Here is a 50,139-nt window from a genome sequence, read left to right as displayed (position 1 = left end):
ATAACCTGAGGGTGCATCACAGCAAGCCGGTAAAGGCCTGGCTCGCACGGCACGTCGAGCAAATCGAGGTGTTTTACCTGCCCAGCTACAGCCCGGAACTCAATCCCGACGAGATGGCCAACGCCGATATCAAGCAAGCCGTCACCTCGCAGGCACCGGCTCGCACCAAGCTGCAACTCGTCAAGGCTGCGTCGAGCCATCTGCGCAGTGTCCAGAAACAGCCCGAACGCATTCGACGTTACTTTCTGCATCATTCGGTGAAGTATGCGGCCTGATTCAAGTTCATGAATGCCGGATCAATAGTAGCTTGGCAAGGAAAAGCATATTGCGCCAGATATTCCCGCTGACATCCAATATCGGGGGTGCCACCGGTGCCCTCATAGAAGCCTCGGTTCTTGAGTTCGTTGAAGACCTTGAGCCAGCACTTGGCGCCTTCGGTCTGCTCGACCCGCAGGCCCAGCACATCGCGCTGACCGTTTGCCTGGATGCCCAAGGCCAGGTACACGGCCTTATTGCTGACGATACCGCCATCGCGGATCTTGACCCGCAACGCGTCGAAGAATACGACCGGGTAGATCGCCTCGAGCGGGCGGCTTTGCCAGGCGATGGTCTCGGCCATGACTTCGTCGGTGACCGAGCTGCTGAAGTCCGGGGAGACTTCGGTGCCGTAGTTCTCGGCCAGAAACGCCTGGATCTCGCGCACGCTCATGCCGCGCGCGTACATGGCAATAATGCGCTCATCGAAGTCGGTAAAGCGCCGCTCGTGCTTTGGGATCAGAACCCGCTCGAAGCTGCCATCGCGATCGCGTGGCAACTCGACCCGCACCGGGCCGCGCTCGGTGATCACGGTCTTGCCACTGAGGCCGTTACGCGCGTTGGACTGCTCGGCCGGCTTGGGCTCGCCTGGCTTATAGCCCAAGTGCATGCTCATCTCGGCGCTCATCGCCCGTTCGATGATAGCCTTGTTGAACGCCAGCATCAGATCCTAGACGTCGCCGGGCGACATCGGCCCTTTAACCAGCTCGTCAAGCAAGTCCTCAGGCAAAGCAGGCAGCGGCCCGCGGGCCGCCGCCTGGGACGCCACCGTACGTTTCTTCCTCATCGGCATATCCATGGTCATTACCTCTCATGATATGCCTCGCACACAAAATTCCGGATAGGTCCATCGCGCCGCGCGCAGAACATCGAATAGCCGGTCACGCCCCACCCGGATATCCGCTTTCGCCAGGGGCGCCTGCAGAACCCGCTGCAGTTTTCGCGTGCCCAAACGTGGTTGGCGCAGCCGCACCTCGGTGACCAATGCGCAGATCCTGGCGCCCCGGACCGTCTGTCGAAGCTCGCTGTGGCGGCGCTTGCAGTCAGCCTGGCGGCTGATGCCAAAGTAGCGGCAAGCCCTGCTAACGCTTAGCCCTTGGACGAGCTCTTGCGCGAGGACTTGCCCGAAGGCTTTTTTACGACGCGTACCCCGTGCTCCTTCTGAATCACATCGAGCACTCCTTCGAACAGTCGCGCCTTCTCCTTCTCCTGCGCCTCGCGCAACTGGTCTTCCAGTTCCTTGATGCGCTGCTCTGGCGTGCGGGGCTTGGCTTTGCCTCGATTTTCCATCGTCGCGTACCGGGCACCCTGTGGCAACGAGCCGCTCCAGTCCTGTAGTCCGTGCTTGCGTAACCATACCAGCACCGTGAACTTTCCCTGGATTCCGTACTTGTGTTGCGCCTGCTTGCACGTCAATTCGCCTTTTTCTACTTCCTCCACCACCGCCAATTTAAAACGTTCATCGCCGATCTACGTGACCGCTTAGAAACAAAAAGGGCCAACCGCCCACCGCTGTTATCTTGGAGTTGCGACACAACAAGAAACAGGAAGGTGGTGGTTGACTGCACCCGTAGCCGAGGCGCGCACAGTCGCATCGCAATTCGTTTCGTTCTGCCACCATGGTCATCGTCCAGACCCAATACCGGCGCGCCCTCGACCCGTGGCCAGCGACAGCGAAGGCGCCGCTTGGTGGGACCGCTGTCACCACGACTGGACACAAGTGGGCGATACATCGATGGCGGCATGTCCAGACTGTTCGGGCTTGATCGGAACTGGATCGTTTCCATATCCGCCGGCAGCTCCCCGCCGACGCCTTGCTCCGCCGCCTGAGTCGCCAATGAGCGATCCGGGCCGTCGTCGCAGACGGCCTGATGGGCTGGCACGCCCACTGCCTGCAGGAAACCAAATGATGCCGGCATGCAGCGGTCGAAGCACGGCGCCTCCCTTGACGGGCTGAAGCCTGCCTACCGCACCAGTTCGGCCCCGCATGACTTCCGCTCCGATTGGTACCCAGCTGGAGCAAAGTCGCGCGCCCCTGGAACACTCCGCGCTTGCACGCGCATGAGCTATCCCGGGCCGCGGAGTTACCGGCCGTAGCCATGCGCACCTAGAAGAGCCTCCTAAGGCGCTATTTATAAGATACATTATTGTATCTTATATGCGACACCGGAAGTTACGCATCCCGGCCCTCATAGGCTTGACGAAGTATTCCTCGGCAGAAAGCCTTCTTCCACCTAGCTTTGTGGCCAGCAACAATTTAAGATACATCTGTGTAACTAAACCACATAATATGACCTCTTGGGAATTTTACGGACGGATGGGCACGCTGGAGACTCTGGACCGGATTGTCCATGGCCCAAACTGGTTCTTCTGCCGCATCCAAGGCCGACGACGCATTGGCAAGACGACCCTGCTGCGTGAGCTATCCAAGAGCGAACCGTCGCTACTCGCCCGGATGGTCTACATGCAGATACCAGACTCAGACGAGCGAGATGTGGCGACTGGGTTCCGCCGGGCGCTGGAAGACTGCGAATCCGAGATCGCCAATGCACTGGCCCCGCAAGTCACTGACTTCGCCTCGATGGCCGGCGTGATCGGCCATCTATGCCGCCGCGGCCTGATCGTAGTGCTGGACGAATTCCAGTATTTCACGGAGGCGAGGCTCTACGCCTTCAACTCATTCCTGCAGGAGCAAGTGGATCGGCTGCGCGATACGCAAGGGGGCGGGCTGTTTGTCCTTGGCTCCCTGCAGTCGGAAATGAGCGCGCTGCTCGACGACAAGGGTGCGCCGCTCTTTGGGCGGCTCACTGCGACTATCGATCTGCAGCACTGGGATTTCGAGGACTTGATCGAGGTGTACCGCGCACACGATATCCGCGACCCGCACCATTGGCTCACGCTCTGGGGCTTCTTCGAGGGCGTTCCCAAGTTCTACCGGGACGCGTATGACCAAGGCCTGTTTCAGGTGGGCGCCCGGTTTCAGGAAGCCTTGCTCGAGCGGATGTTCCTTCGCGAAGGCAGCCCTCTGGCCGAAGAGGCAGACACATCCTTCCTCCGAGAGGTGAAGGGCAGACTGCTCTCAGTCCTAAACTTCCTCGCGGAACATCCTGGCTCGAGCCACGGGCAACTGGTCGGCACACTGCTGCGGGATGAAGACGAAGCGTCGTTGAAGGTCACAGTCAAACGCTTGGTCGAGAATTACCATATGGTCGACAAGCGCCACCCGGTGTTCTCGGAGAGCAAGAGCCGCAATTCCCGCTATTACATCACCGACAACTTTCTGCAAGCGTGGCTGTCGGTCGTGAAGCCGGCGCGGGACGCTTCCCGCATGCGCCCGCTATCGAAGGCGATCGATCTGACGCTCCCTCGGTTGCACGGGCACGAGGGATACGCGTTCGAGAAACTGATTCGTCAGTTGCACGTAGAGTGTTCGCGAAAGGGCGTGGGCGATTTCTCGCTGACCTCCATCGAGCTGGGCTACTGGAATCGGCCGCGAGACGAACAGAACGCGATCGAGATCGACATCGTCGCACTCGACGAGGACGCGCGGCGTATCCGCTTCGGCTCGTGTAAGCGCAGTGCAAGCAAGCACATCCGGTCCTCGCTATCCGAATTTGAGCGACACATCGAGCGATTCATGTCGACAAAGGAAGGGCGCCGGGTGAAAGGGTGGACGTTGACCAAGGCGCTGTTCTCGCCAGTCTTTTCTGACGAAGAGGCTCGGGCGCTGACGGCCGCCGGCTACCAGTGCCTAGACTTGCCGGCCTACGTCAGGATGCTTACGTCTTCGCGGTCCGTGTGATGCTCGGGCCGGCCCTAGCTTCTGACCGCCCCGGCAGTGGGTGTTGAGGGAAGCGGTGCGAACGATTGCACCGACCGTAATCACTATGAAGGGCTGCGCCCTTCCGTTCAAGGCATGCCGGGATCGAAATGGGGGTGCTCTGAAATTCTTCCACTCGATGGCAATCCAACCACACCGTCTTCGCGGGGCGGCGAATGCCAGCCAGTCATCCCACATTGATACAATCGATCGCGATTCGCCAATCGACTATGAGAGGATGATGACAAGGGTGGCTACGCGCGCAAGCGTAATAACCGCGGCTGACACCTTCCGTGAATGCGCCACGTCGGAACAGGTCGACGACGGGAGGACGGCACTGCCTCGTCAGCGAGCAACGAACATATGTGCTCGATGGGCCAAGCTTGGCAGAACAGGTGCATCTGTTCCAGGTTGCGCTCACCTCGCCCGAAGAAGGCGCGGCCAGAAACTGTATTGTCGGACGTGCTGCACCGAAGCGAACCGGTGTCCGTTCCGACTGCTACCAGACGCGGGAGCGGATTTTCCATGTTGGGGGGCAAGTCAATGCCAGATGTAAAGCCAAAGGCCGCCCGCAAAGCCTCGCCTTCCTGGAGCGATGTCAAAGCCAAGCTGACCGACTTCGACCGTGCCGGCTTAATCGGGCTGGTACAGGCCCTGTACGTGGCAAGTAAGGACAACCAGGCCTTCCTGCACGCGCGGTTTGCGCTGGGCGGCGATGTGCTCAAGCCATACAAGGTGACCATCGACCGCTGGCTGTGGCCGGATGCGTTCAAAAACCAGAACACCTCGGTCGCCAAGGCGAAGAAGGCGATCTCCGAGTACAAGAAGGCCATTGGCCAGCCGGAAGGGATGGCCGAACTGATGGTGTTCTATTGCGAGCGGGCGTCCGGCTTCAGCGCCGACGTTGGCTACCAGGACGACGGCTATTTTGACGCCTTGGTACGGATGTTCGAGCAGTCGCTGCAAATGATCGCTACCTTGCCCCATACACAGCGGCCGGCACTCTGGGCACGTCTTGCCCAAGTACAACGTAATAGTGACAATTTCGGCTACGGAGTAGCCGATGACATGGATACTTTGCTGGCCGAATATGGCGTCGATGGCTGATCGTGATGCGTTCGCCGCGCTGCAAGCCGAGAACGCCCGCCTGATCGCGCTGCTGGAAGCGCATGGCATCGCATGGCGCTTGCCGCTGAAAGAGGCCGCGCCTGGCGCTCGGGGGAGCATTCGTGTCTCCCTGATAGTTTTGTGGCCTCACTGCCTCTCACGTCGATGGTGGTCTGCTGCGAAAATTTAGAGGAAGGATTCTAACGTCGGAAGTTGACTTTCTGGCGAAAATCCTCCTCAGTGAATTCCCCTAACCCGAAATGCGTATGCTGCTCAGGTCGGATGAAAGGTATTCTTCTCAACAAGCGCCCAAGAGCGTGCAAGCACCGCCAAGACGGTGAAGGGGAGATATGTACGTCAGCTATCGAGTGGTTCCCACGGGTGGAGGTGGTAGCAAGCGGAATCTTCCAGCCCGGCGTACTGATCATCGCCTATGACGATGACGTGCCGATGAACGAATTGGTCTGGGACGGCGTCAATCCGGTTGCCGCCTACGATGACGCGATGGTTGTGGCAGAAATACTGGCGCTGAGGGTTCGATCTAAGCTTGAGAAATCGACCCAACAAGGCGACATCCGACTACCAGCTATCCAAGCGATACTGCAACGGATCGCCTCGACAGGTCATTGGGAACCTGAACCGGTTCTCCCTCTCGGCCCTACCATCGCCAAGCATGTGTGCCGGACCTCTCGGCGTCGTCGCATCTGACAATAGGAACCGGTGCTATGCAAGCAAATCTTGTTCGTGGAAAAGCATTTACCCTTCACTGGAACAACGGATGGGGTGAGCACTACAAAGGGGCCGTCACACTGGTACTGCGAACCGCTCCAAACAAGGAAAGGATTGAGACGTATCAGTGCGATCAGACACGTTCTGAACGCGCCTTGGCGCAGGCAGACGCCGACCAATTATTCACACTGAAGAAGAACGAAGTTGTAACGGCACGACCCTAACGGCGCAGGCTGCCAACTTGCGCCCCGACTATGGCTGTTGTCCGGGCAATTGACTGACCGGCCCACTGGTCAAAGCGACCACGCGACATACAGCAGGCCGAATGCCAGAATGCAGGCCACTAGAAACAGAATCTGCCGGCTGGGGTGAAACGACGCTTTGACGCCGAAGATCTCATCGAAGCCCGTGCCGGATGCCGCCACTTGTGATCTAAGCGTTGTGGCTGACGCGATCCGGGAGTGGTTCGACAGCTTCGGCGACGGCGTACCGGCGTGGCGGCTATTCCCTGCAACCGCATGATTGCCCGGCGGCGTCGGCAACCGTTCGCCATGAACAGTCACTCGGCTCCACACCTCCAAACCGGTCCGTACGCGCTCAGAGGGATATCGCCGCCGATTCAGGCAATTTCGGAATCCCCCCTAATGATCGAATAGCGGTCTATGTCCGTGCGGAGCTTCCAACCGTTGCGTGCCCAGAACTTCGATGCGACCCAAGTTCGTCTTCAGCACATCGATGTGACTTTTCTTACTTGCAGTGGCGCTATCGTTACACGGGTGCGTGCGCCGCTGAGGATCGGCAGTGGTAATCTTTGGGGCCATTTCCGCCGCTCCTGCCAATGCGCAGTCCCGGCTCGCTGACCTTGGGCGAGGTGATTCTGAATAACCGAGATGACCAGCCACTACAACACTCTCGGCGTTTCGCCCAGTGCGTCTGAGGCGGAGATCCGAGCTGCCTACAGGCGGCTCGCGATGAAATTTCATCCCGACCGACAGCACGGCAAGTCTGCCCTCGAAAAGAAGCAGGCCGAGGAGAAATTCAAGGAGATCGAGCGGGCTAACCGCATCCTTGGCGACGCCCAGAAGCGCGCGGAGTACGACCTGGGCAATGGCGCGACCCCTGGCGGGAATCCCTGGTGGGCCGGATCGGACGAAGACGACTCTAATTTCGAAGACCTCTTTCGCCAGCAGTTTCACAAGAGCCAGCGCAGACGCCGTCAATCCAGACCACCGCCGGTACGAGGCGAGGACATCCGCTGCAAGGCGTCGATCGACGCTGACACGGCGATCCGTGGTGGCCAGGCAACCATCGCGGTCAAAATTGAAGATACGTGTCCATATTGCAGAGGCTTAGGTGAAACCAACGCTCCCGCAGCCTGTGAAAAATGCGACGGCCACGGGTGGAATCCTTCCGCGGATGGTTGGGGGCAGCGAACCTGTAGCAAATGCAAGGGGTCGGGGGTCGATTGGCGCTGCAGAGCATGCAAAGGGAAAGGGACCCTCAAACAGACCAAACACTTCAACATCGAGGTGCCGCCGAACACGCCGGCGGGTCGCATCCTGCGTGCCGTCGGTGGCGGCATGCTCGGGGAGTTCGGTGGCGCGGCCGGTGACCTCCTCTGCGAAATACGGGTGGTGAAGTCCGGATCGACATACCTGAAGGGTCTGGACGTCCACTGCGACGTGAAGATGGATTGCATCACGGCATGGCTCGGAGGCAAAACCACCATCGATATCGTCGGACGGACCTATGAGGTTGAAGTGCCGCCGAATACGGGCAGTGGCAAGTCGTTGCGCTTTGCCGGCAAAGGCCTACGCGACGCCAAAACTGGCCGGACGGGAGACGCCATCGCAAAGGTGGTCTTGACTCTTCCGAAGGGACCGTTCACGGAAGAACAACTCGACCACCTACGGCGGTTTGCCGGGCGCGAACCGGTCATCACGCCGCGGCCGGCCGCGCCTGCGAAGCAGGCGGCAACACAAGAGCATGCGGCGAGGCACGCTCGCAAACCTGAACGGACTGGCGAAGCAGCTCACGACTTTGCGAGGGCGACGAAGGCCCAAGAGCAAGCGGCCTCCTCCTATGAGCGTCACAAATTCCAATGTGGAGGCTTCGAAGTACGCCCTCTGGAGCGCCTTGAGTTGGAACAGCATGGCACTGCACGCAAGCGCTTCGCGGAATGGGAGGCCGCCTTGCGAGCTGAGGAACTGGGGCAGAGCCGCCCAGGCCGCGCCGCGGCCAAGCGGCAGGAACTGACGCGGACCGCAACCGAGATTTCCGCCTACGCGCCTGGAAATGCCCCACTGATTCTGGTTCAGTTGCTGGAGGCATTTCGCCGTGCGGGCTTCGCGGAGAAGATCTCCGTGATAGGGAACTACGCAATCCTTGTTTATGCGTCCGCCGCAGGCTACCGCATCGAGGACGGCGTCAGACTCGGGCTATACAACAAGCGCGTTCAGTTCATCGCGGCGAAACCCATTGACGAGTCCGTCATCCTGCACGCTCTCCAGGCAGTGGATCCGACCTTCATACTCGCCCCCAGGACGGGTGCCTGCGTGCGAGGGCGAAACGAAGTCGGATTCGTGGTCGACATCATCGGCGCAGAGAAAACGGGCACACCGGAAGCGACGCTGTCGACCACGATTGCGGATGACAGCGGAGCAGCCATGTCGTATGGGACAGCCAAGCTTCTGCGTGGCGGTCGGGTAAGCACAATCGTCTTTACCAAAGCGGGTGCCATGGAGCGCCTGACAGCGATCTCCCCAGACTCATTCTGCGCGTTCAAGGGATGGATAGCCGCCCAGCCTGGGGTGCCAGAGGAAAAGCGAAAATTCTGCCAGAATTTGACGTCTCTGGCAGCCAAGCTCGGCGACGGCCTCGTGCTCGACCGGCTCTGATCCCTGCGGATTCAACCGGCCATTACCTCGGTCGCCGCTACTGTTTCTGCTTCCCATGATGGTCCTCATCTGGTCCGGATGCCGCCTTAAGTCGTGACGGTGGAAGCATTCTGGATGGATGCTGCGCAAGAACAATTCTGATTTCTTGTTCAGATGACTTCGCCAGATTTGGCGACAACAACAAGACCTCGAGGGCCGTGCCGGCCGTGCCATGCGATCAAGGGCGGTCTCGACCGAGTGATGGCCACGGGCGTCAGCCCGGAAGCTCTGACTTTCGGAGATTCTCTTCGCAACTGGCACCTTGGGTTAAATTAGTGTCGAAACCAAAAACATCGGGAGCATGAGTCATGGGGGTCATTCGGGAGAGGATCGACTGGCGCTTCACCTTGGCGGATGCGGCATCCACGCGATCAGCTGGGATGCGACGGGAGGTTAGATGATGAGCGCCGGCGCCGTCGTGCTGGTCGACTTCGAGAGCGTCCAGGACATCGACTTCTCCCAGTTGGAAGGCTCGCGCCTGGTGGTGTTCGCTGGCGAGATCCAGAAAAAGGTCCCCATCGAAGTGGCCATGGGGCTGCAAACGCTAGGCGAGCGCGCCCGGTGGGTTCGCTCAAGCGGAATCGGGCCCAACGCGCTCGACTTCCACATCGCCTTCGAGATCGGCCGCATGGTGGAGAAGGGCGAGAAAGGACCCGTGTTCGTGCTTTCCCACGACCGGGGTTTCGATTCTCTGCTCACCTGGCTCGGCACGAAGCTTGGCATTCCTGCGCGGCGCGTGACCGCGCTCGCCGAGGCATTTCGGGCCGGCCCGGCGGACACGGGGGCCGCCGAGGGCCAAGCCTCTGGTCCGGCTCAGCCGAGCGCCACGCCCGCACACCCCGCACGCGGAACGCCCGCTCCGGCGGCGTCCCCAAAGCCAAGCGCGAACGCCAAGCCGACGGCGCACACGCCTCCGCAGGCGACCAAGATGGCCTCCGTGAAAGCGCCCGCCAAAAAGGCCGCGCAGCCCCAGTCAGGCAACGACAAGAAGAGCAGTACCAAGCCGAACGCCGAGCTCACGCGTCAGATCCTAGCCCGCTCGCAGAAGGCGGCCCGGCCGCGCCGGCGAGTGACCTTGGCCAAGCACATCCACGCCATGTTTAAGGCGCACGCCATCGCCGAGCGCGAGGTGGAGAACATCATCGCCAAGCTCATCGCCAACCGCTCCATCAGCGACGCCGAAGGGGCGATCACCTACCATTTCTGACGCAGCGGTTGGCGGGGGATTGCGAGAGGGCCGCAGCAATGATGGCGGCCTAGCGTGCGGGCGGAGCCGCGGCCAGAGCCTATTGCGATGGCCGGATCATGCAGATCCCGACGGCAACCACGCTCAACGTCGGGGCCGCATAAATGCGGCCAATGCCGGTAGATAGGCCAGCGTCTCTTGGTGACCGATCACCGGTGAGGACGATGGCAGTAAGTGATGATCAGGTGGAGCATGCACGTTTTTCCGTGGGCGACCCGAAGAAATAATCGAAAAGTGTGCCGGCAACTGCCAGATTCAGGTCCTCATGCACACATCTTCTCGATACAAGCCAGCAACAGGATCCGTCACCGATGGCAACCGAGCTGAAATTGCTGATCGCGAATTGCCCTGTGGTTTTGTTTGAGACGGTCCATCTCTTGCCACGCGTTGATCTGACGCATGGCGATTTCGGTAGAGCGAAGCTGCGCATCGAGAGACTGGCAAACGCTGCGCTGGTTATTGGCGGCGGCTATTTCCTGTTGCTGTTGCTGTGCCATCTCCGCCTGGTATTGCTGGCTATCAGCTGCTCGCCCGGCCAGAAACTGCTGCTCCTGCTGCCGCACGATCGCTGATTTTCCTATCGTGGACACCGATCCCCCTGACCCGGAAGTAATGTCCGTGTATCCAGCTGGGCAGTACTGATCCTGTGTGTACAAGATTTGCCCCCGGTTGCGGCACTTAGCAGCATGCGCGCTCGCTGTCAGGGCAGAGATGGCTAGAAGGAGTACGACGCAACGCATCAGCGGCGCATTTTTCGTTACGAGTGGCGTAACAATAACATGTAAGTCATCGACCACGGGCCACAGCAGAGTTGCCCATCAGGCAACAGCGCGACTTGAATGTCAGAAAAATATAGGCTATTTTATGACATATGAAAACCACTGCTCCGTCCATTCCAGACCAGATCATGAGGCGCGCCCGGGCGGCCGGACGTGGCGGAGTCTTCACACCCACTGATTTTCTGGATGTAGGCGCCAGGACCGCGATTGACCAAGCGCTGTCGCGACTGACCAAAGGTGGAAAGCTTCGTCGTCTGGCGCGAGGCCTGTACGACTTTCCGAAGGTACACCCCAAGCTTGGACCGCTTTCGCCGGCACCAGATGACGTCGCACAGGCCCTTGCGCGGGAGACCGGGTCACAGTTGCAGATCGCAGGCGCACGCGCGGCCAATGTGTTAGGCCTGACCACTCAGGTTCCAGCGAAAAGCACTTATCTGACCAACGGTCCCTCCCGCCGGGTTGTACTCGGCAAGCGGGTCGTCGATCTTCGCCATGCTTCGCCCAAGCACCTGATCGCCCCGGGCAGCGCCGCGGGGACTGTGTTTCAGGCCCTTCGTCATGTCGGGCCCTTGCGCGCGGCAGATGTGGTGCAGGTCGCAGCGAGTCGTTTGTCGGCCAGCGACAAGCGGACCCTCGCATGCACCGCGATCCAAGCGCCCGCGTGGATGCGCCCGACACTTGTATCGATTGCCAACGCGGCAATGGGTGAGATCCATGGATAAGGTCGCCAAACTCCCGACGGAGGATCGCGCCGCGCTCTTTGGCGAAACCGGCGCTGGCCGGGGAGTCGCCAATACGATCATTGAAAAGGACTTTTGGGTCTGCTGGACATTGAAGCGGCTGTTCGGCCTGCAGCGCCAGGACGCCGCAGCGCTGGTGTTCAAAGGCGGCACATCGCTATCCAAAGCCTTCGGCGCGATCCGGCGCTTTTCTGAAGACATCGATCTGTCCTTCGACCGTGCCGACCTCGGCTACACGGGTGACCGCGACCCTGAATCAGAAGGAATCAGCAGAAAGCAGGCGAACCAACTATCAAGGACCTGATCGGCGATGTCGAGCACCACATCGCCCAGAAGCTGCTTCCTGCGCTTCGAGCCGCGATCGTCGAACAACTCGGCGAGCCGAGCCAGGGTCAGTGGTCGTTGGAGATCGACGCCACCGACGCCCAGACGGTGAACTTCCACTATCCGACCGCATTGCATGCCCCCGAATATGAGGGCATGGCCTACATCACCCCGCGGGTAAAGCTCGAACTTGGCGCACGCGGTGATCCCTGGCCGACCGAGCAGCGGGTGATTCGCCCTTACGCGGCGGAAGACTATCCCAGCTTCTTCGAGGACTCCACCTGTACGGTGACGGTCCTTTCAGCGCGGCGTACCTTCTGGGAGAAGGCCACGGCATTGCATGCGGAGGCCCACCGTCCAACGGAGTCGCCGACACCACAGTATTTGTCGCGGCACTATTACGACCTCGCCCTGCTTTTCGACTCTGAGGAGGGAAAAGCGGCAGCAACTGATTTCGGCCTTCTCGCTCAAGTGGTGACGCATAAAGCGACGTTCTTCCGGTCGAGCTGGGCGCGTTACGACATCGCACGACCCGGCACGTTGCGGCTCATTCCGAACGAGGCGCGCATCAAAGACCTACGCGTTGATTATCGGGCGATGGCTCCAATGATGTTCGATGAGAACCCGCCTTCGTTCGAAGATATTCTTGCAAGAATCGAAGTCCTCGAACGAAACATCAACGGCTAGACTCGGTGTAGTCGCCGTGGACCTTTGAGAACCGCCTCGGGTCCCGATAAGTTCTCACGGCGGCCCAAATTGTTATGCACCACAACAAATTGAACATAACGCCTATTATGCGAACTGAGTCTTATTAGTCACATTAAAATCTGCCATCCCAGCCGGCCACGCCCGGCCCGACAACGTCATCAGCGTGCCCGGGCGCGGTCGCTTCTTCGGTTATCCATCGCCGGGTGAGAAGCTGTGGTTCGTGAAGGAACGCCCAAGTTCGCTCTGCGCGCGATCATCGAACACGTCGCGCACGCAGTCGCTCATCGGCTTTACCCCCGGCAGATAGAGCCTCAGGGCAGATGGCGTCGTGTCTCGGCGCTGCTGATGTCTTCCAAGTGCCGGAATGCCGGCGCGATCTTGTCGCAGTCCAGTGCATCGACGCCATACTGCTCGAAGAACACCCGCCACTCGCGCACAACAGCCCAAATCCCCGCGATCAGCTCTGTGGCGCGCGCGGTGCTGATCGAGAACCGCTGGCAGCCAGCCAAGGCGTTGTCGATCGTTGCGCTGCGTCCTTGCGGCCCGATCTCGAGGTGCAACAGGCGTTCGGTCGCGTGCGAAGGCCGTGGCAACACGTCGTAGAGCGGGCTCAGGCGCCAGCCGGGCAGCCGCGGATCCCAGATGAACCCATGATTGCGCAGGTGGTCATCGTCGTTGGTCACGAAGATGTTGAACACCATGCGTCTGAACAGCTCTTCGTTGTCGGCGCGAACGACTGCCGTATGGCAGTATCTCCGGATCGCCGCGGCCAGATCGGCGTAGGCTTTTGTGCGCGATTCTGTCTCATCGCACCCGATCAGGGTCAGGCCGCTGACAAAGGCCATGCGGCGCTCCGTTCTATTTGCGGCCGGCGCCAGCAGGAGATCCGTGTCCGCTTGCGGCATTTCCCCACGCTCAAGCCAGTACCGGTCAAACCGGCGGATCATCATGAGGCGGCGATCGCCCAGCCTGCGGGCCTCCACCGCAGGGACGTTCAGCCCGCAAGCCTTGGCCAGCAGCAACGACGCCGTCTCGATGAGGGGAACGTCGAAGGAGTCGGTCTTGCTGGAGAACTTGGCCAGGACCAGGTGACCGGCGTCATCCCGGATGGTAGCCTTCGGCCGAGCGCCACCCAGCGCGGTGCCCTGCACGAAGATCAGTTCGAGGTTGGCCGGGACAGGAAGGCCCTCTTCAATACGCTCTGCGGCCTCCATGAGGTACTCGATCGCGTGGATGCTGCCTACCGCGCTCGTAGGAGGCGTGTTAATGTCCGCGCGAATGTCCAGGGCACCCACGCGATCGCTACCCGCATGCAGCAGGTACTGCGACTCGGGCAGGCTGTTCGCGGGCACCTTGAGCTTGGCCTCAATCACCCGGCGCCCCCACGAATCCGGCGCCGCGTCGCGTATCCCGCCGAAGCCCGTGAGTTCGTTCACGGGCAGCAGGCGCCGGCCCTTTACCGGCTCTCCGTGGATGCCCAGGCTCACGGGGTCCACTTCGATCGCATTGGGCCGATCCAGGTATCGAAGGCCGTAGGCAAAGCTTGAGGCCAGCAGCGCTGAGCCCTCCTCCGTCATGGTGAGTTGGCCACACGGCGCCCAGGCTTCGCCCAGATGGGCGAAGATCATTAGCTGCTGGTCTTTTGCCATCTGCGTAAGTCGTCAGAAGTCGAGGCTCTGAAGCTCCGAGGCGGACAAATCCCGGACACGCCGAGTTGCTTCGCGCGACTGCAGCGCCTTGAGCGCGGGATCGGACTCCGACAGAAGGCTTGCGAGGGTTGCCCCTGGAGAGATAGCGTCCAGGTAGCGAAGCATCTGGCCGAATGCGAGGCCTGGATCCCCCTTCTCGATTCGATAGGCCGTGTTGCGAGAAAGCCCCGCGCGTACGGCAGCATCGGCTTGCTTGATGTGGCGAGCCTGACGTAACCGGGCCAGCAACCTGCCAACTTCGGCCGCCTGCTGAGCTAGCTGTGGAGAGAGAACGGAGGACTGGGAAACCTTCATGTTCGAAAAATCGCTCGCAAAGGATATATTGCTCGATTTCACGAACATTATATACAAGCCGCTCACAGCCTGGATATGCTCGTAAAATCGAGTATTCACCCGCTAATGCTCGATTTTAGAGATTTGCCACGTATGAAATATGACATCCATGAGGCACGTGTCAACACTTTGGCTATAAGACTGCACTCGAGAGGCGGCGAAGCCGTCAGGACGCCGTACTATCCGGCAGCCCATGTCTTCGCAAATGCATCGGTCAGCCGCTGGCCCGATCTGCCAAAGGCGGGCACTATCCTCGCGGACAGAAGAGATTACCGTCGCTCAGTCGGCGTCTTCCTTGTCAGAGCTTTGCGAACGCGCACGATGCCCTTGACCTCCAACTGAGAGGGTTCTGCTAGACAAAGATCTTCATACTCCCGCATCGTCTTCGTGTCGATCCCATTCGCCTTGCGAAGACCGGAAGCAGCGCTGTGGATTGCCTCGAAGGCGTCGCTCTTGAATCGTTTAGCAGACACAGCAAATCTCCAGTAATTGTCCCGCCCTTTTTGGCGAACAGGAACGTGAATATCCCTCGGAGCTCAGAGGCGCGGCACCAAGCCCGTCGACTGCGGTCCGCCATCCATCCGGCCGCTAATCATCGTGGGGTTCCCATGCTACCTCGTCGCCGCGCTTGGCCGCATGGGCCGCAGCCTGCTCGAGCCAAGGGCCATGCACCTTCGGAACGATCAAAATCGTCAGACCCAATCCGTCCAGCACACGCAGGAACTTCTCAAGATTGACGCCCTTGCCGTTCTCGAGCTTGGACAGCATGCCCACAGACACACCGCAACCCCTTGCTGGCTGGTCAATGGGCATCCCTTCCCCTGCTCGGGTGGCGCGAATGCGATCACCTAGTTGCAGAATGGTACGAATGGTTGCGCGTGACGGCGGTGTCGGATCCGGGAGTGGTCGTGGCATGGGGCACGTTCATTGCGGAAGGGAAGCCAGCAGGAAGGCGGGCCCCTTCGTTTCTTTCACTATGGTGAAATTATACGTGGGACCGGATGACGGTCGCATGCGAACACGATCCGCCAAGTCGAGAATGCCGCGGGACTGGCGCCTGTCTACTGGCACGGCTAAGCTGTCGGCTCACATCGGCGGCTCCACAGAAGCATCGTAATGCGAAGACAGTGCACAAGACATGGACAACACCGCCGACCGGCATACTTCGGACGACTGGTCGATCCGATAATCCGGTCGGCCTCGACGCGAACGGAGATTCGCCCGGTCCCACCTAGGCTGCCGGGCCTGCTGCTTGATGCCGCGGCCGCTTCCGTCAACCTGCAGCGTCAGCGCCGGCGGCAACCGTGTGCTTGGCACGGGCGCCCATGACTGCTGCCGACATGCTCGCACCACACCTGACGCCCAGCGGACACCTGCTGGCGGTGCCGGAGGACGCCGCACCAATTCTGGCGGAAGAAACGCGGCTGCGGCTGGGAAATTCCTTTGCCCTTGGCGCAGGGCATGGCCTGCTGCATCTGGGAGCGGCGGAAATCGGCCGCATTTTGCCGCCCGCATGGGCCTGGTGGCGTGATTTTGCCGCGCGCTATGTCACCGCCTTGTGCGCGACGCCCGAAGGCAGCGAGATCGCGGTCGCCACGCCTGCTGCCCAAGATCTTGATGCCCTGATCGCCGATGCGCCGCCGATGATGGGAGGCGAGTATCTCACGCCCGATGTGCTGGCCACGCTCTGGGGCGAGATGGATACAGCCTTGCACCAGGAACTGGCGGCCGCAAACGTCCCGCTTCAGGAATTCCTCAAAAAGCACCACCCGGCCTGGAATCTCGTCGGCCGGGTGCATTTCAACCTCGCTGAGAACCGCAAGGACCCGGAGTCGCCGTTCGCCTTCCTTGCGACGTACACCTCGCGCCTGTCCGCCCTTGGCAAAGCGCAACATCAGCCGCTGTCGCAAGCCCTGGCGGAATTTTCAGGAGCCAGGAGCAAGGCGCAACTGCTGTCGTTACTGCTGCCGGTACAGCGCGCCGCGGAACACTGCGATTGGCTTCGCGAGATGGTGGATAACGGCGACATATACCATCCGCTGCGCTGGACGCCGCTCGATGCCCATCGCTTTCTCTCGGACCTGTCCCAACTCGAAGCGGCCGGGATTGTCGTACGCACGCCAGGCGTCTGGCACGCGGGCCGCCCTGCCCGTCCCCTTGTAAAAGCCAGCGTCGGCGCACAACCGCCTTCGCTCCTGGGCAAGGACGCGTTGCTCGACTTCAACATGGAGGTCTCGCTCGACGGCGAGCCTCTCAGCGCTGCCGAGGTCAAGAATCTGCTCAAAGGCGCCGACGGCTTGCAACTCATCCGGGGACGGTGGGTCGAGGTGGACAAGAACAAGCTCGGTCGCCTCCTCAAGCGATTCGAGGCCATGGAACAGGCGGCGCAATCCGGTCTGCCCTTTAATGAGGCCCTGCGCCTTCTGGCGGGTGTTTCGCTCGACGATAGCGCCGATCCCGCTGACCGCGACTGGTCGCAGCTGGTGGCAGGGCCCTGGCTGTCCGACATCCTGCAGGAGTTGCGTCAGCCGGAGGGGTTGGCGCAGATCAGCCCGGGACCGGAACTCCAGGCCAACTTGCGGCCCTACCAACAGGCTGGCGTGCGGTGGTTGTACCTGCTCACCCGGCTCGGACTGGGCGCTTGCCTGGCGGATGATATGGGCCTGGGCAAGACCATGCAGGTACTCTCGCTGCTGCTCGTGCTGAAGCGCGAAAGCGCCGAGGTGCGGCCCAGTCTGCTGGTCGCCCCGGCATCGCTGCTGGCCAACTGGGCGGCAGAGGCCGAGCGCTTTGCCCCAAGCTTGCGCCTCCTGATCGCCCATCCGTCGGTCATGCCGGCGGCCGAATTGCGTACGCTGGACCTCGCCCGGATCGTAGACACCGATCTCGTCATCACCAGCTTTGGCTCGCTACTGCGTCAGCCGGTATTGGCGACCATCCCGTGGCGCCTTGCCATTGTCGATGAAGCCCAGGCGATCAAGAATCCGGGCGCCAAGCAAACGCGACAGGTCAAGCAACTCCAGGCACAATCGCGCATCGCGCTGACTGGAACCCCCGTGGAAAACCGTCTGTCCGACCTGTGGTCCATTTTCGATTTCACCCACCCCGGTTTGCTGGGCTCAGACAAAGTCTTTGCCAACTTTACCAGGCGGCTGGCGCAGGCCGAGCACTTCGGTCCGCTGCGAACGCTGGTACGGCCCTACATCCTGCGCCGCCTGAAGACCGACAAGCGGGTCATCGACGATCTGCCGGACAAGACCGAACTCAAGGCCTGGTGCCACCTCAGCCCGAGCCAGGCGGCACTTTATCAGCGTGCGGTGAAGGATCTGGCCACCGCGCTTGAAGACGCCGAAGGCATTGGTCGCAAGGGTGTGGTGCTGAGCTTTCTGATGCGCTTCAAACAGATCTGCAACCATCCGTCACAGTGGTTGGGCGACGGGGCCTGGCAGGCGGAAGACAGCGGCAAGTTCGCCCGCCTGCGCCAACTGGCCGAGATCATTGCCGCCAAGCAGGAAAAGGTGCTGGTCTTCACTCAGTTCCGCGAGACCACTGAGCCACTGGCAGCATTTCTGGGGTCGATCTTTGGCCGCGAAGGTCTGGTGCTCCATGGCGGCACCCCGGTCGCCAAACGCCGCGAACTGGTCAAGCGATTCCAGGAAGATGAATTGATCCCCTTCTTCGTGCTCTCGCTCAAGGCCGGTGGCGCCGGTCTGAATCTCACCGCCGCTTCGCATGTGATCCACTACGACCGCTGGTGGAATCCCGCCGTGGAAAATCAGGCGACTGATCGTGCATTTCGTATCGGCCAGAAGAGGAATGTCCTGGTGCATAAGTTTATCTGCCGTGGCACGATCGAGGACCGCATCGACCAGTTGATCGAAGCAAAGCAGCAATTGGTGAAGGATGTGCTGGAGGGCGGCGCAGAACTCCTGCTCACCGAGATGAGCGATCGCGAATTGCTCGATCTCGTCAAGCTTGACGTTCATGCCGCGCAAGAAACCTGACGTCAGAGGAACCGCAGTGGGTTACGGTTACGGGGATTGGAAGCCCTATGTGTCTGCCGCCGAGCGCAGAAAAAAGGCGGAACTGGCCGCCGCGACAGCGAAGAAGGCTGGTGCGGTCCTGTCGCCTATCGTGGCGTATCGCGGTGCCATTGCCAAGACCTTCTGGGGCAAGGCCTGGTGCGACAACCTGGAAGGCTACAGCGACTATGCCAACCGCCTGCCGCGCGGCCGTACCTATGTACGCAACGGTTCCGTGATCGACCTTCAGATTACGGCAGGCGAAGTCCGCGCACAGGTCATGGGTTCAAGCCTCTACACGGTTGCAGTGACCGTGACGGCGTGTCCCGCCAAGCACTGGCGAGCAATCGGGGCCGATTGCGCGGGGTCAATCGATTCGATCGTGGAACTCTTGCAGGGCAAGCTCTCGACAGCCGTGATGGAGCGTATCTGCCAACCTGGCACCGGTCTGTTCCCGATGCCGAAAGAAATCAGGTCCAGTTGCAGTTGTCCGGACTGGGCGTCCATGTGCAAGCACGTAGCTGCAGTACTCTATGGAGTCGGTGCGCGGCTCGACCAGCAGCCGGAATTGCTCTTCGCCTTGCGCCGTGTCGATGCCAATGATCTCGTCAGGCAGGCCAGCGCTGTCCTGCCTAAAGCCACCAAGCGCTCTACCACCAGCAAGGTGCTAGACAGCTCGCTCGTGGCCGACGTGTTTGGCATCGAGATGGCCGACGCTTTCGCACCGCCGAAGCCTGCTGCCGGACGTAACAAGGCACCGGCAGAAAAGGCGCCAGCGAAGAAGGCGACCGGATCGGCTGTCTCGAGAACTCCCAAGCCACCCGCGAACCCGGAGACTGCGGGGAACACTAAATCGGTAACAAAGAAGTCAGCATCTGCTGCACCACGCACATCAACATCTGGCGACGTTGTTGCCGGTAAAACGAACGTGGCTAACTCGCCTGCAATCCCAAAAAAGACTGCAACGAGGCAGCACGCCAGTACTCGATCGGTGAAAGGTTCATCCCGTTAAACCCCGATTTGACCTCGCGTGGTTACGCGGGACGGGCGGGTGAACGCCGGTATCCGGTGAGGTCTCCGGAATGCCGAGCCTCGGTGGACGTACCCGGTTCGGTTCGTGATTTCCCCAGTCCAAGAGTGGCTATGCGTCGAGAGCGCGAGCAGTTCGAACGATTCGCCCAGGCCTGGATGGACACGCGGCCGTCCTGGCTGGAGATGTGCAACGGGCCCTGCCTGATGATGCGCTGCGCAACTGGATGCGTGTCCAGAAGAACCTGGAGATTGCCCGGACATGTCCGGGGCAACGCTGAATTCTTCTACCAACTCTGCGCGGTTGTCTTGACTTTGCCGCTGGGTCTGTAGAGTGAAAAGCATGCAACGCACCTCCCTGCCCATGCTTTCGACCATGCAGCTTCCCCTATTCCCCCACGCACCAACACCTCGCATCGATGCCGGCGAGCCGGCCCTACTCCTGATGGCCTGCTCGGGCACGAAGCTCGATCGGGATGCGTGCGCCATCGACCTATACCGGGGCGTGATGTACGAATCGTACCGAGCGCACGTCCGCGGCGATGCGGCGCCCCGCGTCCTGATTCTCTCCGCTCGCCACGGTTTCCTGCGACCCGATACCGAGATTGCCCCCTACGATGAGCGCATGACGCGGCAACGTGCCGACCAGATGGTGGCCGACTTGCCGCGCTACCTGCAGCCCGCTGCCTGGCCAATCCGTATCGGCTCGGTGATGCTGGCGGGCGGCGCCGAGTATCGGCGCGTCATGCGCGCCGCGCTGGCCCGCCGGTACGGTCCCCAACTGCCTCCCCTGCAGGAAACCACTGGTGGCATCGGCATGCAGCGGTCGCAACTCGGCGCTTTCCTCGACGGATTGCAGCCGGCGTTCCGCGACCAAATCGGCCGGCACGCCAACGGCACACCGCTCTATCGCGCGTATGGATGGATCGAGGCCGGCGCCCTCGCCACCCTGCTCTACCGGGCCGCTTCCGCTCTTCCCTCGCGCCAGGCTCGCGTGCTCTCGGTCTTCAAGGGGCCGAACGGCCCCACCGCCGAGGTTGAAGTGGCAGACTTCGTGCGCGGCGGCGCAAAAGTCTGCCAGCGTTGGGTCAGTGTCCGGGACCTCCACCCTTCCGCCGAGGTACCGGCATGAGTGATCTCGACCGACAACTGCATCGGGATGCGGTTGAGCTTTGCCAAACCGGGCCAGCAACACCCGACAAACTCGTGGCGCTGGCCCATGCAGCGCTCAAAGCGTGGGCGAAAGTCGGCAATCTGCAGTTCCCTCCCGAAAAGCGGTATGCACTACTTCAAGAAATCATGCGTTACTGCGCCTGGGAATGCCTGCTGGCGTGCTGCTTCACGCAGGCGGACCGCTTGGAGCGGATCGCGGACATGCTGGACGCGGCCTACCCTCGCTACGCCTGCACCCGCGCAAGACTCGCCGCGCGCCGCAACCGCTATGGACGGCCGCGGTTCTGACCCCCTTTATTTGCAAGCGATATCCGCCGCGAAGCGGTGGCCGGTGTGCGAGATGGACGATTGCAGCTGCATCGCTTATCTCGTGCGACCCAGCAATCCGTTCATCCTCGGCGGGAATGTCCTGCAGCTCAAACGCCTCGCCGCGCTGTTGCGCCACCAGGTCCAGCGCGCGGCGCACCGCGGACAGCCTCCGAGTGGACGCCCGAAGGCCACGTTCGCCATGCACGAGATGCTCTTCGTGCCAGTTGGGTTGCGCCAGCGCGATCTCGAGCTTGGTCGGCGCAATGGCGGCGCGGCCGCGCTCATGGCGCAGTTCAACGCCAAAGCGTCGGATCGCCAGCTGCCTAGCTCCTGCTGACAGTCTACTGTATATTTATACAGTGGTCACCTGTACAGATAGCGGCATCTTTCGGTACGGCATTCTGTAGGAAACCGGAATTAGCCGGACTACGTGCGCTTTTGCCGGACTGGAAAACCGGAATTAGCCGGACTGGCGTGAAATCGCGTGACGCTGAGCCCAGGACCTGACGGTTCGGTTCACCGTCGCCCTTTGGTTGTCGTAAGCAGTGGATGGGTTAAGAAATCCGCGGGGCGGACGTCAATACGAGACACCATCATTTCCAGTCTGAACCATGCGTTACATCCCTATCCGAGACCAGAACCTTCCTATCCTAGCCCGCGACCGCGATGCTTGGCGGACTCGGGCGGAACAGCGCTTCGACGTCGAAGATCTCATTCGGCATGCGTTCCGGATGCCGCCACTTGCGATCCAAGCGTTGTGGCCGACGCGATCCGGGAGTGGTTCGATAGTTTCGACGACGGCATTCCGGCATGGCGGCTGTCGTCGCAAGGTCGATAAAAGGCCCGCACCGGGGCTACCAGCCGCCGCGACCTGCCTTACTGCCGTCAGTGTCGGCAAGCGGCTGCGGACATTCGAGTACCGCTAGCCCGTGGTGACCACGCTCTATTCGACAGAGCGTGGCACCAGCTGCCGCATCTGCTGCAAACAGATCGCCTGCACGGCTAGCGCTGTCAGAATCGCTCCACCGTATGCGGCGAACAGGCTTACCCTCGTCAATGTCAGGCTGAGCACATAGAAGAACGCAGCAAAGCCAAACAGTCCCGCCACCATTCCGCGAAGCACGTCTTGCGCGGCACTGTTGCCGATCAGACGGTGCGCAGCGAGGATGGTGGCCATGAACGGGAACGATGCGAGCACGCCGCTGACTTGCGGCCCGACATAAGGCGCGAGCAACGTCACGCCGACGACAAGGCACGTGATGAGCACCATGCGCGCTGGCAGGTCCCACCATGGCGAATTCAGTCCTTTGCCACGCGCAGTGTTTCTTGGCGTGACATAGAGCACAAGCGTCATAGCCAACACCGCCACGACAAACAGGCCGGTCTGCGCCAGGCCACTCCATTGCAGCGCCGTAGCGGCAACGGCAAAGGCGACGCACGCGCCCCATAAGGCGATGGGCCAGCCAAGGGTGGCAAGCCGGCAATACACAAAGCAGAAGGCTGCTTGCGCCGCTGTCGCCGCGAGGGAGCCTGACGTCGCATGCTCGGCGAAAGCCGGCCCATGTTCGAGCGCCAGAAACACCGAAATTGGCCCCGAGGTGAGCGGCAGCCCAACCAGGAAACCGCCAACCGCTCCCCCCAGCGGCGTACGGCCACGCTGGCAGCCAGCAGCAGGAGCGGAGTCACGATGAGCTTGAAGACGAGAAGATACATATCAAACGGCCGCCGCTGCGCCTGCAGCGACGTGGTGTCGGTGGGCGAAGGAAGTCATCGTTGGGCCTTCTATGCACGCAGCGGTAGTGCAGCGCCGATGATGACAAACATACCGCCGCACGCCCGGTTGAACCGGCGTCCGACCCGCTCAAGCCATGGACGCACCCGGTGGGCGGCATTCGCCACGGCGTACTCGGCCAGAAACTCCGTGACACCGTAGGTCGCGGCCACAGCCGCGAATTGCACCGCCAGGTTGCGCTGCGGGTCGATGAACTGCGGCAGGAAAGCGCTGAAGAACAGCATGCCCTTGGGATTGGTGACCGCCGACAGCGCGCCCTGGCGAAACAGCGACCAGCCGCTAATCTTCATGAGTTCGGGGCTCGTAGTCACCGTAATGGGCGGAGCGCGCCAGGCCTGAATGCCGAGCCAGAACAGATAAGCACCGCCCACCCACTTGAGCACCGTGAGCCACAAGACGGATGCCTTGATGAGCGCCCCAATTCCGAACATGCACAGGCCGATGACGGCCACGAAACCCAGCACGGCACCAGCGATGGTGAACAGCGTCTTGCGGCTGCCATGCATTGCGCCATGCGTCAGCGCCAACATGCCGTTTGGGCCGGGCGATAGCGACATGCCAATCGATGTGACGAGAAAGATCAACCAAGTGTGGAACTGCATTGCGGCGCTCTCAAAGGGTAGAAAGGGACTGCGCTATCGCGGCTTCTGCCCTGCATGGTGGGGCGCATGCGGCCTTGCCGACAAACCATTTGTCATCACATAATGCGTGAGCCAAACTCACACGTTCTCCCGCAATGTTCGACCGCCTTCCTCCTCTCCAAACCTTGCGTGCCTTCGAGGCCACGGGGAGGCTGCTCAGCATGACGCTGGCCGCTGAAGAGTTGCACGTTACCCACGGGGCGGTGAGCCGGCACATCAAAATGCTCGAAAGCTATCTCGGCGTGGTCCTCTTCCGCCGGCTGACGCGTCGAATCGTTCTGACCGAGGCGGGTGCAGAATTTCACGCGTCGGTTGCTCGCCTACTCGGGGAGCTGACGCGCGAGGCCGAGCGCCTTCGCACCCAGAACAGCGTGTCGCGGTTGAAGATCAGTACCAGCGTGTCCTTCGCAAGCAAGTGGCTGGCGCCGCGCCTGCATCGGTTGAAGGCCCGGCATCCCGAGCTTGACGTTCATCTGGATGTGACGGACGTCAATGTCGATCTGAACGATGGCCAGGTCGACGCTGCCATCCGCTACGGCAACGGTCGCTACCGCAATGTCGTTGCCGAGCGGATTCTGGAGGAAACCGTCACGCCAGTTTGCAGCCCCGCTTATCTCGCGGCGGTTGGCGGTTTGCCCATGCCGGGGAGTTTGGTGTCCTGCACGCTGTTGCACGAGGACCGCATGCTGGCCAATTGGGAGCACTGGTTTGCGCTAGCGGGCGTGGATCGCGCTGGCAGCAGGCGCGGCCCAGCGTACAGCCATGGCAGCATGGCCATTGAGGCAGCCATTCGGGACGAGGGGGTTGTGCTGGGACGGAGCGCGCTGGTGGCGGATGACATCGCAGCGGGCAGGCTCGTCGCTCCCTTCCCGAATATCAAACTGAAAGCCGAGCGCGGATATGACCTCGTGTACCGCACCGGCAATCACGACAACCCGAAGGTGCGCGTCCTGCGCGATTGGCTGGCCGAGGAGATACGGATGGCGGGTGGTGGCTGACACCATCGAGTGACCGTCTTGGGCTGATGGAGGCAATGTCTCATATGGGTTGGCAAGAGCCAGTGCCGGGCACGAGCACCGATAACCAGGTCCAACTTCGAGGTTGGGATGAAATGCTACGACATGTGCGCCAGAGGCGCCTGCGGAGCAGTCCGGCTAATTCGCGCTTCTTTTCACGGCAGTCCGGCTACTTCCGGTTCTGCAACGACCAAGCCGCGACGGAATTAGCTGTTAAGTCATTGATTCATTGGGAATCTCAGTCCGGCGAATTCCGGTTCCTCACAATTCGGCAAGCGCGGAACTTGTATGCAGCAGTCGCCGCATGACAACAGCCTTTGGAGCCTCGAATCGGCGCTTGCAACGTCGTTTCGCTCAGTCTTTTCGAAAACAGCGAAGTCCTCAGGCAGATCCGATCGGATCCTCGTTACGAAGCAAGCGAAGCCTGCCTCGTAACAGTATGTCCCTGGCCAGAGCATTGCAGCAGGTAAAATCGATGAGACGATACGGACACTCCAGCAATCAGACGCACCGGAAGGGCGGCGACGACGAGGTGATCCGGTCACCGCTAATTCCTGTTATGGCCGACCACACTGTATTTTGAGCAAGAGCTCCGCAGAGTCTATGAAGCACTGCGAAGCTCGCCGCTTGCCAAGTCGCACCTTACGGGCGTTTTCAAACTGGATGGGCAAGACGTCGAAGAATTCGATGTGATCGAACTTGACGGTCAGATGATTGCAAGCGAGGAGTTCGCGCAATTGCTCATGATTTTCAATGGCTCTCGAGTCCACGAACAAGGGGAACGCGAGCACGGACCGGATGAGGCACCCCCAGGCACATACTTCACCGCAGTCAATGCGGCCCTCATTCATGAGGGACACAAGAATCGGGTAGGCATCTATCTAGAGGAAGCAGGGCCCGCCCTCTACTTGGAGGATGCTCCAGAGCAAGTACCGGCGCTGGGGACCGATGTCGCTGGCGCCGTCCATGTCGACCACTTCTTCCTCCGTGGCCAGGCACCGGATTGGCTGGGGACGATTGCTTTCGCTCTTTGCGCCATGGTGGCCCACCGCATGGGCTACAGGCATATCTCGCTCATTGCCGCTGGCGGCGATGGCTATGACCCCCGCATGGTCGGCTATCGATTCTGGCCCAAGGTAGGCTTTGACGCTCCTGTGGAGCAACACGAAATCGCAGCTTGGCCGCGTGTTTCGGGATGTCGAACCGTTCAGGAAATCATCGCGACCGATGAAGACTGGTGGGACCAGAACGGTTCCCAACGGTGGATGGAATTCAGCCTGTCCGCAGGCAGCCCGTCATGGCGAAAGCTGATAGACTACTTGGAAGATAAGGAGTTGATATGACCCACGCGCTCAAGGCGAACACCCAAAAAGCGACACAAAAGTCGCCCAAGGTAATCGTGCGCGTCTCGACCGCCACGAAGGCAGTTGTCGTCACTCCGGCCATGAAAGCAAAACTGCAGGAAGCAGCCAAACGCTCTGGGCGCCGTACCTACCCAGAATTGCCTGAGTGGCGAACGGAAAGCTCACGTTAAGCGAACGGGCCGCTGGCCCGTTTTTCTTTTGTCAGCCAGCAGATTTGGCCGCGAGACTGCTCGCTTCCGATGTTAAAGGCAGTACGGCGGTTCTAAGTGGGAACAGGCTGAAAAGTTTTTCCCTGAAAAGCGAAGGGCTCCAAAGTAGTCTTCGGAGCCCAGCGCCGGCCGCGCCGTCGCAACCCATTTAGTGGGAAGGCTACCACAACAGGCGGGTTGCTCATCAAGCTCATGACATCTGTACACCACGCGCGCGGCCTTCCCGACGAAACGCGCTTGCCCTACGCGAACGCGTCGGTTTGCCTAATTTGTTCCCGCTGTTCGCCCGCCGCTAGCTGTTTCCAAGGCTCTGGAAACGATTTTGCTTCAACTAATTTTGCAGAAAATCGTTCTTCCGCATGCCCGGCACGCTGCGGCTTGCGAAGCCGAGGACGTCGCCGTCAGGCGCGCCGCTGTGCCATCACGGTGCCAAGCCGGGGGCACTATGGGAACCGACACGTGGCGACAGACTACTTTCACGCATGAAAGTAATTTAACATAATAGTTCTTATGCGAAAGCGAAGTATGCATCACTTTTAGCATTGGGAGCGGCATGCGCTGAACCCCAGTACCTCAGCCGCAACCCACCGATCGGGCCAGACCTCACCTCGCTTCCCCGCCTTGCGTCAGCGCATGTCTCACCGCTTGCTCGCCACGGCGTTGCGCATTTGATAGGCGAAGGCAAGGGGCAGCTCGGGATGCGCTGCCGCAAAGTCAGGATAGTGACCCTCGATATTGTGGCTGGCTTCCCCAATGACCTCGAGGTTGCGAATCACCGCGTCTTGCGCCATCTCGTTGCCCAGGAACGCTACCGCGTCCAAGTCTTCCGTGTACCGCCCAATGCGTTCGATCGCTTCAAGAATGTGCGCCAGATAATCGGTCAGGCGCTGCTGATCTCGACTCATACCGGCACCGCTTCGGCCAGCACGGTGGCGCGGAACTTTTCTGGCAAGGCCTTTGGCGTCAGCACATCGACGGGCACCCCCAGCAACTGAAGCAGTTCGTGGCGGATCGCGCCGATGTCGAACAGCGTCGTGTCTGGCGTCGGATCAATGAGGAGGTCCAAATCGCTGCCCTCAGTGTCATCGCCATGAACGACCGAACCAAAGACGCGCGGATTGCTGGCCCGGTGCGCCGACACGACGCGCCGAATGGCCTCCCGATGCGATGAGAGCGCAAGAGACGGTTTCATGCTGCGTGGCTCCTTTAGGTGCGTCCATTTTATCTCGCTTGCCTTGCCGGCGCGCACTCAGCGCTCCCGTGGCTGCTAGCAACTCAGCGCGGTCACCGACACCGGCAGCGACATTGCCCTCCCTCCGCACGCCGTCTTGTCGCATTGGCAACCACAGCGACGACAGCCCGAAACTGCCAAGGCATGAATTGGTCATCACATTGTAGTCAGCCCTGCCGATCGTGAGAAACCCGCGCCGACTTGGCGGCTGCGGTACGCGCAGGCCTGCCCGAGACGAGCCCGGGCGGGATGGTCGCTCTCACATCGTGCATGCTTTTGCCACGGTGAATTTCGTCCGGGACATCGCGCGTGCGCCGTCCGATACAATGTTTGAGATGCTCCTGAACCGTTCCCCGATTGCCATCCATGCTGAAGCCTGCCGCCACCCTGCGCATCGAACTGCTGGACGTGACACCCCTCGTCTGGCGAAGGTTTGTGGTGCCCGCGCATGTGCAACTGCCCAGGCTGCACAAGATCATCCAGACGGTGATGGGCTGGGAAGACAGTCACCTCCATCTGTTTGATTTCGGCGGCACGGAATACGGTGTGCTGGACGACGAGTTTCCGGACGACCACACTCGGTCCGAAAAGGGCGTGCGGCTGGATAAGGCGCTTGGCTCTGCCACCCAGTTCCAATATCGCTACGATTTTGGGGACAACTGGCGGCATCGTCTCGTGGTCGAGACGCTGGGTGCACCAGACCTGTGTTTCACCCTTCCGATTTGCTTGGCCGGTGAGAACGCCTGCCCACCCGAAGACGTGGGTAGCGTCGCCGGCTATGCTGAGTTTCTGCATGCCTTGGCGGATCCGGAACATCGCCAGCACAGCGACTACCGAACTTGGGTCGGTGGGATTTTTGATCCCGCGGGATTCGACGTGAATGCAGTCAATGCCAGCTTACGTACCCTGCGATAAGGGATGCGTTTGATTGGGCGGGCCCCATGCTCTGCTGACGCAAAGAGCGGGGCCACATCACCTCAACTAGGTCCCGGCTACGGCTTACCACCGGTCACCAGTGTGGACTTGCTTTAGACTCGGCCACGGCCGCTAACCCGTGCATAGCGAGCGCAGTAGGGTTGCGACGTTGGCACGGCTGGTCGCTTGCACACGGGTCATAAGGTCATGATCAATTTGTCCCAATCCGTAGGTCTCAGCGATATCGTGTCGGAGGCGAGACCATAGGCCACTGGTGACTTCAGCGTCGGCCATTGCTCGGTGCGCCCGACCGGCCATGGGCAAGTTCAGCATCTTCGCTAGCGTCGCTAGCTTGTGATTCTGTGCCTGCGGGTAAACGCGTCGCGCAACAAGCATCGTACAGGCGAACGACTGCGGTGCCGACATGCCGAGGTGAGCCAGCTCCGCCTGCCAAAACCTTCGGTCAAATCCCGCATTGTGGGCCACCACGGGATGGTTGCCGACGAACTTGGCTGCTTCACGCATCACCGTCGAGGCGGCGGGCGCCAATGCGATCATCTCGTTGGTAATGCCGGTCAGGCGCACCACCTCAGCAGGAATCCGCCTGCCCGCGTTCATCAGGCTTTGATAGCGGTCGACAACGTTTCCGTCACGCATCAAGATGACGGCAATCTCCGTCGCTCTGTCACCCCGACTTGGCGACAGGCCTGTCGTTTCAAATCAAGCACCGCAATGGTCTGCACGTAGCCCCTCTTGTCAGTCTGCGCACCGGGCGTTTTGCCAAATTTAGCGTTGTCAACTGGTACCAAGGAAGGGCACAAGCACGGCACCCTCAGAAAAGGTCGGTATTCTCCCACGCTCCGGATTCGCTAACAGGCGCCAACGGCGCCGTCGGTTGCAGACGCTGTCGCCAAACCTGCTCTTCCCTTGCCAACCTCCATGCCGGGCGGATCGTCGATCCACTCACGTACACCTCAGACACGCCTCGTGCACTGATGCCTCGCATCCTGCGGAGGCCAAAAGATCGACTGACCTCGCGCAATGCACAGTTTTCGTACTTTCACGAAAATGAAGTAATTGCCACTCCTGGGGGCGTTGTTTGTTAGTAGTAGCGGCAGTTGAGGACGCCACCGGAACAAATTTTCGCGGACGACGACCGCATCGGTCCAGGCGTGGCGGCTGGCAGTCCAAGGCTCTCTGGGTCATCGCCAGCAGCCACAAGGGCTAGAATCTCGCGTCCGCGGCCTGATCTGCGACGGCTACGCCGACTTCGGCCCGCCCCTGGCCGCCGAGAAGCTGCGCGAGTACCATGGCATCGAGCTGGCCACCGAGACGGTACGCCGGATCATGATCGACGCCGAGGAAGCTGCGCCCGCCCAAGGTGCAGCAGCCGCGCAATCGCCGCGCCTGCCTTGGCGAGCTGGTGCAGATCAACATAGGCACGCGTGCGCTGAAATACGCCGACGTGGATTCGGTCGGCACGAACCGCAACTGCATCAGCCGTCCGGTCGCGTCGTCGACGTAGATCAGCAGCGTGCATGCCGGCGCGGTCCTCGAACCACGCTTGGTCGCTGCCGTAGCGCATCCTGAATCGAGTTTTGCATCCTAAGGGCGCGGCCGGCTCGGCGCCCTCGGTGTAGCACCGTCGGCGTTCAGCACCGGATGGAGAAAATCCCCCACCAGGGCGACGCACTCGTCGAAACTCCGGTTGAAACTAATTCGCTGGATCCTGCTGAACTGCTCGCGCATGATCGGAGGGCCAGCCTGGACCTGGTTCAGGAAGGCAGACGCGTGTCGAAGCAGAAACGGCGCAGCGTGCACGAGTGCTGTGGGTTCTTGCTCGACCACGACTGCCATGTCAAAGAGATCCCGCGCAGTGGCCCGGTCGCCACGATGGTAGAGTTTCTTGGCAACGATCTCGGCCGCAGTCTCGACCTTGACGGGTCGCCCCATGATTTCCCAGATCTCGAATGGCTCCTCGGTCAGGTTGGGCGAGGCAACGATGTCGACTTCGCCTGCGTCAAGGACCAGCTTCACGAAATTCCCCTGCTCAACATAGTCGCTCGTAATGCTTTCGGCCGTCTCACTCAAACGCGGCGTCACGAACCCCAGGTATTGCGGATCCGGTACAAAGAGGTCGATATCACGGGAAAAGCGATGGCGGTACCGGAGCATCAAGACCGTCCCTCCCCCAAAGGTCCAGAACGGCTCGATGCCTCCGTGCTTTCTCGCCTCTTCCATCAACGTGAAGGCGTGCGGAAACAGGCTTTCCCAGATGTCACCTTGGAGTTCAACTTTCATGCCCACAGGCCTCCGCGGGTCACCATCAAGGACTGCGCGAGCCGCCTGAGGTTTTTCCAGATGTCAGCCGGATTCCGGTGCTGCTTCGCCGCTACTTCCGCAACTACTTTGGTGACTAGTTGCAGAGGCGCCTCATCCAAAACTTGGGCGACTTGGGGACGATATTCTGACGGCACCTCCCCCGTGGCCAGAGCGCGCTCGAGCTCGGCTGGTGTGAGCTCGCCTGTGTAGCTCACGTTGGCGCCCTTCGCGGCCATCCACAGCGCGCGCGTCGGCGCCCCCTTCATCCGACGGCTTTCCTCGGGATCCTTAATATCGACTGCTAGGCCGAGCACGTCCATCAGTCGCCCCAGCGTCTGAAGCGTGGCGTTCACGCTGCCGTGCTCGATCCCATTCAGCGACTGGCGCGACAGCCCGGCCATGTCGGCCAGCTGCTGCTGGGTCAAGCCCAGGGCAATCCGCTTGCGTTGAATCGCGTTACCTAAGAGAGCAGTAATCATGGCGTGGCCTTCAGAGATATGTGTCAAGTATAGACGACACATAGCCTATGACGGGTTGCATAGAAGCCTGCATCTTTAAGGAGTGCGGGCTCGACGTCACTCAGCGAAACGCCTCGACCCGCCCGCACCATGTGCGCGACAATCCCCTCATGAAACTAAAGTTTCATGCAGAATTTTGTTTGACACCAAAGTTTCATCGGCCTATATTTATGAAACCGAAGTTTCATTCGGACCCGACTATGACCTCATCGTTGCAAGACAAGATCCTCACGCTGAACGACCAGCTCACCGAAAGCGAGCGCCGCCTGGCCGCCGTGACCCTGGAGTGCATCGGCAACCTTGCCGCCTACTCGGCCACCGAGCTGGCGCAGAAGGCCGGCGTGTCCAAGGCGACCGCCGGCCGGTTCTTCCGCCGCCTCGGCTACGAGAATTTCAACGAGGTCCGCGCCCTGCTGCGCGACGAGGCCGACCGCGGCTCGCCGCTGTATGAGCTGGCCGGCGTGCAAGCCCCTGCCGACGACCAGGCGCCGCTGGCCCGCCATCTCGCCAACGACCTGCAGAACCTCGCCCAGACCTTCGACCGCCTGCACCAGGCCGATGTCGAGCGCGCCGTCGCGCTGTTCGCCGGCGCCGGGCGGGTCTTTATCGCCGGCTTCCGCAACGGCCGCGTGCTGGCGCAGTACGCTTGGGCGCTGCTGACCCAGTTGCGGCCGGGCGTCACGCTGGCGCCGGGCGCCGGCCTGAACCTTGCCGAAGACCTTGCCGACCTGGGCGCGGACGACTTGCTGCTGGTGATGGACTTCCGCCGCCGCGTCACGCTGCTGTGGCCGATGGTGGCGCACGCCAACCGCGTCGGCGCCAAGGTCGTGATCCTGACCGACCCCAGCGCGACCGACCTGCCGGCGCGCTCCGACGTGGTGCTTCGCTGCGTCAACCACGGTGCGGCGGTGTTCGACTCCTATGTCGCGGCCGTCAGCCTGATTAACCACCTTTGCACAAGCCTCGCGCTGATTCTCGGCGACGCGGCGCGCGAGCGGCTCGAGGAAATCGAATCGCTCCATGACCACTACGGCGACTTGCATCGCTAGAACCCAACCCAGGAGACTGTCTTGAACCACCCGCTCCCCAACCTGAAGCTGCAGTGCGCGCTGAACCCGGCCGCCATGCCCGGCGCCCCTTACGGCGCCCGCCAGCAAGCCGTGCTCGGCGGCGAAGCCTTTGTCCGCGCCGCCGCGCAGATCCGCCGCTGGCCGGGCTACGCGCCGACGCCGCTGGTCGCACTCGATGGCCTTGCACAAGCCGCCGGTGTCGCACAGATCCTTTACAAGGACGAAGGCGACCGCTTCGGGCTGGGCAGCTTCAAGGCGCTGGGCGGGGCCTATGCGGTCAGCTGCCTGCTGGTACGCGAGATCGGCAGCCGGCTGGGCGTGGGCGACGTGTCGGTCGACGACCTGCTGTCGGGCCGCTATGCCGACGTGGTGCGGGATATCACGGTCACCTGCGCCACTGACGGCAACCACGGCCGCTCCGTGGCGTGGGGCGCACAACGCTTCGGCTGCCAGTGCGTGATCTATATCCATGCCACCGTCAGCGAAGGACGCAAGGCCGCCATCGAGCAGTACGGCGCGCAGGTGGTCCGCACCGCCGGCAACTACGACGATTCGGTACGCCAGGCGGCCGAGGATGCGGCACGGCTGGGGCGTTTCGTGGTCTCCGATACCTCCTATGAAGGCTATATGGAGGTGCCCAAGGACGTGATGCAGGGCTACGCGGTGATGGCCGACGAGGCGCTGCACCAGTTGCCGGACGACCAGTTGCCGACCCACGTGTTCCTGCAGGGCGGCGTGGGCGGGCTTGCCGCCGCGGTGTGCGCGCACTTCTGGGAAGCGCTCGGCGACAAGCGCCCCCGCTTTATCGTGGTCGAGCCGGACAAGGCCGCCTGCCTGTATGAAAGCGCGCGCGCCGGCAAGCCGGTGGCGGTCCATGGCGACCTTGACACGGTGATGGCCGGGCTCGCCTGTGGCGAAGTCTCGCTGCTGGCGTGGGAAGTGCTGCATCCCGGCGCGCATGCCTTCCTGTCCATCGACGATGCCTCCGCGCTGGAAAGCGTGCGCCTGCTGGCCGACAGCCGCTATGGCGATGCCCCCATCGTCGCCGGCGAATCGGCCGTCGCGGGGCTGGCCGGCTGCCTTGGCGCCATGGCCGATCCCGCCACGCGTAAACAACTCGGCCTGAGCGCGGCCAGCCGGGTGCTGGTGTTCGGCAGCGAAGGCGCGACCGATGTGGCACTGTACCAGCGCATCGTCGGCCGCCTCCCCGAAGACGTGAGGAAAGCAGCGTGACCGCGACCCTCGACCTTGAGCGAACTGCGCGGATCGACCTGCCTCGGCTGCTGCGACGGATCGCCATGCTCGGCGAAGTCGGCGCCATCGAAGGCGGCGGGGTCTGCCGGCTTGCGCTGACCGACGAAGACCGCGCCGGGCGCGACCTGGTGGTGTCGTGGATGCGCGAGCTGGGGCTGGCGGTCAGCATCGACGGTATCGGCAACGTGGTCGGCGTGCGTGCCGGCCGCGAAGACTTGCCGCCGGTGATGACCGGCTCGCACATCGACACCGTGCGGACCGGCGGGCGCTACGACGGCAACCTCGGCGTGCTTGCCGGCCTGGAAGTGATGGCCGCACTAGACGAGGCCGGCATCGTCACGCGCCACCCGCTGGCGGTTGCGTTTTTCACCAACGAGGAAGGCGCACGCTTTGCCCCGGACATGATGGGCAGCCTTGTGTTCCAGGGCGACCTGCCGCTGCAACAGGCGCTTGAGACGCGCGGCATCGATGGCACCACGGTCGGCGAGAATCTCGCGCGGATCCGCTATGCCGGCCCTGCGCCAGTGGGCCGCAATCGCGTGCATGCCTTCGTCGAACTGCATGTCGAGCAGGGCCCGGTGCTTGAGCACGAGGACATCGCCATCGGCGCGGTCACCGGCGTGCAGGGCATCCACTGGACCGAATTCACCGTTGAGGGCACGTCCAACCATGCCGGCACCACGCCGATGCGGCTGCGCCACGACGCCGGCCTCGTCGCCGCGCGCGTTGCCTGCTTCGTGCGCGACCTGTCGCGCGAGCTCGGCGGCGCGCAGCTTGCGACCGTCGGGCAGGTGCAGTGTTTCCCGAACCTCGTCAACGTGATCCCGAACCGCGCGGTGTTCACGGTGGACCTGCGTAATACCGATGGCGCTGTGCTGGCGGAGGCGGTGCAACGCACGCTGGCCTATGCGCAGGAGATGGTGAAGGCCGAAGGCGTTCGCCTCAGCCAGCGCACGCTGGCCGACTTCGCACCAGTGGCGTTCGATGCCGGCATGGTCGACCGCGTCGAGGCCATCGCGCGCCGGCACGGACACAGCGTCAGGCGCATGCCGAGCGGCGCGGGGCACGACGCCCAAATACTCGCCCGCATGTGCCCGGCCGGCATGATCTTCGTGCCGAGCGTAGCCGGCCTGTCGCATAACGTCGCCGAGCTCACCCATGACTGCGACATCCAGGCCGGCGCCGACGTGCTGCTCGACCTGATGCTCGAACTTGCCGCCTGACATTCCCCGCATAACAGGAGACTTCCCGATCATGTCCCGCTTTGTCCATGTCGCCGCAGCCCAGCTCGGCCCGATCCAGCGCAGCGACTCGCGCCGCGACGTCGTCGCCCGCCTGCTGGCCCACCTGCACCATGCCCACGAGATGGGTTGCCACCTCGTGGTGTTCCCAGAACTTGCGCTGACCACTTTCTTCCCGCGCTGGTACCTGGAAGACCCCGAAGCCCTCGACGCCTTCTACGAGCGCGAAATGCCCGGCCCCGAGACACGCATCCTGTTCGACACCGCCGCGCGGCTCGGCATCGGCTTCTACCTCGGCTATGCGGAACTGGCGCTGGAGGGCGGCGTGCAACGGCGCTACAACACCGCCATCCTCGTTGGCCGCGACGGCAAGATCATCGGCAAATACCGCAAGGTGCACCTGCCCGGTCACGACCAGCATGAGCCGTGGCGCGCCTTCCAGCACCTGGAAAAGCGCTATTTCGAGCCGGGCGACGACTTCGGCGTCTGGCAAGGCTTTGGCGGCGTCATGGGCATGGCGCTGTGCAACGACCGCCGCTGGTCGGAGACCTATCGCGTGATGGGCCTGCAAGGCGCCGAGATGATCCTGCTGGGCTACAACACGCCCGTGCACAACCCGCCCGCGCCGGAGCACGACGACCTGTCGATGTTCCACAACCACCTCGTGATGCAGGCCGGCGCCTACCAGAACGGCACCTGGGTGGTCGGCGTAGCCAAGGCCGGCAAGGAAGAAGGCTGCGAGATGATCGGCGGCACCTGCATCATCGCGCCGTCCGGCGAGATCGTCGCGGCCTGCTCGACCAAGGGCGACGAACTGGCCAATGCGCGCTGCGACCTCGACCTGTGCCAGTCGTATAAGGCCACGACCTTCAACTTCGAGCGGCACCGCCGCCCCGAGGCCTACGGCCGCATCACCAGCCAACGCGGCGCCACGCCGCCGCAGGCGCTGGCCGCTGCGTAGCCGGCGCACCTTTCCGCCCCCTTCCCTAGTCGAGATAAAAAGAACATGCAGGTGCCCCTGGGCGCCCGCAGGGGGCGTTGTTGTCTCATCAAATCCAAAGGAGGACCATAGTGAGCGATTCCCTGCATTCCGCGCCGACGCTGCGCGCGCCGGCCGCGACCCCGAACACATCGGACACGATGGCAGCGCACGACAACGCGCTCTACCGCAAGGTGGCCTGGCGACTGCTGCCCTTCCTGATGGCCTGCTACGTGGCAGCCTTCCTGGACCGCGTGAACGTCGGCTTTGCCAAGCTGCAGATGCTGGACCAGCTGAAGTTCAGCGACACGGTGTACGGCCTCGGCGCCGGCATCTTCTTCATCGGCTACTTCCTGTTCGAAGTGCCGAGCAACGTGCTGATGCACCGCATCGGCGCCAAGAAGACGCTGGCGCGCATCATGGTCCTGTGGGCCTGCATCTCGGCCTGCATGGCACTGACCAAAACACCGACGCTGTTCTACATCCTGCGCTTCCTGCTCGGCGCCGCCGAAGCCGGCTTCTATCCCGGCATCATCCTGTACCTCACCTACTGGTTCCCCTCGCACCGCCGCGGCCAGGTGATCGCGGTCTTCATGACCGCGGTGCCAGTAGCCGGCATCCTCGGCGGACCCCTGTCGGGCTGGATCATGGAAAGCATGCACCAGCACTACGGCTTTTCCGGCTGGCAATGGATGTTCATGCTCGAGGCGATTCCGTCGGTGGTGCTGGGCCTTGCCGTGCTCTGGTACCTGGACGACAGCATCGCTGAGGCACGCTGGCTCAGCGGGGCCGAAAAACACCGCCTCACGCACAACATCGCGGCGGAGAAGGCAAGCAAGACCGAGCATGTTTCGCTGCTGAAGCTGTTCCGCGACCGCCGCGTGATCCATATGGCGCTGATCTGCTACTGCACGGTCTCCAGCCTGTCTGGCCTCGCGTTCTGGATTCCGTCGGTGATCCGCTCGACGGGCGTGGTTTCACTGCTCGACGTCGGCCTGCTGACGGCGATCCCGAACGCGTTCGCGGTGGTGTCGATGATCCTGGTGTGCCGGCATTCCGACAAGACGCGCGAGCGGCGCTGGCATATGGTCATCCCATTTCTCGTCGGCGGCACCGGCCTCGCGCTCAGCACAATGTTCAGTCATAACCCGGCGTTCGCGGTAGCGATGCTGTCGGTGGCTGCGGCAGGGTGCATGGTCTGCTCGCCGCTGTTCTGGAGCCTGCCGACCGCCTTCCTCGAAGGTCGCAGCGCGGCGGCAGGCATTGCGGCAATCAATTCCTTCGCCGGCCTCGCCGCCTTTGCCAGTCCCTATGCGATCGGCTGGATCAAGGACCTGACCGGCTCGACCGACTGGGGCATGTACTTCCTCGCTTCCTTCACCGTGATCGGCGCGCTGCTGGTGCTGCGCGTGCCCGCTGCGCTGGTCAACCGCTGACTACAAGAGAAAACGCGACATGATCGATCCAGCGAGCAATCTCAGTGATGTCACCGCGCTGACCCGCGAGATGGTGCGCATCCCCAGCCTGTCCGGGCACGAGGGCGACCTTGCCGCGCTGCTGTCGCGCCGCATGGCCGAAGCCGGATTCACGTCGGTGACGACGGACCGCAACGGCAGTGTGCTCGGGCTGATCGGCCCCGAGGATGCCGATGTGGCGCTGTTGTTCGACGGCCATATGGACGTGGTACCAGTCACCGGCACATGGCGCTTCGAGCCATTCGGCGGCACCATCCACGACGGCCGGCTGTACGGACGCGGCAGCACCGACATGAAGGGCGGCATAGCCGCCGCCATCTGCGGCGTCGCCGCGGCGGCGCGGGAGCGGCCGCTGCGCAAGCGCATCGCGGTGTCCGCCAGCGTGCTGGAGGAAGTCATCGAAGGGCATGCGCTGGCATCGGTGCTCGGCCGATGCCAGCCCGCGGCAGTGGTCATCTGCGAGCCGTCGAAGCTGCAGGTCAAGACGGGACAGAAGGGGCGGCTGGAAATCCAGCTCACCTTCCACGGCAAACCCGCGCATGCGGCAACGCCGCACCTCGGCATCAATCCGCTGCACGCCGCCGCACGCGCGCTGATGGCGCTGGAAGGCCTGCAGCTGCCGGTCGACCCAGTCCTTGGCGCCGCGCTGCTGGTGCCGACGGACATCGTCTCGTCGCCGTATCCGTCGATCTCGATGATCCCGACTTCGGCGACCATCCGCTTCGACCGCCGCACCCTGGACGGCGAGACGCGCGTGGACATCCTCGGCCAGATCGACACCTGCCTGCGCGCCAATGGTCTGCATGGCTTTGCACTGACGGTCTCCGACGATGAGGTGCGGACCTTCACCGGCGAATCGGCGCGGCCGACCCGCTGGCTGCCGGCATGGCAGCAGCCGCAAAGCACCCCGCTGGTGCAAGCCGCGATGCGCGCTATCGCGCAAGCCGGGCACTCGCCGCAGGTCGGAACCTGGGCGTTCTGCACCAACGGCTCTGAATCGGCCGGCCGCCGCCGCATCCCGACCATCGGGCTGGGGCCGGGGTGCGAGGAGGACGCGCATACCATCGATGAATCGATCGCGCTGCAACAGCTGGATGGCGCGCGCGCGATCTATCGCAACCTGGTTTTAGAGATGGCCTGACACTACAGCTGAACGATGCAGCGGCGCGCTGCTTCACAGCATGCGCGCCGCCTCGTCGAGCAACTGTCATGGGCGACATACATTCCGACGCGGGCCACGCACACCAGCGCAAAAGGGAGCGCGCCAGTGGCCGAACGCGTCCCTCCCGATTACTGGCAGCCTGCGCAATTCCCGCTGGGTTTCCACACCGGCGCAGACCAGACTAGCGCCTTCTCGTCTCTCCGACAGCGGGCGATGCACGAGGGAACCTGTCCGAGCCTTCGTTCACGGTTGCCTTGACTTTGGCGCTGGGTCTGTAGAGTGAAAAGCATGCAACGCGACTTGATGCCCATGCTTTCTACCAGCCAACTATCTCTCTTCCCCGACACCCCCAAACCCCGTAATGATGCTAGCGAGTCGGCCCTACTCCTGATGGCCTGCTCGAGCACGAAGCTCGATCGGGATGCGCGCGCCATCGACCTATACCGGGGCGTCATGTACGCATCGTACCGGGCGCACGTGCGCAGCGATGCGGCGCCACGCGTCTTGATCCTGTCCGCGCTTCACGGTTTCCTGCCGCCCGACACCGAGATTGCACCCTACGATGAGCGCATGACGCGGAAACGCGCCGACCAGATGATGGCCGACTTGCCGCGCTACCTGCAGCCCGCTGCCTGGCCAACCCGTGTCGGCTTGGTGATGCTGGCGGGCGGCGCCGAGTATCGACGCGTCATGCGCGCCGCGCTGGCCCGCCGGTACGGTCCTGCCTGCGGCAGGAAACCACTGATGGCATCGGCATGCAGCGGTCGCAACTCGGCGCTTTCCTCGGCGGCTTGAAGCCGCCGTTCCGCGACCAAATCGGCCGGCACGCTAACGGCACACCGCTCTATCGCGCGTATGGATGGATCGAGGCCGGCGCCTTCGCCACACTGCTCTACCGGGCCGCTCCCGCTCTTCCCTCACGCCAGGCTCGCGTGCTCTCCGTCTTCAAGGGGCCGAGCGGCCTTACCGCCGACGTTGAAGTGGAAGAGTTCGTACGCGGCCGCGCGAAAATTTGCCCGCGTTGGGTCAGCGTCCGGGATCTCCACCCTTCCGCCAAGGTACCGGCATGAGTGATCTTGACCGACAACTGCATCGGGATGCGGTTGAGCTTTGCCAATCCGGGCCGGCCACGCCCGACAAACTCATGGCGCTGGCCCATGCAGGGCTCAAAGCGTGGGCGAAGGTCGGCAATCTGCAGTTCCCTTCCGAAAAGAGGTACGCACTACTTCAAGAAATCATGCGCTACTGCGCCTGCGAATGCCTGCTTGCGTGCCGCTTCACCCAGGCGGACCGCTTGGAGCGGATCGCGGACATGATGGACGCCGCCTACCCTCGCTACGCCTGCACCCGCGCAAGACTCGCCGCCCGCCGCAACCTTTATGGGCGGCCGCGGTTCTGATCCCCTTTATTTGCAAGCGATATCCGCCGCGAAGCGGTGGCAGGTGTGTAATGGGGCAAATTCAGTATATAACAGGGGCATGATGCCAATGGACTCCCACTGGCTTGGGGATCAGCTTCGGCTCGAAGCTGCCATCGCGGTCGCGTGGCAACTCGCTCGCATTTGGGATATGAGCCAGGCGAGCCCAAGCCGGCCGAGCAGTCCAATGCCCGTAACTGCCTCAGCGGCAAGACCGTGATTACCGAGCGCGGCCCGGTGCGGGTCGCTCATCTCGGCGTTCATCGCCCGTTCGATGATGGCTATTGAACGCCAGCATCAGGTCCTGGACCTCGCTGGGGGTCATCGGCCCTTTGACCAACTCATCCAGCAAACCCTCAGGCAAAGCCGGCAGCGGCCCGCGGGCCGCTGCCCGAGACGCCACCGTATATCCTTCCGCGGCCTTGAAGGCCGAGGTGCGTATTTCAGGGCGCGTGATCAGCGATTTCGGGGGAACGTGATCACCTGTTTCGGACCGTTGCTACGGCGGCGGGAATGGCTACCCAACACCATGCGGTATGACGGCAGCGCCTCGAAGAACTCTTAGCAAGACTCTGCATGAAATTGTCTCCTCGTTTGTTGTTTGTTCATTAGAAGGAATAACGTCGCATCATTCAGGCGAGGCAACTTGCAACGATGCAGCTCGAGAAACGATGAAAGCGATATGGGGCTTGCGGGACCCGAGAAGAGCGCTAGCCCAATTCATGTTGTACAACCTTGAGCCGGGCTGGTTATGAATGGAACCCGAACGGATTGGGAGCTCTTCGCGGAACTTACTCGCGCTTGTGCGCAAAGAGCGCCTCCAACGCGCCCATCATGCCACGGCGGAAACTCAGCACGCAAAGGACAAAGATCGCCCCGATAACCATCGCAACGGACTCTCCCAGGGTATTGAACCAGTCAATCCCCGTAACCGAAGCGAGGAAGGCACCGATGTCGCCCAGCTTGTTCTCCAGCGCCACGACCACGAAGGCGCCGACGATCGGGCCGGACAAGGTGCCCAGGCCGCCGACCAGCGTCATCAGGATCACCGAGCCCGACATCGACCAGTGCACGTCGGTCAGGGTCTCGAAGCCCAGCACCAGCGCCTTGATCGAGCCGGCCAGCCCCGACAGCGCCGCCGACAGCACGAAGGCGGTCAGCTTGAAGCGGTCGACATCGTAGCCCAGCGAAATGGCGCGCGGCTCGTTCTCCTTGATCGCCTTCAAGATCTGTCCGAACGGCGAATGCACCGTGCGAACGATCAGCGCGAAGGCCGCGACGATGATCACCAGCGCCACGTAGTACAGCGTCAGGTCACTGGACAGCGGCAGCACGCCGAACAGCCTGCCGCGCGGAATGCCCTGCAGTCCGTCCTCGCCGCCGGTGAAGGGCGCCTGCAGGCAGATAAAGAACAGCATCTGCGCCAGCGCCAGCGTGATCATCGAGAAGTAGATGCCCTGGCGGCGGATCGCCAGGGAGCCGACCACGTAGCCAATCAGCGCGCCGGTGGTCGTGCCCAGCAGCAGCCCGATCTCGGGCGTCACGCCCCAGACCTTCATGGCATGGCCGGCCGCGTAGCCGGCACCGCCGAAGAAAGCGGCATGGCCGAACGACAGCAGTCCGGTATAGCCGATCAGCAGGTTGAACGCGCACGCGAACAGCGCGAAGCACAGCACCTTGAGCACGAATACCGGATAGGCACCCGCCAGCGGCGCAGCGATCAGCGCCAAAAGCAGCAACCCATACAGCAGCTTCTTCGGCACTCGCTGGCCAATTTGTGCCTGAGCTGCCTTCTGTGCGAGGGTGGGTTTCGTCGAAGGTGTCGACGATGTGGATGCAGTCATTACTTCTCCTTTCCGAACAGCCCCGCCGGGCGCAGCAGCAGCACGATCACCATGATGAAGAACACCACGGTCGACGATGCTTCTGGATAGAACACCTTAGTCAGACCCTCGACCAGGCCCAGCCCCAAGCCGGTCAGGATCGCCCCCATGATCGAGCCCATGCCGCCGATCACCACCACTGCGAACACGATGATGATCAGGTTCTGGCCCATCAGCGGTGAGATCTGGATCACCGGCGCGGCCAGCACCCCGGCAAACGCAGCTAGTGCCACGCCGAAGCCGTAGGTCAGGGTCACCATCAACGGCACGTTGACGCCGAAGGCCTCGACCATCTTGGGGTTCTCGGTGCCGGCGCGCAGGTAGGCGCCCAGCTTGGTCTTCTCGATCACGTACCAGGTTGCGAAGCACACCACCAGCGAAGCCACCACGACCCAGGCGCGGTAGTTCGGCAGGATCATGAAGCCGAGGTCGGTCGCCCCCTGCAGCACGTCGGGCGTCTGGTATGGCAGGCCCGAAACGCCGTAGACCGAGCGGAAGATTCCCTCGATCACCAGCGTGATGCCCAGTGTGAGCAGCAGGCCGTAGATGTGGTCGAGCTTGTAGATCCAGCGCAGCATGGTCTTCTCGATCACCACCCCGATGGCGGCAACGACCAGCGGCGACAGCAGAAGCATGATCCAGTAGTTGAGCCCGGCGTACTCCATGCCCATCCAGGCCAGCACCGCACCCAGCATGAAGAGCGCACCGTGCACAAAATTGATGACGTTGAGCAGGCCGAAGATGACCGCCAGGCCCAGGCTCAGCATCGCGTAAAAGGCCCCATTGACCAGCCCCAGCAGAAACTGGGACAGCAAGGCGGGAAGAGGGATTCCAAAGATGTCCATGTGGCTCGCTGTTTTCCGTGGCTAGTTGTTTACCCGTTGCAGATGCGGGCATGCGCGCCGTTCCAGTCTCGTCGCACACTGGGTGCGAGCGAGAGCAACGCGCAGAATGCTGCGGCGAGGCCGGCTTAGCGAGCCGGCGAGCGCTGCACTGGCGGCCTTATCGCTTCAATAGCGGGCACTTCGACTCGGCCACCGTACCGAAAGCCTGATCGCCCGGGATGGTCGCCACCACCTTCAGGTAATCCCACGGCTTCTTCGACTCGGCCGCGGTCTTCACCTGCATCAGGTACATGTCGTGGATGCCACGGCCGTCCTGGCGGATATAGCCCTTGGTGTAGAAGTCGTTGATCTTCATCTTCTTCAGCTCGGCCATGACCTTGTCCGGATCGTCGGTCTTGGCCGCTTCCACCGCCTTCAGGTAGGTGCTGACTGCGGAGTAATCCGCCCCCTGCAAGCTGCTTGGCATCTTCTTGTTTCGGATGAAGAAACGGCTGGCGAACTTGCGGGTGTCGTCGTTCATGTCCCAGTACCAGCTGTCGGTCATCAGCAGGCCTTCGGTGTTCTTCAGACCCAGGCTGTGGATGTCGTTGATGAACATCAGCAGGCCGGTGATCTTCATCGACCTGCTAATGCCGAACTCCTTGGCCGCCTTGATCGCGTTAATGGTGTCGCCCCCGGCGTTGGCCAGGCCCAGGATCTGCGCCTTGGACGACTGCGCCTGCAGCAGGAATGACGAGAAGTCGGACGCCGACAGCGGATGGCGCACCCGCCCTGCCACCGTGCCGCCGCTGGCCTTGACCACTGCGGCGGTGTCACTTTCGAGCGAGTGGCCAAAGGCGTAGTCGGCGGTCAGGAAGAACCAGGACTTGCCGCCCTGCTTGACGACCGCGCTGCCGGTGCCCTTGGCCAGCGCCACCGTGTCATAGGCGTAGTGCACCGTGTACGGCGAGCACTCTTCATTGGTCAGGCGCGCGGTGCCAGCGCCCACGTTGAAGTAGACGCGCTTCTTCTCCGAGGAAATTTTGTTCATCGCCAGCGCAGTGCCCGAGTTGGTGCCTCCCAACAACAGATCCAGCCCTTCCTGGTCCATCCATTCGCGCGCCTTGGAGGCAGCGATGTCGGCCTTGTTCTGGTGGTCGGCGGAAAGAATCTCGATGGGCTTGCCCAGGACTTTGCCACCGTGGTCCTCGATCGCCATCTTGACTGCATCGAGGCCGCCCTTTCCGTCTATGTCGGCGTACAGGCTTGACATGTCGGTGATAAAGCCAACCTTGATCTTGTCGTTCGACACCTGCGCCGTGGCTGCGCCGGCTACCGTGCACATTGCGAGCGCCGTCGCTGCGGCCGTGAGCTTAGTCCTTTTCATTCTCATGTCTCCTGATGTGTTGCCGTGGCGTCCATGCCACTAGTTTGATGTCTGGAAATACCTCAGTGCGTCAGACCCCGAGCAGTTCATGCAGCACCGGCATCTTTGCCTGCAGTTCGCCGGCATCGAAGCGTTCGACGATGCTGCCGTGCTCCATTACGTAGAAGCGGTCGGCCAGCGTCGCGGCGAAGCGGAAGTTCTGCTCAACCATCACCACCGTGTACCCCTTCTGCTTGAGCATCCGGATCATGCGCGCCAGCGCCTGCACAATCACCGGCGCCAGCCCTTCCGAGATCTCGTCGAGCAGCAGCAGATTGGCGCCGGTGCGCAGGATGCGCCCGACCGCCAGCATCTGCTGCTCGCCGCCCGACAGGCGCGTGCCCTGACTCTGGCGGCGCTCCTTCAGATTGGGGAACATGTCGTAGATCTCGGCTTCGCTCATGCCCGCGCTTTTACCCGACTTGCCCTTGAGCTGCGGCGGCAGCAGCAGGTTCTCCTCGCATGACAGGCTGGAGAAGATCGCACGCTCTTCGGGGCAATAGCCGATGCCGTAGTGCGCGATCTTGTGCGTCGGCAGGCCGATGGTCTCGTTGCCGTTGACCTTGATCGAGCCCTTGCGCGCGCCGGTCAGGCCCATGATCGCGCGCAGCGTGGTGGTGCGGCCGGCGCCGTTGCGGCCCAGCAGCGTGACCACTTCGCCGCGGTTCACGGTGAGGTCAACGCCGTGCAGGATGTGCGATTCGCCGTACCAGGCCTGCAGGCCCTTGATTTCGAGTGCGGGTGTGTTGTTGGTGCTCATCATATCGTCCCCCGCTTCAGTGCGCGCCCTGCAGCTCGGCATCGGCCGTGCCCATGTAGGCCTCCATCACGCGCGGGTCCTTCGACACCTCGGCGTAAGGGCCCTCGGCCAGGATCGCGCCACGCTGCAGCACGGTGATCTTGTCGGCGATCGACGAGACCACGCTCATGTTGTGCTCGACCATCAGGATGGTGCGCCCCGCGGAGACCTTCTTGATCAGCTGCGTGACGCGGTCCACGTCCTCGTGGCCCATGCCCTGCGTGGGCTCGTCGAGCAGCATCAGCTCGGGCTCCATCGCCAGCGTGGTGGCAATCTCCAGCGCGCGCTTGCGACCGTACGGCAGGTTCACCGTCAGCGTCTGCGCGAACTCGGTCAGCCCCACCTGCTCGAGCAGCTCCATGGCGCGGTCGTTGAGCACATCGAGCGAGCGCTCGCTGCGCCAGAACTGGTAAGCGGTGCCGAGCTGGCGCTGCAACCCGATGCGCACGTTCTCCATCACCGTCAGGTGCGGGAACACCGCCGAGATCTGGAACGAGCGGATCACGCCGCGGCGCGCGATCTGCGCGGGCTTCTCGCGGGTGATGTCGATGCCGTTGAATACGATGGTGCCGGTGGTCGGCTCCAGGAACTTGGTGAGCAGGTTGAAGCAAGTGGTCTTGCCCGCGCCGTTGGGCCCGATCAATGCATGGATCGAGCCGCGGCGCACCTGTAGGTTGACGTCGCTCACCGCGGTGAACCCCTTGAACTCCTTGGTGAGGTTCCGCGTTTGAAGAATGGTTTCGTGTTGATTCATTGTCTCCTGCCTGCCCCTGTTATGGATTGTTGCCGGATTGTGTCGGGCACCACCGGGAAGCGAGCTAAATCCCGCTTCTCGTCCTGATTTCTTTCAGTGTCAGTCCGGTGATGTCATTAGGTGCGGGGCGCTTGCTGATGGTGAGCGCAACACGCCGATTTACCGCCCTAACCCCTTAGCCTCGAACCAACGCGAGGCGTCACCATTCTCCTGGCGCCGGCACCGCACACGGACCCTCTACACCCACGCTGGTAAACGCGGCGGGGCCAACGACTTCCAGGTATTCCATATCGGCCGAGTAGTCGAACAGAAAATGGCGGATACCCGGTCGCTGATGCACACAGTCTCCCGCTTCGACCAAGGTTTCCTTGTCCTCGTACATGAACTTCGCCCAGCCCTTGAGCATATAAACGATATGAAAGTCGGCGCCATGAACATGCCACCCAGTGCCTGCCTCAGGAGCACTGTTGGCGCGTACCAGATGGGCAATGACCTTGCCACCGGTTGCCTGCGCAATGCCAAGGTAACGATAAATGAAGAAGTCGCGCAGGCCACCGCTGGTGAACTCGGTGTCGCCCGGCTTGACGTGAGAGAATTTGTTTTGCTGCGTACTCATGATTTGCGGTGCTCGAAAGCGCTGCGGTGAAAGATGTTGCGATGCATGGCGCGAAGGACTCCTACCTGCTCTGTCAGTCGTGTGCTCCCCACCAGAGTTGCGGGAAGCTTGCGCTGTTCGCGCCGCTATCGGGATTAGCAGTTCACTGGGCGGTCCACCCGCCGTCAGCCACCCACGTCGCGCCGCGCACCTCGGCCGCCTGGGGGGAGCAGAGCATCAGCGCCAGGTTCCCGAGCTCCTCCGGCGTCACGAACCGGCCGGACGGCTGCTTTTCGCCAAGCAAGCGCGCCCGAGCATCGTCCGGAGACAGCCTTTCCCTTGCGGCCAGATCGTCGATTTGCTGCTGCACCAATGGCGTCAGTACGAAGCCTGGACAGATAGCGTTGCAGGTCACAGCAGTGAGCGCCGTTTCCAGGGCGGTGACTTTCGTCAATCCCACTAGCCCATGCTTGGCTGCTACGTAGGCCGACTTGCCAGCAGATCCAACCAGGCCGTGCACCGAAGCAATATTGATGATCCGGCCCCAGTTGCGCGTACGCATGCCAGGCAGCGCCAGCCTAGTTGTATGGAACCCAGAGCTCAGGTTGATGGCGATGATGTCGTCCCATTTTTGGGCGTCAAAGGTCTCAATCGGTGACACATGCTGGATGCCCGCGTTATTCACCAGTACATCCACTGCGCCGAAGCGCTCATGCACCACGGCAAACATGGCTTCAATTTCCTTCGAATTTCGCATGTCGGCGGCGTGATGGATAACTTCGGTACCGGTTGCCCGAATGGCAGCGAGCGCAGCATCCGAGTCTCCAAAGCCATTGAGTACGATATTGGCGCCGGCCTGAGCCAGCACTTGCGCGATGCCCAGGCCGATGCCGCTGGTTGAGCCGGTGACGAGCGCGGTTTTTCCGTTCAGGGATGTCATAGAAATCTGCAGTAGAGGGATCGGTTACTGCATGCGCGAAAGCGTTCGCACATGCATGGCGTGGTCAGACGAGCCCAGTCAGATAGAAGACCAGGATGACAAAGAAGACAGCCAGCGTCTTGATCAGCGTGACGGCAAAGATGTCCCGATATGACTCGCGGTGCGTCAGGCCGGTCACAGCCAGCAGCGTAATCACCGCGCCGTTGTGTGGCAGCGTGTCCATGCCGCCGCTGGCCATCGATACAACACGGTGCAATACGTCAAGCGGAATGCCGGCCGCCTGGGCTCCATGGATGAATGTGTCGCCCATGGCCGCCAAAGCAATACTCATTCCCCCCGAGGCCGATCCCGTAATACCTGCCAGGGAACTCACCGAAACAGCGGCATTAACTAGCGGATCTGGAATGCTCTTGAGAGCGTCGCCTACGAAGAGGAAACCCGGGAGCGCCGCAATCACGCCACCAAACCCATATTCCGAAGCGGTATTCATCGACGCCAGCAGCGCGCCTCCGACAGCCGTCTTCGTGCCCTCGGAGAATCGCTGTCGCACGGCGCCGAATGCGGTTAGCAACACAAATGCAATACCCAGCAGCAAAGCACCTTCAACTGCCCAAATGGCGGTCACTGTTGCGGTCGGCAGCGTGACTGGCTTGGCCAGCCCGGGCAAGGCGACGCTGCTCTGTGCGCCATACCATTGTGGAATCATTCGGGTCAGCACAAAGTTGGACGCACCAACCACCACCAGCGGCGCCATGGCGAGCAACGGATTTGGCAGATGGAGCGTATGCACCGGTTCCGGCTCATTCAGAAGCGAGGTGCCATAGCCTTCACCGCGTTTCAATGCATCACGCCGCCGCCATTCGAGGTAGCCGAGGCCCACGATAATGATGAACAGCGCTCCAGCCACGCCAAGCACTGGCGCGGCCCATGCAGTGGTCTTGAAGAACGTCGTAGGAATGATGTTCTGGATCTGCGGCGTACCCGGCAGAGAGTCCATCGTAAACGAGAAAGCGCCAAGTGCGATGGCACCGGGCATCAGGCGTTTGGGAATATTGCTCTGGCGATAGAGCTCCGCCGCAAACGGATACACGGCAAACACCACCACGAAGAGCGATACCCCGCCATAGGTCAGCAAGGCGCACACGGCAACAATCACAGCGTTGGCGCGCGCGCTGCCGATATAGCGGATTGCGGCTGCGACGATGGAGCGAGAGTAGCCCGACAGCTCAATGACTTTGCCAAAGACGGCACCCAGCAGGAACACCGGGAAATACAGCTTCACGAAACCGACCATCTTCTCCATAAAGATGCCCGTAAATGCTGGGGCGACAGCGGACGGTTCCGTCAGGGCCACGGCGCCGAGCGCGGCCAGAGGAGCAAACAGAATGACGCTGTAACCGCGGTAAGCGGCGAGCATCAGAAAAGCAAGGGCTGCAACGACAACAACAAATGACATGAAGTCTCCACGAGGATTTTTTCTTGGTTGCATCGTGTCATGGCGGGGTCGGCTAACCGCCGCGCACGTATTTGCCCAGAGCGAGCAAAACCGTCTAGGGCACGGCATCAATGCACCGTTCATGCCAGGCAAATATATGGCTCATAAGACACTACAGCTCGTCATGCCGCACCAAAAATTCTCGGAACATAGACAAATTGATAAAAGACAGTCTTTTATGTGAGAATTAGTCTCTATACGGAGATAAATGATGAGCAGATCGCGCGAGGCGGAAGACAGCAGCATGTTGGGCAATTACGATGCCGTTGCCCGGCGCGCCATGGAATCGCTGTTCAGGACCTTCGAAAACTTCAGCGAGGGAACCATCGTGGTAGACACGAACGCGCGCGTTGTGTGGATCAACAAACGGTATGCCGCACGATTCGGTTTCGAGGACGCACAGGCGGCTATCGGCCTGGAGTGCGAAAAGGTCATTCCGAACAGCTTGATGCGCCAGGTGGTCAAGACGGGTAAGCCCATCCTGCTCGATATCCTCGAGACCCCTCAGGATCCGATGATCGTGATGCGACTGCCGATCAAGGACAACGACGGCAATACAATCGGCGCGGTTGGCTTTGCCCTCTTCGACGAGCTCAAGTCGCTCACCCCGCTGTTCACACATTACACGCGCGTGCGGGAAGAATTGATGGCTACGCGCCGTACGCTCGAACAGACGCGGCGCGCCAAGTACACCTTTGCCAGCTTCGTTGGCAACTGCCCCGCGACCCTGGAGGTCAAACGGATGGCGCGCCGTGCCGCACAAGCCGATGCACCGGTGTTGCTGCTGGGCGAGACTGGCACCGGCAAGGAACTGCTGGCCCATGCCATTCACGCCGCCTCGGCGCGCGCGGGGCGGCCGCTGGTGACACTCAATATGGCGGCCATTCCCGAGACATTGCTCGAAGTAGAGTTTTTCGGCGCGGCGCCCGGCGCTTACACCGGCGCAGAGCGCAAAGGCCGTATGGGCAAGTTCGAGCTGGCCGATGGGGGCACACTGTTCCTCGACGAGATTGGGGACATGCCTCTGATGCTGCAAAGCAAACTACTGCGTGCCTTGCAAGAGAAAGAGATCGAACCCATCGGCTCGAACCGCATCATCCGCTCCGATGTGCGCATCATCGCCGCCACCTCGGCCGATCTGCCAGCCTTGGTGGAAGCCGGCAAGTTTCGTGCGGACCTATATTACCGGCTCAATGTGCTGCCAATCTGCCTGCCGCCACTGCGGCAGCGCCAGCCTGATCTCTTGCCTCTGGTGTATGCCATGCTGGAAGAGATTTGCACGCGCGCGGAGCGCGACGCCCCTGCGCTGACGCAGGCCGCACTGCAAATGCTTGTCCAATATGATTGGCCTGGCAATGTGCGCCAATTGCGCAACATCCTCGAGCGGCTGGTGATGATGCACGATACTGGCGAGGTGGATGACAGCACGCTGGCATCTCTGCTGGGCTTGAGAGTTGTACAGGATCCGGGATCATTGCCGGCGCAACCCGCGGCTCCGGAAGCGCTCATTCAGCCCCCTCCAGAGCTTGGTTATGCCG

General features: G+C 61.9%; 47 protein-coding genes and 6 pseudogenes (1 of these 53 cut by a window edge). 30 read left to right on the top strand and 23 right to left on the bottom strand.

Annotation, left to right across the window (positions count from 1 at the left end):
• The coding region (locus tag J8I82_RS30200) for a transposase (protein ID WP_209763153.1) at window positions 1-275 on the top strand (275 nt) is incomplete at its 5' end.
• 110 nt (window positions 276-385) lie between these two features.
• On the opposite strand, the pseudogene J8I82_RS30195 reads toward J8I82_RS30200, so the two are convergent.
• Window positions 386-1,102 (bottom strand): annotated as a pseudogene (locus tag J8I82_RS30195) (IS256 family transposase); the annotation flags it as partial.
• 63 nt (window positions 1,103-1,165) lie between these two features.
• Window positions 1,166-1,785 (bottom strand): annotated as a pseudogene (locus J8I82_RS38620) (transposase family protein); the annotation flags it as partial.
• A gap of 820 nt (window positions 1,786-2,605) precedes the next feature.
• On the opposite strand from J8I82_RS38620, the gene J8I82_RS30185 reads away from it, so the two are divergent.
• The 3 genes from J8I82_RS30185 (at window position 2,606) to J8I82_RS30175 (ending at window position 5,950) form a co-directional block, all read left to right on the top strand.
• Window positions 2,606-4,117 (top strand): ATP-binding protein, encoded by a 1,512-nt coding sequence (locus J8I82_RS30185; protein WP_209763149.1) that lies wholly within the window; start codon window positions 2,606-2,608, stop codon window positions 4,115-4,117.
• Between the two features lie 543 nt (window positions 4,118-4,660).
• The gene (locus tag J8I82_RS30180; RefSeq protein WP_245180296.1) at window positions 4,661-5,242 is read left to right on the top strand and encodes a hypothetical protein; all 582 of its coding nucleotides are present in this window, start codon (window positions 4,661-4,663) and stop codon (window positions 5,240-5,242) included.
• A 282-nt stretch (window positions 5,243-5,524) separates the two neighbouring features.
• Window positions 5,525-5,950: a hypothetical protein gene (locus J8I82_RS30175; RefSeq protein WP_209763147.1), complete on the top strand. Its 426-nt coding sequence runs from the start codon at window positions 5,525-5,527 to the stop codon at window positions 5,948-5,950.
• Between the two features lie 314 nt (window positions 5,951-6,264).
• Here the strand turns inward: J8I82_RS30175 and J8I82_RS30170 are convergent, their stop codons facing one another.
• Window positions 6,265-6,534 carry a hypothetical protein gene (locus tag J8I82_RS30170; protein WP_209763145.1) on the bottom strand — a complete coding sequence of 90 codons (270 nt, stop codon included), beginning with the start codon at window positions 6,532-6,534 and terminating at the stop codon, window positions 6,265-6,267.
• A gap of 327 nt (window positions 6,535-6,861) precedes the next feature.
• Between J8I82_RS30170 and J8I82_RS30165 the strand changes: the two genes are divergently transcribed.
• The 6 genes from J8I82_RS30165 (at window position 6,862) to J8I82_RS30145 (ending at window position 12,683) form a co-directional block, all read left to right on the top strand.
• A complete protein-coding gene (locus J8I82_RS30165; RefSeq protein ID WP_209763143.1) occupies window positions 6,862-8,868 on the top strand; it encodes a GSU2403 family nucleotidyltransferase fold protein in 2,007 nt (668 codons plus the stop codon).
• A gap of 436 nt (window positions 8,869-9,304) precedes the next feature.
• The gene (locus tag J8I82_RS30160) at window positions 9,305-10,114 is read left to right on the top strand and encodes a PIN domain-containing protein (protein ID WP_209763141.1); all 810 of its coding nucleotides are present in this window, start codon (window positions 9,305-9,307) and stop codon (window positions 10,112-10,114) included.
• Window positions 10,115-10,464: 350 nt separating this feature from the next.
• Window positions 10,465-10,725 (top strand): hypothetical protein, encoded by a 261-nt coding sequence (locus J8I82_RS30155; protein WP_209763139.1) that lies wholly within the window; start codon window positions 10,465-10,467, stop codon window positions 10,723-10,725.
• Window positions 10,726-11,024: 299 nt separating this feature from the next.
• Entirely contained in the window at window positions 11,025-11,654 is a 630-nt protein-coding gene (locus tag J8I82_RS30150; protein ID WP_245180295.1) for a DUF6088 family protein, read from the top strand.
• Window positions 11,647-11,976, top strand: a complete 330-nt coding sequence (locus J8I82_RS39175; protein WP_280908513.1) for a nucleotidyl transferase AbiEii/AbiGii toxin family protein — start codon at window positions 11,647-11,649, stop codon at window positions 11,974-11,976. Before J8I82_RS30150 ends, J8I82_RS39175 begins: the two co-directional genes overlap by 8 nt.
• Window positions 11,928-12,683, top strand: coding sequence for a nucleotidyl transferase AbiEii/AbiGii toxin family protein (locus J8I82_RS30145; RefSeq protein ID WP_336620916.1), 756 nt, complete (start codon window positions 11,928-11,930; stop codon window positions 12,681-12,683). Before J8I82_RS39175 ends, J8I82_RS30145 begins: the two co-directional genes overlap by 49 nt.
• Before the next feature lie 332 nt (window positions 12,684-13,015).
• On the opposite strand, the gene J8I82_RS30140 is transcribed toward J8I82_RS30145, so the two are convergent.
• The 3 genes from J8I82_RS30140 to J8I82_RS30130 all read right to left on the bottom strand — a co-directional run bounded on the left by J8I82_RS30140 (window position 13,016) and on the right by J8I82_RS30130 (window position 15,559).
• Window positions 13,016-14,353 (bottom strand): type II toxin-antitoxin system HipA family toxin, encoded by a 1,338-nt coding sequence (locus J8I82_RS30140; protein WP_209763137.1) that lies wholly within the window; start codon window positions 14,351-14,353, stop codon window positions 13,016-13,018.
• A 12-nt stretch (window positions 14,354-14,365) separates the two neighbouring features.
• Window positions 14,366-14,755 carry a helix-turn-helix domain-containing protein gene (locus J8I82_RS30135; RefSeq protein WP_245180294.1) on the bottom strand — a complete coding sequence of 130 codons (390 nt, stop codon included), beginning with the start codon at window positions 14,753-14,755 and terminating at the stop codon, window positions 14,366-14,368.
• A gap of 579 nt (window positions 14,756-15,334) precedes the next feature.
• Window positions 15,335-15,559, bottom strand: coding sequence for a helix-turn-helix domain-containing protein (locus tag J8I82_RS30130; RefSeq protein WP_245180292.1), 225 nt, complete (start codon window positions 15,557-15,559; stop codon window positions 15,335-15,337).
• Between the two features lie 512 nt (window positions 15,560-16,071).
• Between J8I82_RS30130 and J8I82_RS30125 the strand changes: the two genes are divergently transcribed.
• The 5 genes from J8I82_RS30125 to J8I82_RS30105 all read left to right on the top strand — a co-directional run bounded on the left by J8I82_RS30125 (window position 16,072) and on the right by J8I82_RS30105 (window position 21,616).
• Window positions 16,072-18,750 (top strand): DEAD/DEAH box helicase, encoded by a 2,679-nt coding sequence (locus J8I82_RS30125; protein WP_209763133.1) that lies wholly within the window; start codon window positions 16,072-16,074, stop codon window positions 18,748-18,750.
• A gap of 16 nt (window positions 18,751-18,766) precedes the next feature.
• A complete protein-coding gene (locus tag J8I82_RS30120; RefSeq protein ID WP_209763131.1) occupies window positions 18,767-19,780 on the top strand; it encodes an SWIM zinc finger family protein in 1,014 nt (337 codons plus the stop codon).
• Window positions 19,781-20,140: 360 nt separating this feature from the next.
• On the top strand, window positions 20,141-20,929 hold the full coding sequence (locus J8I82_RS30115; protein ID WP_245180291.1) for a YaaA family protein: 789 nt from the start codon (window positions 20,141-20,143) through the stop codon (window positions 20,927-20,929).
• Window positions 20,926-21,258, top strand: coding sequence for a hypothetical protein (locus tag J8I82_RS30110; protein WP_245180290.1), 333 nt, complete (start codon window positions 20,926-20,928; stop codon window positions 21,256-21,258). The genes J8I82_RS30115 and J8I82_RS30110 overlap by 4 nt, the downstream gene beginning before the upstream one ends.
• A 52-nt stretch (window positions 21,259-21,310) precedes the next feature.
• Window positions 21,311-21,616: a hypothetical protein gene (locus tag J8I82_RS30105; protein ID WP_209763129.1), complete on the top strand. Its 306-nt coding sequence runs from the start codon at window positions 21,311-21,313 to the stop codon at window positions 21,614-21,616.
• A gap of 606 nt (window positions 21,617-22,222) precedes the next feature.
• Here J8I82_RS30105 and J8I82_RS30100 read toward each other — a convergent pair.
• Window positions 22,223-22,861, bottom strand: a complete 639-nt coding sequence (locus J8I82_RS30100) for a hypothetical protein (RefSeq protein ID WP_245180289.1) — start codon at window positions 22,859-22,861, stop codon at window positions 22,223-22,225.
• 200 nt (window positions 22,862-23,061) lie between these two features.
• Window positions 23,062-23,673 carry a LysE family translocator gene (locus J8I82_RS30095; RefSeq protein WP_209763127.1) on the bottom strand — a complete coding sequence of 204 codons (612 nt, stop codon included), beginning with the start codon at window positions 23,671-23,673 and terminating at the stop codon, window positions 23,062-23,064.
• A 134-nt stretch (window positions 23,674-23,807) separates the two neighbouring features.
• On the opposite strand from J8I82_RS30095, the gene gcvA reads away from it, so the two are divergent.
• From gcvA to J8I82_RS30080, 3 genes are all read left to right on the top strand, one after another.
• Window positions 23,808-24,710, top strand: a complete 903-nt coding sequence (gene gcvA, locus J8I82_RS30090) for a transcriptional regulator GcvA (RefSeq protein ID WP_209763125.1) — start codon at window positions 23,808-23,810, stop codon at window positions 24,708-24,710.
• Between the two features lie 707 nt (window positions 24,711-25,417).
• Window positions 25,418-26,071 carry a hypothetical protein gene (locus J8I82_RS30085; protein WP_284183225.1) on the top strand — a complete coding sequence of 218 codons (654 nt, stop codon included), beginning with the start codon at window positions 25,418-25,420 and terminating at the stop codon, window positions 26,069-26,071.
• Window positions 26,068-26,262 (top strand): hypothetical protein, encoded by a 195-nt coding sequence (locus tag J8I82_RS30080; RefSeq protein WP_209763124.1) that lies wholly within the window; start codon window positions 26,068-26,070, stop codon window positions 26,260-26,262. Before J8I82_RS30085 ends, J8I82_RS30080 begins: the two co-directional genes overlap by 4 nt.
• A 677-nt stretch (window positions 26,263-26,939) precedes the next feature.
• On the opposite strand, the gene J8I82_RS30075 is transcribed toward J8I82_RS30080, so the two are convergent.
• The gene (locus tag J8I82_RS30075; RefSeq protein ID WP_209763122.1) at window positions 26,940-27,206 is read right to left on the bottom strand and encodes a HepT-like ribonuclease domain-containing protein; all 267 of its coding nucleotides are present in this window, start codon (window positions 27,204-27,206) and stop codon (window positions 26,940-26,942) included.
• Window positions 27,203-27,493, bottom strand: coding sequence for a nucleotidyltransferase family protein (locus J8I82_RS30070; RefSeq protein ID WP_153955293.1), 291 nt, complete (start codon window positions 27,491-27,493; stop codon window positions 27,203-27,205). The genes J8I82_RS30075 and J8I82_RS30070 overlap by 4 nt, the downstream gene beginning before the upstream one ends.
• A gap of 405 nt (window positions 27,494-27,898) precedes the next feature.
• Between J8I82_RS30070 and J8I82_RS30065 the strand changes: the two genes are divergently transcribed.
• Complete coding sequence (locus tag J8I82_RS30065) at window positions 27,899-28,447, top strand: plasmid pRiA4b ORF-3 family protein (protein ID WP_209763120.1); 549 nt, start codon at window positions 27,899-27,901, stop codon at window positions 28,445-28,447.
• Window positions 28,448-28,579: 132 nt separating this feature from the next.
• Here J8I82_RS30065 and J8I82_RS30060 read toward each other — a convergent pair.
• Window positions 28,580-29,190 (bottom strand): annotated as a pseudogene (locus J8I82_RS30060) (3'-5' exonuclease).
• 505 nt (window positions 29,191-29,695) lie between these two features.
• Between J8I82_RS30060 and J8I82_RS38615 the strand changes: the two are divergent.
• Window positions 29,696-29,882: pseudogene (locus tag J8I82_RS38615) on the top strand (ISNCY family transposase); the annotation flags it as partial.
• 11 nt (window positions 29,883-29,893) lie between these two features.
• On the opposite strand, the pseudogene J8I82_RS39720 reads toward J8I82_RS38615, so the two are convergent.
• The 3 genes and pseudogenes from J8I82_RS39720 to J8I82_RS30045 form a co-directional block, all read right to left on the bottom strand.
• Window positions 29,894-30,023 (bottom strand): annotated as a pseudogene (locus tag J8I82_RS39720) (ISNCY family transposase); the annotation flags it as partial.
• Window positions 30,024-30,052: 29 nt separating this feature from the next.
• On the bottom strand, window positions 30,053-30,748 hold the full coding sequence (locus J8I82_RS30050; protein WP_209763118.1) for a nucleotidyl transferase AbiEii/AbiGii toxin family protein: 696 nt from the start codon (window positions 30,746-30,748) through the stop codon (window positions 30,053-30,055).
• Window positions 30,745-31,248 (bottom strand): helix-turn-helix transcriptional regulator, encoded by a 504-nt coding sequence (locus J8I82_RS30045; RefSeq protein ID WP_209763116.1) that lies wholly within the window; start codon window positions 31,246-31,248, stop codon window positions 30,745-30,747. The genes J8I82_RS30050 and J8I82_RS30045 overlap by 4 nt, the downstream gene beginning before the upstream one ends.
• Before the next feature lie 239 nt (window positions 31,249-31,487).
• Between J8I82_RS30045 and J8I82_RS30040 the strand changes: the two genes are divergently transcribed.
• From J8I82_RS30040 to J8I82_RS30005, 9 genes are all read left to right on the top strand, one after another.
• The gene (locus tag J8I82_RS30040; RefSeq protein ID WP_245180288.1) at window positions 31,488-32,336 is read left to right on the top strand and encodes a MurR/RpiR family transcriptional regulator; all 849 of its coding nucleotides are present in this window, start codon (window positions 31,488-31,490) and stop codon (window positions 32,334-32,336) included.
• A 21-nt stretch (window positions 32,337-32,357) separates the two neighbouring features.
• Window positions 32,358-33,590, top strand: a complete 1,233-nt coding sequence (locus J8I82_RS30035; protein WP_209763112.1) for a diaminopropionate ammonia-lyase — start codon at window positions 32,358-32,360, stop codon at window positions 33,588-33,590.
• Window positions 33,591-33,655: 65 nt separating this feature from the next.
• Window positions 33,656-34,834 carry a M20 family metallo-hydrolase gene (locus J8I82_RS30030; protein ID WP_245180299.1) on the top strand — a complete coding sequence of 393 codons (1,179 nt, stop codon included), beginning with the start codon at window positions 33,656-33,658 and terminating at the stop codon, window positions 34,832-34,834.
• A 31-nt stretch (window positions 34,835-34,865) separates the two neighbouring features.
• Window positions 34,866-35,813, top strand: a complete 948-nt coding sequence (locus J8I82_RS30025) for an N-carbamoyl-D-amino-acid hydrolase (RefSeq protein ID WP_209763108.1) — start codon at window positions 34,866-34,868, stop codon at window positions 35,811-35,813.
• Between the two features lie 122 nt (window positions 35,814-35,935).
• Window positions 35,936-37,267 carry an MFS transporter gene (locus tag J8I82_RS30020; RefSeq protein WP_209763174.1) on the top strand — a complete coding sequence of 444 codons (1,332 nt, stop codon included), beginning with the start codon at window positions 35,936-35,938 and terminating at the stop codon, window positions 37,265-37,267.
• A 19-nt stretch (window positions 37,268-37,286) separates the two neighbouring features.
• Window positions 37,287-38,447, top strand: a complete 1,161-nt coding sequence (locus J8I82_RS30015; protein WP_209763106.1) for a YgeY family selenium metabolism-linked hydrolase — start codon at window positions 37,287-37,289, stop codon at window positions 38,445-38,447.
• Window positions 38,448-38,756: 309 nt separating this feature from the next.
• Window positions 38,757-39,263, top strand: coding sequence for a DUF6884 domain-containing protein (locus J8I82_RS38610; protein WP_245180287.1), 507 nt, complete (start codon window positions 38,757-38,759; stop codon window positions 39,261-39,263).
• On the top strand, window positions 39,224-39,538 hold the full coding sequence (locus J8I82_RS38605) for a hypothetical protein (protein ID WP_245180286.1): 315 nt from the start codon (window positions 39,224-39,226) through the stop codon (window positions 39,536-39,538). Before J8I82_RS38610 ends, J8I82_RS38605 begins: the two co-directional genes overlap by 40 nt.
• Window positions 39,535-39,867, top strand: a complete 333-nt coding sequence (locus J8I82_RS30005) for a hypothetical protein (protein ID WP_245180285.1) — start codon at window positions 39,535-39,537, stop codon at window positions 39,865-39,867. The genes J8I82_RS38605 and J8I82_RS30005 overlap by 4 nt, the downstream gene beginning before the upstream one ends.
• A gap of 263 nt (window positions 39,868-40,130) precedes the next feature.
• Here the strand turns inward: J8I82_RS30005 and J8I82_RS39715 are convergent.
• The 9 genes and pseudogenes from J8I82_RS39715 to J8I82_RS29965 all read right to left on the bottom strand — a co-directional run.
• Window positions 40,131-40,327 (bottom strand): annotated as a pseudogene (locus J8I82_RS39715) (hypothetical protein); the annotation flags it as partial.
• 349 nt (window positions 40,328-40,676) lie between these two features.
• Window positions 40,677-41,729 carry a branched-chain amino acid ABC transporter permease gene (locus J8I82_RS30000; RefSeq protein ID WP_245180284.1) on the bottom strand — a complete coding sequence of 351 codons (1,053 nt, stop codon included), beginning with the start codon at window positions 41,727-41,729 and terminating at the stop codon, window positions 40,677-40,679.
• The gene (locus J8I82_RS29995; protein ID WP_209763104.1) at window positions 41,729-42,613 is read right to left on the bottom strand and encodes a branched-chain amino acid ABC transporter permease; all 885 of its coding nucleotides are present in this window, start codon (window positions 42,611-42,613) and stop codon (window positions 41,729-41,731) included. Before J8I82_RS29995 ends, J8I82_RS30000 begins: the two co-directional genes overlap by 1 nt.
• 157 nt (window positions 42,614-42,770) lie before the next feature.
• On the bottom strand, window positions 42,771-43,979 hold the full coding sequence (locus J8I82_RS29990; RefSeq protein WP_209763102.1) for an ABC transporter substrate-binding protein: 1,209 nt from the start codon (window positions 43,977-43,979) through the stop codon (window positions 42,771-42,773).
• Between the two features lie 70 nt (window positions 43,980-44,049).
• Entirely contained in the window at window positions 44,050-44,778 is a 729-nt protein-coding gene (locus J8I82_RS29985) for an ABC transporter ATP-binding protein (RefSeq protein WP_209763167.1), read from the bottom strand.
• Between the two features lie 16 nt (window positions 44,779-44,794).
• Window positions 44,795-45,571: an ABC transporter ATP-binding protein gene (locus J8I82_RS29980; protein WP_209763100.1), complete on the bottom strand. Its 777-nt coding sequence runs from the start codon at window positions 45,569-45,571 to the stop codon at window positions 44,795-44,797.
• Between the two features lie 199 nt (window positions 45,572-45,770).
• Entirely contained in the window at window positions 45,771-46,187 is a 417-nt protein-coding gene (locus tag J8I82_RS29975) for a cupin domain-containing protein (RefSeq protein ID WP_209763098.1), read from the bottom strand.
• Window positions 46,188-46,329: 142 nt separating this feature from the next.
• Window positions 46,330-47,106, bottom strand: a complete 777-nt coding sequence (locus tag J8I82_RS29970) for a 3-hydroxybutyrate dehydrogenase (protein ID WP_209763096.1) — start codon at window positions 47,104-47,106, stop codon at window positions 46,330-46,332.
• Window positions 47,107-47,170: 64 nt separating this feature from the next.
• The gene (locus J8I82_RS29965; protein ID WP_209763094.1) at window positions 47,171-48,562 is read right to left on the bottom strand and encodes a GntP family permease; all 1,392 of its coding nucleotides are present in this window, start codon (window positions 48,560-48,562) and stop codon (window positions 47,171-47,173) included.
• Between the two features lie 250 nt (window positions 48,563-48,812).
• Here J8I82_RS29965 and J8I82_RS29960 point away from each other — a divergent pair, with 250 nt between their 5' ends.
• Window positions 48,813-50,139, top strand: partial view of a sigma-54 interaction domain-containing protein gene (locus J8I82_RS29960; protein WP_209763164.1) — the 5' portion only. The gene runs 179 nt beyond the window's last position; the window shows 1,327 of its 1,506 coding nt (coding positions 1-1,327); its start codon is at window positions 48,813-48,815; its stop codon lies beyond the right edge, outside the window.

The sequence above is a fragment of the Cupriavidus consociatus genome (genome assembly GCF_017814975.1).
In the GTDB taxonomy this organism is placed as follows: Bacteria; Pseudomonadota; Gammaproteobacteria; order Burkholderiales; family Burkholderiaceae; genus Cupriavidus; species Cupriavidus consociatus.
The sequence above is the reverse complement of the archived record's forward strand: the minus strand, read 5'-3'. Positions and strand labels throughout refer to the sequence as shown.

Coding starts and splice junctions, on each gene's coding strand:
- J8I82_RS30185 (WP_209763149.1), top strand. CDS start 2,606: ATGACCTCTTGGGAATTTTACGGACGGATGGGCACGCTGGAGACTCTG.
- J8I82_RS30180 (WP_245180296.1), top strand. CDS start 4,661: ATGTTGGGGGGCAAGTCAATGCCAGATGTAAAGCCAAAGGCCGCCCGC.
- J8I82_RS30175 (WP_209763147.1), top strand. CDS start 5,525: ATGAAAGGTATTCTTCTCAACAAGCGCCCAAGAGCGTGCAAGCACCGC.
- J8I82_RS30165 (WP_209763143.1), top strand. CDS start 6,862: ATGACCAGCCACTACAACACTCTCGGCGTTTCGCCCAGTGCGTCTGAG.
- J8I82_RS30160 (WP_209763141.1), top strand. CDS start 9,305: ATGATGAGCGCCGGCGCCGTCGTGCTGGTCGACTTCGAGAGCGTCCAG.
- J8I82_RS30155 (WP_209763139.1), top strand. CDS start 10,465: ATGGCAACCGAGCTGAAATTGCTGATCGCGAATTGCCCTGTGGTTTTG.
- J8I82_RS30150 (WP_245180295.1), top strand. CDS start 11,025: ATGAAAACCACTGCTCCGTCCATTCCAGACCAGATCATGAGGCGCGCC.
- J8I82_RS39175 (WP_280908513.1), top strand. CDS start 11,647: ATGGATAAGGTCGCCAAACTCCCGACGGAGGATCGCGCCGCGCTCTTT.
- J8I82_RS30140 (WP_209763137.1), bottom strand. CDS start 14,353: ATGGCAAAAGACCAGCAGCTAATGATCTTCGCCCATCTGGGCGAAGCC.
- J8I82_RS30135 (WP_245180294.1), bottom strand. CDS start 14,755: ATGTTCGTGAAATCGAGCAATATATCCTTTGCGAGCGATTTTTCGAAC.
- J8I82_RS30130 (WP_245180292.1), bottom strand. CDS start 15,559: ATGCCCATTGACCAGCCAGCAAGGGGTTGCGGTGTGTCTGTGGGCATG.
- J8I82_RS30125 (WP_209763133.1), top strand. CDS start 16,072: ATGACTGCTGCCGACATGCTCGCACCACACCTGACGCCCAGCGGACAC.
- J8I82_RS30115 (WP_245180291.1), top strand. CDS start 20,141: ATGCAACGCACCTCCCTGCCCATGCTTTCGACCATGCAGCTTCCCCTA.
- J8I82_RS30110 (WP_245180290.1), top strand. CDS start 20,926: ATGAGTGATCTCGACCGACAACTGCATCGGGATGCGGTTGAGCTTTGC.
- J8I82_RS30105 (WP_209763129.1), top strand. CDS start 21,311: ATGGACGATTGCAGCTGCATCGCTTATCTCGTGCGACCCAGCAATCCG.
- J8I82_RS30095 (WP_209763127.1), bottom strand. CDS start 23,673: ATGCAGTTCCACACTTGGTTGATCTTTCTCGTCACATCGATTGGCATG.
- gcvA (WP_209763125.1), top strand. CDS start 23,808: ATGTTCGACCGCCTTCCTCCTCTCCAAACCTTGCGTGCCTTCGAGGCC.
- J8I82_RS30080 (WP_209763124.1), top strand. CDS start 26,068: ATGACCCACGCGCTCAAGGCGAACACCCAAAAAGCGACACAAAAGTCG.
- J8I82_RS30075 (WP_209763122.1), bottom strand. CDS start 27,206: ATGAGTCGAGATCAGCAGCGCCTGACCGATTATCTGGCGCACATTCTT.
- J8I82_RS30070 (WP_153955293.1), bottom strand. CDS start 27,493: ATGAAACCGTCTCTTGCGCTCTCATCGCATCGGGAGGCCATTCGGCGC.
- J8I82_RS30065 (WP_209763120.1), top strand. CDS start 27,899: ATGCTGAAGCCTGCCGCCACCCTGCGCATCGAACTGCTGGACGTGACA.
- J8I82_RS30050 (WP_209763118.1), bottom strand. CDS start 30,748: ATGAAAGTTGAACTCCAAGGTGACATCTGGGAAAGCCTGTTTCCGCAC.
- J8I82_RS30045 (WP_209763116.1), bottom strand. CDS start 31,248: ATGATTACTGCTCTCTTAGGTAACGCGATTCAACGCAAGCGGATTGCC.
- J8I82_RS30040 (WP_245180288.1), top strand. CDS start 31,488: ATGACCTCATCGTTGCAAGACAAGATCCTCACGCTGAACGACCAGCTC.
- J8I82_RS30030 (WP_245180299.1), top strand. CDS start 33,656: ATGCTCGGCGAAGTCGGCGCCATCGAAGGCGGCGGGGTCTGCCGGCTT.
- J8I82_RS30025 (WP_209763108.1), top strand. CDS start 34,866: ATGTCCCGCTTTGTCCATGTCGCCGCAGCCCAGCTCGGCCCGATCCAG.
- J8I82_RS30015 (WP_209763106.1), top strand. CDS start 37,287: ATGATCGATCCAGCGAGCAATCTCAGTGATGTCACCGCGCTGACCCGC.
- J8I82_RS38610 (WP_245180287.1), top strand. CDS start 38,757: ATGCAACGCGACTTGATGCCCATGCTTTCTACCAGCCAACTATCTCTC.
- J8I82_RS38605 (WP_245180286.1), top strand. CDS start 39,224: ATGCAGCGGTCGCAACTCGGCGCTTTCCTCGGCGGCTTGAAGCCGCCG.
- J8I82_RS30005 (WP_245180285.1), top strand. CDS start 39,535: ATGAGTGATCTTGACCGACAACTGCATCGGGATGCGGTTGAGCTTTGC.
- J8I82_RS30000 (WP_245180284.1), bottom strand. CDS start 41,729: ATGACTGCATCCACATCGTCGACACCTTCGACGAAACCCACCCTCGCA.
- J8I82_RS29995 (WP_209763104.1), bottom strand. CDS start 42,613: ATGGACATCTTTGGAATCCCTCTTCCCGCCTTGCTGTCCCAGTTTCTG.
- J8I82_RS29990 (WP_209763102.1), bottom strand. CDS start 43,979: ATGAAAAGGACTAAGCTCACGGCCGCAGCGACGGCGCTCGCAATGTGC.
- J8I82_RS29985 (WP_209763167.1), bottom strand. CDS start 44,778: ATGAGCACCAACAACACACCCGCACTCGAAATCAAGGGCCTGCAGGCC.
- J8I82_RS29980 (WP_209763100.1), bottom strand. CDS start 45,571: ATGAATCAACACGAAACCATTCTTCAAACGCGGAACCTCACCAAGGAG.
- J8I82_RS29975 (WP_209763098.1), bottom strand. CDS start 46,187: ATGAGTACGCAGCAAAACAAATTCTCTCACGTCAAGCCGGGCGACACC.
- J8I82_RS29970 (WP_209763096.1), bottom strand. CDS start 47,106: ATGACATCCCTGAACGGAAAAACCGCGCTCGTCACCGGCTCAACCAGC.
- J8I82_RS29965 (WP_209763094.1), bottom strand. CDS start 48,562: ATGTCATTTGTTGTTGTCGTTGCAGCCCTTGCTTTTCTGATGCTCGCC.